The 57671-nt window shown below is 43.0% G+C and carries 48 protein-coding genes and 1 pseudogene (1 of these 49 running past the window's edge); 24 read left to right on the top strand and 25 right to left on the bottom strand.

The window, feature by feature from the left end; translation table 11 throughout:
- Positions 1-128: the 5' end (the start) of an RNA pyrophosphohydrolase gene (locus tag CXF61_RS10640; protein ID WP_057761956.1), read on the bottom strand. 391 nt of this gene lie to the left of the window's left edge; the window shows 128 of its 519 coding nt (coding positions 1-128); it begins with the start codon at positions 126-128; its stop codon lies off the left edge, out of view.
- Positions 129-603: 475 nt separating this feature from the next.
- Here CXF61_RS10640 and CXF61_RS10635 point away from each other — a divergent pair, with 475 nt between their 5' ends.
- Positions 604-1017: an OsmC family protein gene (locus CXF61_RS10635; RefSeq protein WP_165598194.1), complete on the top strand. Its 414-nt coding sequence runs from the start codon at positions 604-606 to the stop codon at positions 1015-1017.
- An 11-nt stretch (positions 1018-1028) separates the two neighbouring features.
- Positions 1029-1457 carry an MAPEG family protein gene (locus CXF61_RS10630; RefSeq protein ID WP_413775337.1) on the top strand — a complete coding sequence of 143 codons (429 nt, stop codon included), beginning with the start codon at positions 1029-1031 and terminating at the stop codon, positions 1455-1457.
- Between the two features lie 217 nt (positions 1458-1674).
- Here CXF61_RS10630 and CXF61_RS10625 read toward each other — a convergent pair whose 3' ends face one another.
- The 7 genes from CXF61_RS10625 to CXF61_RS10595 all read right to left on the bottom strand — a co-directional run bounded on the left by CXF61_RS10625 (position 1675) and on the right by CXF61_RS10595 (position 8072).
- Entirely contained in the window at positions 1675-2709 is a 1035-nt protein-coding gene (locus CXF61_RS10625) for a tRNA dihydrouridine synthase (RefSeq protein WP_165598193.1), read from the bottom strand.
- A 75-nt stretch (positions 2710-2784) separates the two neighbouring features.
- A complete protein-coding gene (locus tag CXF61_RS10620) occupies positions 2785-4284 on the bottom strand; it encodes a UvrD-helicase domain-containing protein (protein ID WP_165598192.1) in 1500 nt (499 codons plus the stop codon).
- Positions 4285-4500: 216 nt separating this feature from the next.
- On the bottom strand, positions 4501-5388 hold the full coding sequence (tatC, locus tag CXF61_RS10615; protein WP_165598191.1) for a twin-arginine translocase subunit TatC: 888 nt from the start codon (positions 5386-5388) through the stop codon (positions 4501-4503).
- A complete protein-coding gene (tatB, locus tag CXF61_RS10610; RefSeq protein ID WP_165598190.1) occupies positions 5388-6098 on the bottom strand; it encodes a Sec-independent protein translocase protein TatB in 711 nt (236 codons plus the stop codon). Before tatB ends, tatC begins: the two co-directional genes overlap by 1 nt.
- Before the next feature lie 26 nt (positions 6099-6124).
- On the bottom strand, positions 6125-6364 hold the full coding sequence (gene tatA / locus CXF61_RS10605; protein WP_057761945.1) for a Sec-independent protein translocase subunit TatA: 240 nt from the start codon (positions 6362-6364) through the stop codon (positions 6125-6127).
- Between the two features lie 218 nt (positions 6365-6582).
- Complete coding sequence (hisIE, locus tag CXF61_RS10600) at positions 6583-7440, bottom strand: bifunctional phosphoribosyl-AMP cyclohydrolase/phosphoribosyl-ATP diphosphatase HisIE (protein ID WP_165598189.1); 858 nt, start codon at positions 7438-7440, stop codon at positions 6583-6585.
- 188 nt (positions 7441-7628) lie between these two features.
- Entirely contained in the window at positions 7629-8072 is a 444-nt protein-coding gene (locus CXF61_RS10595; RefSeq protein ID WP_165598188.1) for an acyl-CoA thioesterase, read from the bottom strand.
- A 435-nt stretch (positions 8073-8507) separates the two neighbouring features.
- Between CXF61_RS10595 and rpmI the strand changes: the two genes are divergently transcribed.
- The 5 genes from rpmI (at position 8508) to CXF61_RS10570 (ending at position 13683) form a co-directional block, all read left to right on the top strand.
- A complete protein-coding gene (rpmI, locus tag CXF61_RS10590) occupies positions 8508-8705 on the top strand; it encodes a 50S ribosomal protein L35 (RefSeq protein WP_057761939.1) in 198 nt (65 codons plus the stop codon).
- 135 nt (positions 8706-8840) lie between these two features.
- Positions 8841-9197 (top strand): 50S ribosomal protein L20, encoded by a 357-nt coding sequence (rplT, locus tag CXF61_RS10585; protein ID WP_011281252.1) that lies wholly within the window; start codon positions 8841-8843, stop codon positions 9195-9197.
- A gap of 327 nt (positions 9198-9524) precedes the next feature.
- Positions 9525-10580: a phenylalanine--tRNA ligase subunit alpha gene (gene pheS, locus CXF61_RS10580; protein ID WP_101204929.1), complete on the top strand. Its 1056-nt coding sequence runs from the start codon at positions 9525-9527 to the stop codon at positions 10578-10580.
- 188 nt (positions 10581-10768) lie between these two features.
- Positions 10769-13168, top strand: a complete 2400-nt coding sequence (gene pheT / locus CXF61_RS10575) for a phenylalanine--tRNA ligase subunit beta (protein WP_165598187.1) — start codon at positions 10769-10771, stop codon at positions 13166-13168.
- 215 nt (positions 13169-13383) lie between these two features.
- Entirely contained in the window at positions 13384-13683 is a 300-nt protein-coding gene (locus CXF61_RS10570; protein ID WP_057761935.1) for an integration host factor subunit alpha, read from the top strand.
- A 246-nt stretch (positions 13684-13929) separates the two neighbouring features.
- On the opposite strand, the gene CXF61_RS10565 is transcribed toward CXF61_RS10570, so the two are convergent.
- The gene (locus tag CXF61_RS10565; RefSeq protein WP_165598186.1) at positions 13930-14286 is read right to left on the bottom strand and encodes a hypothetical protein; all 357 of its coding nucleotides are present in this window, start codon (positions 14284-14286) and stop codon (positions 13930-13932) included.
- Positions 14287-14830: 544 nt separating this feature from the next.
- Here CXF61_RS10565 and CXF61_RS10560 point away from each other — a divergent pair.
- Positions 14831-15718 (top strand): KPN_02809 family neutral zinc metallopeptidase, encoded by an 888-nt coding sequence (locus tag CXF61_RS10560; protein WP_165598185.1) that lies wholly within the window; start codon positions 14831-14833, stop codon positions 15716-15718.
- A gap of 195 nt (positions 15719-15913) precedes the next feature.
- Here CXF61_RS10560 and CXF61_RS10555 read toward each other — a convergent pair whose 3' ends face one another.
- The 3 genes from CXF61_RS10555 to trxA form a co-directional block, all read right to left on the bottom strand.
- The gene (locus CXF61_RS10555) at positions 15914-16141 is read right to left on the bottom strand and encodes a hypothetical protein (protein ID WP_057761930.1); all 228 of its coding nucleotides are present in this window, start codon (positions 16139-16141) and stop codon (positions 15914-15916) included.
- A 319-nt stretch (positions 16142-16460) separates the two neighbouring features.
- Positions 16461-17729, bottom strand: a complete 1269-nt coding sequence (rho, locus tag CXF61_RS10550; RefSeq protein WP_055125334.1) for a transcription termination factor Rho — start codon at positions 17727-17729, stop codon at positions 16461-16463.
- Positions 17730-18254: 525 nt separating this feature from the next.
- On the bottom strand, positions 18255-18581 hold the full coding sequence (trxA, locus tag CXF61_RS10545) for a thioredoxin (protein ID WP_165598184.1): 327 nt from the start codon (positions 18579-18581) through the stop codon (positions 18255-18257).
- A gap of 481 nt (positions 18582-19062) precedes the next feature.
- On the opposite strand from trxA, the gene CXF61_RS10540 reads away from it, so the two are divergent.
- Together CXF61_RS10540 and CXF61_RS10535 are read left to right on the top strand one after the other, a co-directional pair.
- On the top strand, positions 19063-19776 hold the full coding sequence (locus tag CXF61_RS10540) for an RluA family pseudouridine synthase (protein WP_165598183.1): 714 nt from the start codon (positions 19063-19065) through the stop codon (positions 19774-19776).
- A 220-nt stretch (positions 19777-19996) separates the two neighbouring features.
- Positions 19997-21499, top strand: a complete 1503-nt coding sequence (locus tag CXF61_RS10535; protein ID WP_413775338.1) for a flavin-containing monooxygenase — start codon at positions 19997-19999, stop codon at positions 21497-21499.
- 11 nt (positions 21500-21510) lie between these two features.
- On the opposite strand, the gene CXF61_RS10530 is transcribed toward CXF61_RS10535, so the two are convergent.
- Positions 21511-22458, bottom strand: coding sequence for an NAD(P)-dependent oxidoreductase (locus CXF61_RS10530; RefSeq protein WP_165598181.1), 948 nt, complete (start codon positions 22456-22458; stop codon positions 21511-21513).
- Between the two features lie 435 nt (positions 22459-22893).
- Here CXF61_RS10530 and rapA point away from each other — a divergent pair, with 435 nt between their 5' ends.
- Positions 22894-25782 (top strand): RNA polymerase-associated protein RapA, encoded by a 2889-nt coding sequence (gene rapA, locus CXF61_RS10525; RefSeq protein WP_193834213.1) that lies wholly within the window; start codon positions 22894-22896, stop codon positions 25780-25782.
- Positions 25783-26142: 360 nt separating this feature from the next.
- Positions 26143-27045 (top strand): acyl-CoA thioesterase, encoded by a 903-nt coding sequence (locus CXF61_RS10520; RefSeq protein WP_165598180.1) that lies wholly within the window; start codon positions 26143-26145, stop codon positions 27043-27045.
- Positions 27046-27132: 87 nt separating this feature from the next.
- Here the strand turns inward: CXF61_RS10520 and mutY are convergent, their stop codons facing one another.
- The 5 genes from mutY to CXF61_RS10495 all read right to left on the bottom strand — a co-directional run bounded on the left by mutY (position 27133) and on the right by CXF61_RS10495 (position 35287).
- Positions 27133-28398 carry an A/G-specific adenine glycosylase gene (mutY, locus tag CXF61_RS10515; protein ID WP_165598179.1) on the bottom strand — a complete coding sequence of 422 codons (1266 nt, stop codon included), beginning with the start codon at positions 28396-28398 and terminating at the stop codon, positions 27133-27135.
- Positions 28399-28503: 105 nt separating this feature from the next.
- Positions 28504-29925, bottom strand: a complete 1422-nt coding sequence (locus tag CXF61_RS10510; protein ID WP_165598178.1) for a KAP family P-loop NTPase fold protein — start codon at positions 29923-29925, stop codon at positions 28504-28506.
- A gap of 130 nt (positions 29926-30055) precedes the next feature.
- Entirely contained in the window at positions 30056-31012 is a 957-nt protein-coding gene (gene ylqF / locus CXF61_RS10505) for a ribosome biogenesis GTPase YlqF (protein ID WP_057761911.1), read from the bottom strand.
- A 125-nt stretch (positions 31013-31137) separates the two neighbouring features.
- A complete protein-coding gene (locus CXF61_RS10500; RefSeq protein WP_165598177.1) occupies positions 31138-34377 on the bottom strand; it encodes a DUF2339 domain-containing protein in 3240 nt (1079 codons plus the stop codon).
- A 172-nt stretch (positions 34378-34549) separates the two neighbouring features.
- Positions 34550-35287: a dienelactone hydrolase family protein gene (locus tag CXF61_RS10495; RefSeq protein WP_102078159.1), complete on the bottom strand. Its 738-nt coding sequence runs from the start codon at positions 35285-35287 to the stop codon at positions 34550-34552.
- 235 nt (positions 35288-35522) lie between these two features.
- Here CXF61_RS10495 and CXF61_RS10490 point away from each other — a divergent pair, with 235 nt between their 5' ends.
- Positions 35523-36062, top strand: a complete 540-nt coding sequence (locus CXF61_RS10490) for a YcgN family cysteine cluster protein (protein ID WP_224738023.1) — start codon at positions 35523-35525, stop codon at positions 36060-36062.
- Positions 36063-36069: 7 nt separating this feature from the next.
- Here the strand turns inward: CXF61_RS10490 and CXF61_RS10485 are convergent, their stop codons facing one another.
- Entirely contained in the window at positions 36070-37419 is a 1350-nt protein-coding gene (locus tag CXF61_RS10485; protein ID WP_165598176.1) for an Lnb N-terminal periplasmic domain-containing protein, read from the bottom strand.
- A gap of 288 nt (positions 37420-37707) precedes the next feature.
- Here CXF61_RS10485 and CXF61_RS10480 point away from each other — a divergent pair, with 288 nt between their 5' ends.
- The 5 genes from CXF61_RS10480 (at position 37708) to CXF61_RS10460 (ending at position 45233) form a co-directional block, all read left to right on the top strand.
- On the top strand, positions 37708-38607 hold the full coding sequence (locus CXF61_RS10480) for a CBS domain-containing protein (protein WP_057761902.1): 900 nt from the start codon (positions 37708-37710) through the stop codon (positions 38605-38607).
- Positions 38608-38883: 276 nt separating this feature from the next.
- Positions 38884-40458 carry an apolipoprotein N-acyltransferase gene (gene lnt / locus CXF61_RS10475; RefSeq protein ID WP_165598175.1) on the top strand — a complete coding sequence of 525 codons (1575 nt, stop codon included), beginning with the start codon at positions 38884-38886 and terminating at the stop codon, positions 40456-40458.
- Positions 40459-40650: 192 nt separating this feature from the next.
- Positions 40651-41112, top strand: coding sequence for a hypothetical protein (locus CXF61_RS10470; protein WP_165598174.1), 462 nt, complete (start codon positions 40651-40653; stop codon positions 41110-41112).
- 318 nt (positions 41113-41430) lie between these two features.
- Positions 41431-42999 carry a peptide MFS transporter gene (locus CXF61_RS10465; protein WP_165598173.1) on the top strand — a complete coding sequence of 523 codons (1569 nt, stop codon included), beginning with the start codon at positions 41431-41433 and terminating at the stop codon, positions 42997-42999.
- Positions 43000-43415: 416 nt separating this feature from the next.
- Positions 43416-45233 (top strand): aminopeptidase P family protein, encoded by a 1818-nt coding sequence (locus CXF61_RS10460; RefSeq protein WP_165598172.1) that lies wholly within the window; start codon positions 43416-43418, stop codon positions 45231-45233.
- A gap of 138 nt (positions 45234-45371) precedes the next feature.
- Here CXF61_RS10460 and CXF61_RS10455 read toward each other — a convergent pair whose 3' ends face one another.
- The 3 genes from CXF61_RS10455 to CXF61_RS10445 form a co-directional block, all read right to left on the bottom strand.
- Positions 45372-46220, bottom strand: a complete 849-nt coding sequence (locus CXF61_RS10455) for a hypothetical protein (protein WP_165598171.1) — start codon at positions 46218-46220, stop codon at positions 45372-45374.
- A gap of 130 nt (positions 46221-46350) precedes the next feature.
- Positions 46351-47685, bottom strand: a complete 1335-nt coding sequence (fabF, locus tag CXF61_RS10450) for a beta-ketoacyl-ACP synthase II (RefSeq protein WP_165598225.1) — start codon at positions 47683-47685, stop codon at positions 46351-46353.
- A gap of 153 nt (positions 47686-47838) precedes the next feature.
- Entirely contained in the window at positions 47839-49197 is a 1359-nt protein-coding gene (locus CXF61_RS10445) for an anhydro-N-acetylmuramic acid kinase (RefSeq protein ID WP_165598170.1), read from the bottom strand.
- Positions 49198-49340: 143 nt separating this feature from the next.
- Here CXF61_RS10445 and tyrS point away from each other — a divergent pair, with 143 nt between their 5' ends.
- The 4 genes and pseudogenes from tyrS (at position 49341) to CXF61_RS10425 (ending at position 52683) form a co-directional block, all read left to right on the top strand.
- Entirely contained in the window at positions 49341-50555 is a 1215-nt protein-coding gene (gene tyrS / locus CXF61_RS10440; protein WP_165598169.1) for a tyrosine--tRNA ligase, read from the top strand.
- Between the two features lie 93 nt (positions 50556-50648).
- On the top strand, positions 50649-51779 hold the full coding sequence (locus tag CXF61_RS10435) for an ImmA/IrrE family metallo-endopeptidase (protein WP_165598168.1): 1131 nt from the start codon (positions 50649-50651) through the stop codon (positions 51777-51779).
- A gap of 214 nt (positions 51780-51993) precedes the next feature.
- Positions 51994-52458 (top strand): annotated as a pseudogene (locus CXF61_RS10430) (DUF4411 family protein); the annotation flags it as partial.
- A gap of 6 nt (positions 52459-52464) precedes the next feature.
- The gene (locus tag CXF61_RS10425) at positions 52465-52683 is read left to right on the top strand and encodes a DUF1653 domain-containing protein (RefSeq protein ID WP_165598166.1); all 219 of its coding nucleotides are present in this window, start codon (positions 52465-52467) and stop codon (positions 52681-52683) included.
- Between the two features lie 88 nt (positions 52684-52771).
- Here the strand turns inward: CXF61_RS10425 and CXF61_RS10420 are convergent, their stop codons facing one another.
- A complete protein-coding gene (locus CXF61_RS10420; RefSeq protein WP_165598165.1) occupies positions 52772-53740 on the bottom strand; it encodes an alpha/beta fold hydrolase in 969 nt (322 codons plus the stop codon).
- A gap of 223 nt (positions 53741-53963) precedes the next feature.
- Here CXF61_RS10420 and CXF61_RS10415 point away from each other — a divergent pair, with 223 nt between their 5' ends.
- The gene (locus tag CXF61_RS10415; protein WP_165598164.1) at positions 53964-54632 is read left to right on the top strand and encodes a hypothetical protein; all 669 of its coding nucleotides are present in this window, start codon (positions 53964-53966) and stop codon (positions 54630-54632) included.
- Positions 54633-54701: 69 nt separating this feature from the next.
- On the opposite strand, the gene CXF61_RS10410 is transcribed toward CXF61_RS10415, so the two are convergent.
- Positions 54702-55451: an SDR family NAD(P)-dependent oxidoreductase gene (locus CXF61_RS10410; protein WP_165598163.1), complete on the bottom strand. Its 750-nt coding sequence runs from the start codon at positions 55449-55451 to the stop codon at positions 54702-54704.
- A 73-nt stretch (positions 55452-55524) separates the two neighbouring features.
- Complete coding sequence (upp, locus tag CXF61_RS10405) at positions 55525-56184, bottom strand: uracil phosphoribosyltransferase (RefSeq protein ID WP_057761878.1); 660 nt, start codon at positions 56182-56184, stop codon at positions 55525-55527.
- Positions 56185-56542: 358 nt separating this feature from the next.
- Here upp and CXF61_RS10400 point away from each other — a divergent pair, with 358 nt between their 5' ends.
- A complete protein-coding gene (locus CXF61_RS10400) occupies positions 56543-57232 on the top strand; it encodes a DNA glycosylase (protein WP_227526665.1) in 690 nt (229 codons plus the stop codon).
- Positions 57233-57671: the final 439 nt, after the last annotated feature.

Below are 57671 nucleotides of genomic sequence, written 5' to 3'. Positions count from 1 at the left end.
CCGCGGTCGATACCACCCTGCGGAAATTGCCAAGCGTTGTGACCAATACGTTTTGCCCACAGAACCTGCCCTTGTGTATTTGCCAAGATGATGCCGACGTTGGCGCGAAAGCCGTCTGCATCTATCATGACTAAACCTTTTAATTTGTTTAAAAATAGCTTGTTTTGACTTGAAACCGTGACAGCAATCGTAATTATTATAAGGTGATTGTTATCGGTATTCGCTCAAAACAAGATTCATTACCGTTATTAAACCAAGAAACAAGCAAAATGTGTAACAGTATTTTGCTATAAAATGTTTCACGAGTTTTACCTTTTAAAATCCACTATTTAAGAGCAAACTTTTGTAGTTTTTTATGAGGAATTTTTAGGCAAGAGTTGAAGAGTAGTAATAGACGTATGGACATACGATTATTTAGTAAGCTATCGAACTTCAATATTCCGATATGTATAAAGTGGTAAAAGTACAGAGTTCACTGGCGAGCTAACAGCAAAACAATGAGCCTATAAAATCTTGCTTTGGCTTATGCTACACTAGCTGGGCAATATATCATTCACACAATAATAATAGGCAATACGCCATTTAAAATAAGGAACATCTACAATGTCAGAATCAAAAGCAAGCGTCATATGGCAAGAGAATAAAGCCTTTATGGGTGTGTCACCATCAGGACATAATGTACAAATCGATGCTGATAAAGAAAAAGGCTCAAGCCCAATGGAGCTGATTTTGCTAGGACTAGGTGGTTGCGCCAGTTATGATGTCGTAGAGATTTTACAAAAATCACGCCAAGCAGTGACGGATGTACGTTGTGAGCTAACCGCCCAGCGCGCTGAAACTATACCAGCGGTCTATACTGATATTCATATGCATTTCGTTGTCACTGGTCAAGATGTCAAAGAAAAACAAGTCGAAAAAGCCATCCAGTTATCAGCAGAAAAATACTGCTCTGCCAGCCGTATGTTAGTAGCAGGTGGGGTCAATATCACCCATGACTTTGAAGTGATTGCAGGCTAGGGACTTATATAATGATAAGTGCATTTTTTGAGTTGGTAACTGACAAAGTGGCGTCTGCCATTTTGGCCATGGTGGTAGCAAGTCTATTGCCATGGGCGGTGTCAATCGTTGCGAAAGTATCTGGTGGCTTTAGAATCAGAAATAATGCACATCCTCGCGAATTTTTTCAAAATGTGACAGGCATGGCAGCACGTGCTAATGCAGCACAACAAAACAGCTATGAAACCTTGCCAGTGTTTTTGGCGGCAGTGATAGTTGCTATGCTACTCTTTGTACCGCAGTCGATTATCAACGTATTGGCTTGGCTGTATGTGATGATACGAATTGGTTTTTGTGTGGCGTATATTACTAATTTGGCAATGTTCCGCTCTATCCTCTGGGTATTATCAATGGCATGTTGTCTAATGCTATTTTATTTAGCGATACGAGTCAGCGTCTAGGGCATGTCCTCAATTCAAACGACAGTTATCTAAACGGATTAAAAATGGCTAAATTTTGCCAAACAGCGTCAAATCGCTTGCTAGTATCTCGATATTATCTACGCTATTTTTCTCGTTTGACGGTAATTTATCTCATTTTTATCTCCATTTTTGAAATGAGGACACACCCTAGTAAAAATATCCGTAACTGCCAAAATGCTCAAATACAAGCAGGTGATTAATTTCGTACGCTTGCTTGTAGTGCGCTAATAATTACCGCTTTATTTTTCTCTCGTTTGATACCTTCCCACACTGTTTGCGCCTCAACATAGCCTTTGGTGAGCATACCTAGCCATTGCTTATAGCGTCCAACCAATACCACGTCGTTCTTTGCCTCACCTTCCAAAAACTTAATCTGATGGGCAATCAAATCTTGCCATAATAATGTAGCCGTATTCTCTACGCTGTTAGTACTTTTTTCAGTATCATTATCAACCTGTGCCACTAGATCAGGACGCGTTACTGCGCCGCGACCTAACATCAAATGCGGTGTACCTGCTTGTGTCATACAGTTCTGCGCATGTTCAATGTTCCAAATTTCTCCATTGGCAATGACTGGAATATCGAGCGCATTAAAACTCTGAATTTTATCCCAATAGGCAGGCGGCTTATAGCCTTGGGTTTTAGTGCGTGCATGGATGGTGAGCCAATCAGCGCCACTGTCGTTAATCGCTCCACGAATATCATCCATGCGACTGGTATCGGTATAGCCCAGACGAATCTTAGCTGATACTGGTATATGGGCGGGAACGGCTTGACGTATGGCACTGATAATCTGATACATGGTTTCAGGTTCATCTAACAATACAGAACCACCGCGATGGCTGTTGACCGTTTTTGCAGGACAGCCAAAGTTGATGTCGATAGCAGGCGCACCAAGCTCACAAGCGTATGCGGCGTTTTCGGCCATAAGCTGCGCTTCGCTACCCAGAATCTGTACATGAATGGGCGTACCAGATGCTGTTTTGGCATCATGATGTAGCTCAGGCACATATTTATAAAACACATGCGCAGGCAAGACATGCTGAGTGATACGGATAAATTCACTGACTGACCAATCATAAGGACGGCCCAAGTCAGACGCAATTTGGGTTAAGATTTGGCGCATTAATGGATCGGTCAAGCCCTCCATAGGTGCGAGCAAACGCACGGGAGTCGCAAATAACTGATTAATGGTATTTTGACGTTCTTGAAGTTGCTGGCTATTATTCATGCTGGTGATTCACTGCTAAAGGGTCGTTATAAGAGAGATTGAATAAAACTTGAGACTGATAGAGGTAGAGAGTAATTAAGTATTGCCAAAAATCACTTTTTTGCCCGTCTGCAATCCTGATATCAGGTCTTTAATATTATGAATATCCAAATTACTTTGCGCACGCGTGCAAGCAACGTAGAGCAAACGCAGCTCTTCTGGACTGACCTTAACCGCATTGGTGGTCACATCGTAGTAAAAATCATCATCTAACTGTACTTTCCCCCATTCGAGCCCTTTGGCTTTATGCGCGGTAGAGATGACATAGTCAGCGTTTTCAATGCTGGTCAGACTATTGACCGCTTTACTCAAGACATTGGTACCGTGGTCATCGACCAGTTTGACCAGTGTTTTTAGATCACTACCTTCGTTAGTCTCAGCGTACTCTTGCACATCACTCCAGTTATAAAAATACGCCAGCTCAGGTACACCGTAAGCTGATTTACCATTTTTTAAGTTTTCGGCTGCCTGACAGAATTTGAGCATACGGTCGGTATCTGCTTGTAATGCCACTCGATGCCCGTGCTTTAAACCTGTCAACAGCTGCGACATGGCAGCCGCATTGGTACGGCATAAAATAGCATCTTTTTTACTGTGTACCATGCCCTTATCGGTAGAGGACTGTTTATTCGGATTGCCTTTTAGCGGTACGTCTTCTTGTAGTGCTTTTAATAAGGTATTGGCCACTTCTGCAATCGGCTCACCAAAGCGAAAAGATTGCGTCAATAATGTCTGCGGCAATGGCAACTTTTTCATCGCATTGACCGCGCCGCGCCATTCATAAATCTGCTGGTGCGCATCGCCCACATAGATGACTTGTCTCGACTGCTGGGTCAAAATACCCATCATCAATGGGTCAGCATCCTGTGCTTCGTCAAATAAAATAAAGTCCGCTGGAATACTAGGTTTAGATAAGGCCCACAGCTTAAGATAAATATCATGGCCAATACCAGCAGGGTGACGCGCATCAATCGACTGTAACCAGCGCTGCTCAACAGCAGGGTAGAGCATCTCGCGTAACTGTTCTGCATCTGAGTCATCGAGCCAGCTTGGGAACAGTATGTGCCTTGGCGCAGGGTAGCTGGCATGCGTGCTACAGAAGTTACTGACCGCATCGCTGACGAAACGCGATAGTCGTGCTGGCGTCAGCGTAATATATTTATTAACCCCATCCATTTGTCGACGTACTTGTACAGGCTGTAGTCCCAAATCATCACCGAGACGCTTAGGTGAAAAGCGTGGCAAAGATAGCTTGGCGGTAATATCACGAGCAACATGACGATAAGCTAATGAGTGAAAAGTACGGCACTCTACATGTGGCGGAAACTTTGAACGAGCATCATTGGCAATCGCTTTGTTAAAAGCCAGATATAGTCCGCGTCCACGTAAGCGCTCACCGATTAGCTTGAGCGTCGTTGTCTTACCGGCGCCCGCATAAGCAACCACTTTAAACGACTTGTGATCCATCGCCATATTCAGCGCGCTCAGCTGCTCGTCAGTGGGATCGCTCATATAAGCTGGCATAGATGCGGACATAATAAAGCTACCTAAATACAAAAATTGATTAAAAACAAAAGGGGCAAAAAAAGCCACTGGGTAAACAATGGCTTATAGATGATGGTGATGCTAAAACGTGATAATAAGCAATCAGCTTACTAATGAGGCAAGAATAAAACGGTGTAATGGTAGTTTAACGCATAGCTATATGTAATCAATAACTTTATTTTAGTCCAGATTAGACTGATAAGTGTTTTATTCTTTGTCTGTCGATACGAGAGTAGGACTGGGCTCTTCTTTGATTAGAATCTTCGCCAAAAACAAACCAAGCTCAAACAATAACCACATCGGAATCGCCAGCATGAGCATCGATACGCCATCGGGCGGCGTGACAACGGCAGCCACAGCAAAACAGCCCACAATGATATAACGACGTTTTTCTTCTAAGCTCTGAATGGAGACAATACCTGCCAATATCAATAGCAAAGTAACGACTGGAATTTCAAACGTTAAGCCGAATACCATAAATAATTTTAAGGCAAAACTGAGATAGCTGTCGATATCTGTCATGGGTAGTACGTTTTGCGGGGCAAACATGATAAAGAACTTTAAGACCCCTTTGAGCACAATAAAGTAAGAAAAAGCCACACCAGCATAAAACAAAAATATAGAGGATAGCAGCACTGGAATAGCAATTTTCTTTTCTTTTTTATACAGACCGGGCGCTACAAATGACCAAATTTGATAAAGGATATAGGGCATCGCCAAAAACGCGGCTACGAATACGGTCAGACGTATCGGCGCCATAAAGTTTGACGTGATATCCGTGGCAATCATGGTCGAGTTGGCAGGCAGTTGCGCAACTAGTGGATCAGATAAAAAGTTATATAGCTCGCGCGAATAGCCGACCAAACCTAAAAATATTATCAGTACTGCCACACATATTTTGATCAAATGCCGACGCAGCTCAATCAAATGCTCGGTAATAGGCATATCGGCCAAAGGGCTTAAAACATCCTCTGATTTTTTATCTTGAGTGGTATTGGTTTTTGTTTCAGTATCTTGATCAATAACGTCTTGGTCAGTAATGGCAGAAACAGCGATTTTCTCTTGACGACTTTTTTTGCGCTTGAATAATGACATCAATCAGTCTCCTGTTTATGGTCAGAAGTCTGCATGTTGGTAGGACTGTTGAGTAGGGCGTCAGCTTTATAATTTGGCACATATGGTGGCATTGGGAGCCGACGTGCTTTGTCATAAGCGCCAAGTCGAAACCACATGTTTTCCCAAGGTCGGGTAGTGATGGTCTGAACAGCTGGTGCTGCTTTGGCGTTGTCACTCACATTTGCATCATCTACATTTGGATCATTTATATTGTCACCGCTGTGACCGCCTTTCGATAATTGACTATTTTCCAATGTATCTGGCTGCTCGTCAGTGGCATAAGCATAGTCGAAGGCTTTTGGCGTGGCTGGTTGCTGCTTTTGTGTGCGGTTATTTTCATCAGCTTCGTCGCCTTTGCTGTTTGCAGCATTCGTAGCAGTTTCAGAATCTAGCGAAGCAGGGCTATGTGAGCTTTCAAAAGCTTTCATATTACCGCGCATCTCAGCCATCTCGCGCCTCATTTCCGCTTCGGTCTGGCGAATTTTGGCGAGCTCTTTTTGCATTTGCTGACGCGTCTCAGCTAAGTCAAGCTCAGCCTCTATTTCAGACTGCAATGTTGAGACTGTGCGGCGAATTTTGGCGTACCATTGCCCAGCTGTGCGCGCTGCCTGCGGCAGTTTTTCTGGGCCCAGTACGATTAGGGCGATAACGCCAAAGAGGAGTAGTTCAGAAAACCCGATATCAAACATAATGGTCCGATGTCACTGTTTAGATGCTATACGTTATGCTTATCATCAACCTTGGTGGTTGAGCGCTCTTCAGTGTGTGCCGTTGCATCGTGGTCAAGAACCGCGTGTTTTTTGGCATGCTCTGTATTTTCATCTTTAACAGCTTCTTTAAAGCCTTTGACAGCACCGCCCAAATCTTTACCAGCATTTCTGAGTTTTGAGGTGCCAAACACGACAACGACAACGACCAATAGTATCAGCCAATGTGTAATAGAAAAACTACCCATAATGGTATCCTTGTGACCTGGTTTTGTGACCTAGTTTTGAGACTTGGTTTTCAGTCTTTATATGCCTGCTTTTAGTTTGCAAAAGGGTCTATCTAGCAAACAAAAAGCATCGACATATAATGCGAGATAAAACAGAGCTATATTATAACCTGCACTTATTACAAATAGGTGAAAGCAACAATAATCCAATAAAATAGACGTTTATTTTTTATTTAGGCTTATCTAGCGGCTTTTTCATCGATACCGGATAACCCAAAACGTCTGCCTAGCTCATTTAACACAGCATCCGACTCTATATCAAACCAGGCCAGTCCGACTAAGGTATGGAACCAAACATCGGCGACTTCATAGATTAGCTCATGACGAGCTTCATCGTAGCTGGCTTTGTCTGTACTCTCATCACAGTGAGCAAAATCTTTGGCAGCGATGATACTTTCTGTACTCTCTTCACCGACTTTTTCTAATATTTTATTTAATCCTTTGGCATACAGACTGGCCACATAAGAGCTGTTGGCATCGGCTTGTTTGCGCTCTGCTAATACGCTATCGAGCTGCTGCAATACAGAGGCTTTATCGACTTGTGCTTGAGCAGTATCAGCTTGTGCTTGGATAGTATCAGAGTCAGTATTCGAACCAGTGTTTTCAATTTCAAGAGTTTCGCTAGTAGAGTCATGAGAATGATAAATATCTGCAGGGTCTTTTAATACTTTATCGACAGTTTGCCATTCAGGCGTTTGACCTGATAAATCCAAACGCTGATAAAAGCAAGATTCGCGTCCCGTATGGCAAGCAATGCCGCCAGCCTGAGTGACACTAAGCACAATCACATCTGCATCACAGTCTAGACGAATATCATGCACAGTTTGCGTATGACCTGATGACTCACCTTTATGCCACAGCTTGGCACGTGAGCGTGAAAAATAAACCGCTGTTTGGGTTTGCGCGGTTAGCTGCAATGCTTCTGCATTCATCCACGCCATCATCAAAATACGACCTGTCTGATGATCTTGAGCAATTGCAGGAATCAAACCATCATCATTAAAAGTTACGGCAGTCAGCCAAGCAGGTAAAGTCATAATGTATTTGTCGTCTTATAGGTAGAAAGTGAAAAAGAGTGATAAGCAATTATACTACTTATGATTAAAGCGGGGAGATTATCTGAAATGCTCTGCAATATGCTGACAGCTAGCAATATGATGTCAGCTAAATGCGCTATAGAGTGCAATTATGCTAAATGAAAACATACTATTGATAACAAGCGATTCTACAGTCTAAATAAATGCGGATATAGCGCTTCTTTGATTGAGTTATCAAGCTTAGTCACTTTATTGAGGTTAAAGTCGTAACCTAGAAAATGCTGGCGCGCTTTTGCTACTATCTCGCCCGTGTGCATCCGCGTGACCTTTAGGATTATATTACCGCCATTATCATATATAGGCTCGACACCCACTTCAAATAATAGCTCTTCTCGTACGCGGATACGGCTCACAATATCTAGCTGCAATTTATCTATAATCAAGCCTTGATGGTCTGCGTTGATTTCTTTGACACCTTTAGCGTATAAAAATCTTAGCCGTGCTTCGGACAATAGCGCTGTCAGAGATTCGACCGTCATGTGCTGTCCTGCGTCGGCTTCCGTATGACGTACACGCATCACTGTCTCAAAAACAAACAAGTCGTCGTCGAATACTAACTCTTGTTTTGACACACTATCTCCTAGAGTGATGGCCAAAGATTGTTCTATTTATCGTGCTGTAGGTTATCAGCATTGTTATCGTTATGACTATACATTACAGCTTAAATACGTATGGTGAATAAGCGGGCTTTAATAGTGTTTATATGAAGATATAGCTTAGTCTCTACTTAAGCACAGCTTAGGCTGACATTCAATCTATTTGGATAAAAATCAGCCGTTTTATTGGTGCTTTTAGGAGAGCTGCTATCGCTTATTTGATGCTGATTACTTGTCTATACTGTCTACTAAAACCTCGCCAAAACTTTACTTGGCAAAACAAGGCACTATCTGCTAAAATAGCGCCTCCCACCTCGAGGCAAATAGAGGTTTAGTGGTTATTTATATAACGATTATTCAGTGTGACTATTTGACGACCAGGTTCTAAAACAGAAAAAGAGGCAAATCATCATGAAAGTTAAGATGAAAACCAGAAGCGGCGCAGCTAAACGCTTCAAAAAAACAGCGAATGGCTTCAAGCGTAAGCAAGCATTCAAAAGCCATATTTTGACCAAGAAATCAGCTAAGCGTATTCGCCAATTGCGTGGTCTTAAGTTGGTGCACAAGTCTGACGAAGCAGCAGTTCGTCGTATGTGCCCATACATTTAATAGCCTACCGTCATCTATCTTTGATTGAAAACTATCTGATGAAATGATATTTGACTTTGCAATCTGACAATGATGTTTGTTATTTGACAGCATCATCACTCGCTTAACAGTGATTAAAAAATCTTGGAGTAAATTATGGCCCGTGTAAAACGTGGTGTACAGGCAAATCGCCGTCACAAAAAAATCTTAAAGCGCGCAAAAGGCTACTATGGTGCCCGTTCACGTGTTTACCGCGTAGCGGTACAGGCAGTGACCAAAGCTGGTCAATATGCTTATCGTGACCGTCGCAACAAGAAACGTACTTTCCGTCGTCTTTGGATCGCACGTATCAATGCTGGTGCACGCTTAAACGGCTTAAGCTATAGCCGCTTCATCAATGGCATGAAAAAAGCAAACATCGCAATCGATCGTCGCGTTCTAGCAGACATCGCTATGCATGATGCAGCGACTTTCACAGCATTGGTCGAAAAAGCAAAAGCGGAATTGGCCTAAATATTAACCGTCCTTTAGGTATGATGCTTTTAAATAATTATTTATAAGCAATTGTCTAAATGGATAGGACTAATATTGATTAATAGTATGATATTAATAAAAGCTACCGCTGGTCGGTGGCTTTTTTTATATTAAATTATTTTAAGCGTGCTCTATATTGAACTTTATTGAGTAAAAATACGCTTATCATCGTCTAAATATTCAAGCCATTCTTATAACCAGCCTTTATATTAATCTTTTATATAAACATAGCTGGATAAATGGTTTGCAATATTTGGTCAAATCCCTACAATTAATAGTCCGTTCAAATCAGGAATAATGCGTCTTATGACTAACCCTGCTGCCACCAACGACTTGTCGGCGCTACCGACCTTGTCTTCAGAGCTTAATGAGCTTAACGAAGCTCAGCTTACCGAATTTGCGAGTGCTGCTGAAGCTCTAATCCTACAAGTAACTGATGCGCGTACACTGCAAGATTTGCGTGTGCAATTGACTGGTAAAAAGAGTCCGCTAACGGGCTGGTCAAAGCAGATGGGCAAGCTCGATGCTGATGATAAAAAAACTTATGGCGGCTGGTTGCATCAAGTGCGTAGTCGCATTCAGCAAGCACTGACAGACCAGCAGCAGCAACTAGAAGTCGCAGCGCTCAATGCCAAGTTGGAGGCCGAGAGCATTGATATTACCTTGCCTGCTCGCGGTGGTCAAAAAGGTCATCTGCATCCAGTAACCATGATTACTCAGCGTATGCAGCAGTACTTTATTCAAGCGGGCTTCAATGTCGCAACTGGCCCTGAAGTCGAGAGCGACTACTATAATTTTGAAGCGTTGAATATCCCGTCGCATCATCCTGCGCGCGCGATGCATGACACCTTTTATTTCGATGCGCATTATCTACTGCGTACGCACACTAGTCCTGTTCAGATTCGTACCATGGAAAAAAATGAGCCGCCGATTCGCATCATTTGCCCAGGCCGTGTTTATCGTAATGACTCAGACCAAACCCACTCGCCAATGTTCCATCAGCTAGAAGGCCTTATGGTCACCGAGTCGAGCACTTTTGCTGAGCTAAAAGGTTTAATCAGTGAGTTTCTAGAAGCGTTTTTTGCCAAAGAGCTGACCGTACGTTTCCGCCCTTCGTTTTTCCCATTCACTGAGCCGTCTGCAGAAGTGGATATCTTAGATGACAATGGCAAGTGGCTTGAAGTGATGGGCTGCGGCATGGTGCATCCACAAGTATTGACCAATTGCGGTATTGATAGCGATAAATACACAGGCTTTGCTTTTGGTATGGGTATCGAGCGCTTTGCGATGCTGTATTACGGTATTGATGACTTGCGCTTGTTTTTCCAAAATGACGTGCGCTTCTTAAAGCAATTCGGCTAGAGTTTTCCTTATACATATATAGTCAGTTCAAGATAATTTAGATCCAAGGAACGTGAGTGAAAGTGCTACCAATTGTAGACTGAGCGAGCCTGACGCTGTATCTAATTTATATAAGATTGACTATAGCAAGCGAATTCGCCAAGCTTTACTCCAACATCTTTATTATAAAATTCTGATCCGAGATATTTATGAAAATTAGCGAACAGTGGCTACGTCAGTGGGTAAACCCTACAAATACTAGCGAACAGTTAGCCGAACAGTTGACTATGGCAGGTCTTGAGATTGATGATCGCTATGCGGTTGCCCGTGCTTTTAGCGGTGTGGTTGTCGGTGAAGTCATTAGCGTTGAGCAGCATCCTGATGCAGATAAACTACGTGTTACTCAGGTAAATATCGGTGATGCTGAGCCGCTACAAATTGTCTGCGGCGCGCCCAATGTGACCGTCGGTATGAAAGCACCGGTTGCTACCGTTGGTGCGGTATTGCCAAGCGATGATAAGAAAGGGTTTAAAATCAAAAAGAGTAAGCTACGCGGTGTGGCCTCAAACGGCATGCTATGCGGCGCTTCTGAAATTGATTTAGTCGATGATATAGATGGCTTGCTTGAGTTGCCTGAAGATGCACCAGTTGGTACAGATATCCGTGAATATCTAGGTCTAGATAATCAAATATTGGATATCTCAATTACCCCAAACCGTGGTGATTGCTTTAGCGTACGTGGTATCGCTCGTGAAATATCTGTGATTAACGACTTATCTGTACAAATGCCAGAAATCTCAGCCAATACCGCTGGCACTGCTGCAACGCCGGCTGTGACAGTCGATGCAAAGGAAGCGTGCCCTCGCTATCTGTTGCAGTCGATTCGCAATATTGATCGTAGCATCGATACTCCGAAATGGATGCAAGATGCGCTGGTACAATCAGGACTACGTTCACATAACTTCTTGGTCGATGTGACCAACTATGTATTGATGGAATTGGGTCAACCGTTACATGCGTTTGACGCAGACACGATCGAAGGTGATATCGTTGTACGTTTGGCACAGCCTGATGAAACCATTACTTTGCTGAATGAGCAAACCGTTACCTTGACGGGTGATGAGCTTGTGATTGCTGATGACAAAGGGGCCTTGGCACTGGCTGGTATCATGGGTGGTCAGCGTAGCAGTGTCACTGATAGTACTACCAATATCGTTGTGGAAAGTGCTTTCTTTAATCAACTCGCTATTGCTGCACGTGCACGTCGTTTTGGACTACATACCGACGCATCTCAGCGTTTTGAGCGCGGCGTCGACTTTGAATTGCCGACATTGGCGTTGGCACGAGCTTGTGATTTAATCACCAGTATTACTGGCGGGGAAGCAGGACAAATAGTCACGGCCGAAAACCTTGAGCATTTGCCAGCACGCGCGCCAATTACATTGCCAATCGCGAAAGTTAGTGATGTCATTGGGATTGATATTGAACCAACTGAGATGGTACGTATCTTGACCCAATTGGGTTTTGACGTAGAGCAGCAGAGCGATTCACTGATTTGCAAGCCGCCATCTTATCGTTTTGATATGAGTATCCGCGAGGATTTAATCGAAGAAATTGCCCGTATCTATGGCTATGACAATATTCCAAGCGTCCTGCCACATTTGCAAGTCAGCATGGATTATGATGATACTGCAGATTTGACGCATGAGATGAAGCTATCATTAGTCGACAACGGCTATATGGAAGCGATTAGCTTTAGCTTTAGTGATGCAAAACTAGAAGCATTGCTTGATGACGAAGCGCTAGGGGAGGTGTTGGCACTGGCAAACCCTATCTCTAGTGATTTGGCGGTTATGCGTCGTACCTTGCTATCGAGCCTATTACCTTGCGTGCAATATAACTTGAATCGTCAACAGCCACGTGTACGTTTCTTTGAAACGGGTCTTAGCTTTGTTGGACAAAGTGTTAGTGACTTAGTACAAACGCCAAGTATTGCTTTCGTCGCAGTTGGTGATATATGGAGCGAGCAAGCTTATCAAAACCGTGCGTTAGATTTTTATGACCTAAAGCATGACATTGAGCAGTTATTACCAGCACAAATCGATAGCGCACGTATCCGCTACGAGCGTAGTACGCTAAGCTTCCTGCATCCAGGACAAAGCGCTGAGTTGTATATTGATGATGTATATGTCGGTTGGTTGGGCCAGTTGCACCCAAACACTGCTAAGCAATTAGATTTGCCGACTACATGGGTCGCTCAATTGTCACTGGCACCGCTATTGACGATTGCACGTGAGCAGCATGCTATCACGACACCAAGCAAGTTCCCGCAGGTACGCCGCGATATTGCTATCTTGGTAGACAGTGACATCAGTTTGCAGACACTAGAGACAACCGTGCGAACTGCGGCAGGTAATATGCTGACTGATCTTTGGTTATTTGATGTTTATCAAGGTGACAAAGTACCAGAAGGTCAGCGCTCACTAGCGTTTGCATTGATATGGCAAGATAGTACGCAAACGTTGTCTGACGAAGCCGTCAAGACTGCCACAGATAAAGTGGTACAAGCGCTAACTGATCAGCATTCTGTACAGCTGCGCGACAGCTAACATTTAGTAAGTATTATACCCAATGCTCTGTAGTCTTTTTACCATGAGGCTACGGAGCATTGCTATTCATAGAATAAGTTAAGTGGTTATTAATAAAGGATTTTAATGAAGACTTTGTTAAAAAACGGTCAAAAAACCTTTATAATAGCTAGCCTTAACCCTCATACCGCTAAACCATGATATTCGACATCACGACATAGCATAGGAGTCGTACTGTGAGCACCTTAACCAAATCTGACATGATTGAGCATTTGATGAGTCACCTAAACCTAACACGCCAAGAAGGCCGCTGTCTGGTGGAGAACTTTTTTGATGAGCTGTCAGAGAGTTTGATTGATGGCAAAGAGGTCAAGCTTTCAGGCTTTGGCAACTTTGAGCTTAAAGATAAGAACAGCCGTCCAGGCCGTAACCCGAAAACAGGGGAGCCTGTTGCAGTATCCGCGCGCCGTGTGGTTACTTTTAAAACAGGGCAGAAATTTCGCCAGAAGGTTGACGAGCGTTTGTTTGATAGCTAATACCTAGTTTGGCACTGCGCTGAACGATAGTGTGTCTGTTTTATCGTGAGTTTATAAGAATGCTAGTGCGTATTTGCACTTAGTTATTTTTGCGTACATCTATATATTTCGATATTGCAGCACGCATCGTATATTAGAGTTATCTATAAAGTAGAAACCTACTAAAATCATAAATGATAGACATAAAAAAAGAGAGCATAGGCTCTCTTTTTTTTACTACAGTTTATCTATTGTATGAACAATAAATTACTGAGCTTCTTCAACTACTACTTCGTCAGAAGCTTCAACAGCAGCAGTATCAGTTTCGCTAGCTACGTCTACGCTAGTGGTGTCGCCGTCTACAGGAACTTCAGCGTCCATTTCGTCAGTAGCAGTTGCTTCTTGAGCATCAGCGATGTCAGCTTCAGCGCCAGCAACAGCAGCGTCAGCATCAGCAGTCATTTCGCCTTCAGCAGCAGCTTCGTTTAGCTCTTCAGAAGCGTCTTGCACTTCTTCTTGCGCGTCAGATAAGTCTTCAGCAGCGTTTTCTTTGCTGCTATCACAGGCAGTAAGGCCCATAGTTGCAGTCATGATACCAGCTAGAGCAAGTAATTTAAGTTTCATATGGTTTTCTCCGGAAAAATGAAATGAGCAGTAGCAGCAACAAAGGTCGAAATCCGAGATTTCTCAGAATTCAACTAGTCTTAGTCGCAGCTACTCAGCTTCCCCGCCTTCTATAGGTTTTCTACGTCCCTCGAAATAGCCTGTACCATTCCGTAACAATTTATTTTAAAATACTGTCTTACTTTGTCTATCCGTTTTGTTTTTTAATACAAGAAGCCAAATTAATCGACGTATAATCAATGACATCAGAGGGATTAAGACCTCTTTTAGTTCTCATTTTTTGTCTCGAATTTTCGATATTAGCCCTGTTCTTATGGGTAAGAATTGAATTAAATAGTCCGATTATGGTCCTATATTACATAAATCCTAGTTAAGTTAGCAACTTTATAGGTTTCTACTTGCTTTTAGGATAGTAGACTAGGTCATAGCGTAAATTAACTGGCCAAATAATATATAACATCAGTAATGAGTAATAGAAGTAGTGGCTAGTAGAGATAGTAGTTAATAGAAATAGTGAATCAATCTATATTTGAGGAATAGAATTATGAAATGGCAAGGTAGACGAGGTAGCTCAAATGTGCGCTCTAGCACAGGTGGCGGTAAGATGATCGGCGGTGGTATTGGGGGTATTATCATCGCAGGTATCTTATGGTTGGTATTTGGGGTAAACCCAATGACCGCATTACAGACAGGTCAGGCGGTCACAGGTGGTAGTAGTGAATCATCTACCGAGCTGGCAACAAGCACAGACCGAGACACGCAGTTTGTGAAAGTCGTATTGGCAGATACAGAAGAAGTCTGGCATCAAATCTTTAACGAAGCTGGTAGCACTTATCAAGAGCCGTCATTGATTTTGTTTAATGGTCAGGTCAGCTCAGCATGTGGTAGTGCTAGCTCTGCAACAGGTCCATTTTATTGTCCAGGGGATCAGACTGTTTATTTGGATACGTCATTCTTCGTAGAGATGCGCCAAAATCTTGGTATTTCAGGTGATCAGCAAGGCTCTGGTGGTGAAGAGAACCAAGGCAAGGCTGGCGATTTCGCACAGGCCTACGTGATAGCACATGAAGTAGGTCATCATGTACAGACGTTACTAGGCATTAGCCAACAGGTCAATGAAGCTCGTCAGCAAGTGACTCAAGCACAGTCCAATAAGCTATCAGTATTGCAAGAGTTACAAGCAGATTGTTTTGCTGGTGTATGGGCACAGCGTAATCAAGAGCGTGTACAGTTTTTAGAAGTCGGTGATATTGACGAAGCGGTGAATGCAGCTGGTCAAATTGGTGATGATCGTCTAGCAAAAGCGAGTGGTGGTGCAGTAGTGCCTGACAACTTTACTCATGGTACCAGTCAACAACGTGTCGAATGGTTCACCCGTGGTCTAGAAAGCGGTAATGTACAATCTTGCGATACGTTCAGCGGTGCACTTTAATGGCTATACATATTAGTAGTCATGTATTTGACTAACGATGTTTTTTAATACTGATGTTTTTGATTACGAGTCTAGTGCATGGACTTATAATCAAAATTAAGACATAAAAAAGCCTGCAACGAATTGCAGGCTTTTTTATTATCTTTTATCTGATATTACTCAATCAATTATTAAGTAATATCAGCGTAGAAAGATTTAGTTGTTATCAAGAACATAACCACCAGCACCGCCAATTGCTGCACCAGCCAATGCGCCACGAGCGATATCTTTACTGTCACCTTTGCTTTTAATAAGAGCGCCAGCTGCTGCGCCAGCAGTAGCACCTTTAGCGGTGTTACTCATACCGCTATAAGAGTTACAACCAGTCATGATTAATGCCGAGCTAGTAATTGCAGTCATTGCGATCGTTTTAGCAAATTTCATATTATCACCTATTAAGTCATCAAGTTTAAAATACAATACCTTCAAAATACTGTGTCCATGATATTTTCAAGTATATTCCTACTTTCTGTCATAATAGTCGGTTACTAATAATATAGTCGTAGTAAAAACGCTAAACTTTGCAAACGAGATGTAAGCGATGTTGCCGTACTGTATCATCACCAATAGCTGTAAACGACAGAAGGAATTACGTTTTAATGGGTTTAACTATTAATATTTTGATGCTGTCATAAAAAAGACTACCTATAGGTAGTCTTAATTTCAAATCAAAGCTGAATATGTTTAACAAGTTAACTAAGAATTAGTTTTGTGATTTACGCTTCATTTGCTCAAAGAATTCATCATTGGTTTTCGCTTCTTTTAGGCGATCCAATAAGAACTCAGTGGCTTGTACGCCATCCATCGGTTGAAGTAGTTTACGTAAGATCCATACTTTACGCAGTTTGTCTTCGTCCAATAGACGCTCTTCGCGGCGCGTACCAGATTTTTTGATATTAATCGCAGGGAATACACGTTTTTCAGCCAAGTCACGCTCAAGCGTAATCTCTTGGTTACCCGTTCCCTTAAATTCTTCAAAAATAACGCTATCCATCTTACTACCAGTATCAATCAATGCACTGGCAATAATAGTCAAACTACCACCTTCTTCCACGTTACGCGCAGCACCAAAGAAACGTTTTGGACGTTCTAGAGCATTGGCATCCAGACCACCCGTCAACACTTTACCTGACGATGGAATGACCGTGTTATAAGCACGTGCTAGACGCGTAATTGAATCAAGTAAAATCACCACGTCTTGCTTGTGTTCAACCAAACGTTTGGCCTTTTCGATGACCATTTCAGCAACTTGTACGTGACGCTGTGGCGGCTCATCAAAGGTAGAAGCGACCACTTCACCGCGTACTGTACGTACCATCTCAGTGACTTCTTCTGGACGCTCATCAATCAATAGTACGATTAAATAACATTCAGGGTTATTACGAGTGATTGATTGCGCGATGGTTTGTAGCAACATCGTTTTACCCGCTTTTGGCGGTGCGACGATGATAGAACGCTGACCTTTACCAATCGGAGCGATTAGGTCGATGATACGACCAGTCAAATCTTCAGTGGTTCCGTTACCAAGCTCAAGTTTTAAATGCTCAGTTGGGAATAGGGGCGTCAGGTTCTCAAAGATAAGCTTATGACGTGAGCGATCTGGCGTATCAAAGTTAATTTCGCCAACTTTTAATAATGCAAAATAACGCTCAGAATCTTTTGGTGGACGAATCGTACCAGCGATACTGTCACCAGTTTTTAGACTGAAACGGCGAATTTGGCTAGGGCTGACATAAATATCATCAGGACCGGCTAAATATGAGCCTTCTGATGAGCGCAAAAATCCAAAACCATCAGGAAGAACCTCAAGTACGCCGTCACCATAGATGGCTTCACCGTTACGCGCATGGGTTTTTAGAATAGCAAAGATAATGTCCTGTTTACGGCTACGCGCCATATTATCAAGACCCATTTCTTTGGCGATAGCCAATAGCTCAGCGATTGATTTTTTCTTTAATTCAGTAAGATTCATAGATAGGTCATTAGCAATTGATCAGATGAGAGATGCCATTAGCAGCACAAGTCACGACAGTGATTAAAACAACGGTAATATGATGATATGGGTGTGTGCACAGCGCTGTAGTTTATGTAGTTCTGGTTTTATATGTCTGCTTATGTACGCACTGCCATCATTGGATGCAAGGTAATAAGAAATAGGGATAATAAAAGCTACATAAGAGTCTGCGTCAGAAACTCAATATCAGTAATTGCGTTTAGTCATTTTGTTCAGCAATGGTGTTTATAATGACGATTGTGTTTTTGTTGATAAACACGAGGAGAATAGCGACAAGATACTTAGGAAAACAGTTGGTTTTCTCTTGTCAGCAGACTATACGGTCTTCACAATAGCGTTGTCAATAAATTTTGCCAAAAAAGTCACATTATCGAGTTTTTTGCACAAAAAACAAGCAAAAAAGCCACTATCTTGGTTAGATAATGGCTTTCTCAGTTATTCTATTTTACCCGCTCAAGATAGTCTGAAGCGAGAAAATTTAACTTATAAATGCTTGTCTAGTACTTTAGCCAATTCAGCTTTTGGCTGTAAGCCCATTACTGAATCAACTTTTTCGCCATCTTTGAATACAAATAGCGTTGGGATGTTACGAATACCAAAACGGCTAGCTGCTTGTGGGTTGTTATCTACATCTACTTTAACAATTTTAACTTTACCTTGGTACTCAGTCGCTAGATCTTCTAAAATAGGGGCGATGGCTTTACAAGGACCACACCATGGTGCCCAGAAGTCTACTAGTACAGGTACGTCTGATTGTAAAACGTCTTGATCAAAGTCTGTGTCGGTAGTATGTAAAATAAGGTCTGACATAATTTTATCTCTCTTGTTTTATTACTTCTATCACCACTCATCAACCTATATATTTGTTTAATAATAAATCAGTTGGTGGTCAAAGAATTGTTTAGAAGGGGTGAAAATGTGCCATTATATTAACATGTTTGCCCTAATTTGACAGATACAGGCTGGTTAAATTGTTTAACAACTAGTATTAGCACAATAAATCGAAACGGTGCAGCACAAGCGTGTCTAATCTGTTATTTAATACGATTATCCTTATCAAAGTATGTATCTCAGTGCGATATAAGTCGTATTTTATATCTCGTTTATATAGTAGCTAGTGATTAGTAGCTAGCGATATTAATGACATTAAAAATCAGTCAAAGTTTTGCCTTTTTATCCAAATAAACGTTGTTCATAAAATGGCTATCATGCCAAATATGGCTATCGTGTCTAAAAGATTAGCCACCAAAAATCCTTATCTTAAAACCAATTTACATAAGTAGTTAAATTTATGCCTTTTACCGATGAAGAAGTTAATGCCCTCAATGCCCAAGAAAGCACTTATCCGCTTGAGTTTTTTAAAAATTTTGCACAAGAGATTACGGTTTACGAAGACGATGATATTTGGGTGGTTGATAAACCTGCAGGCCTATTAAGCGTCGATGGTAAAACACTCAAAGTCAGTCTGCTTGCTCGTCTTGAGCGTGCCAATCCAGCCGTTAAATTAATTCACCGCTTAGATATGGACACCTCGGGACTACTTATTTTTGCAAAAAATGCAGCAGCGCAAACCAATATCAGTAAGCAATTTATCGAACGTCTACCGCAAAAGAAGTACCAAGCGCGTGTCTTTGGTGAGTGGGAGCAAGTCGGCGCAACTGGTGAGATATCAGTGCCAGTGCGCTATGAGCCAAGTACTAAACCGCGTCATATCGTCGATCACGAATGGTCCAAACATGCACTGACGTTATATGAAGTTGTGGCTCATGAAACCTGTAATGGCGAGGCAGTTACTCGGGTCATGCTAAAGCCAGTCACGGGCCGTAGTCATCAGCTACGCGTACATATGGTCCATGTCGATCATGTGATGATTGGCGATCCGATTTATGCTGAAGGTGCCGCACTAGAGATAGCACCAAGGTTGAACTTACATGCACAGCAATTGCGTTTAAAGCATCCGGTACTGGGTGCTTGGATGGACTGGGAAAGTCCTTGCCCATTTTAAATCGTTAAATTTTGCCGCTTGCGGTTAATAGGTGCGATAAACAACGGCTCTAAAGCCAGCTATAAAATGCCAGTCATGCAAATACAAGAATGAAAGTATGCTTGATATCACCACGACCAAACAGGCTATCAAAAACCGCCTTAAAGGTAAAAAGTCAAAGACGGATAAAGTAGCCGACTATGAAGTATTGATCATCGGTGCGGGTATCGCAGGTATTGGTATGGCTTGCCGTCTACAGCAACAGCAGCATAAAGGCCTGTTCGGTCATAAAGCTCCCAAAAAGCAAAAGCAGGCAAAACTGACTAATAAGAGAAAACCTCCACAGCGCTTTGCTATCTTAGAAAAACGTGCTGATTTGGGTGGTACATGGGATTTATTTACCTATCCGGGGATTCGCTCTGACTCTGACGCCCTGACCTTTGGCTATAATTTTAGGCCGTGGCTTGATTATAGAATGCTTGCAGCAGGCGATGATATCAAGCGCTATATCTCCGATACGGCACGCGAGTTTGGGGTGTCCGAACATATCCACTATCAGCATGAAGTTCAGCAGATATCCTGGTCTAGTGAGGATCAACAGTGGTCAGCAACCATCAAAGACCATGCAAGCGGTGAGATGTTTGTTAAGACTGCCAGGTTTATCGTAGGTGCCACGGGTTATTATGATTATGAGCAAGGCTATCGCCCTCATTTTGATGGAGAGGAGGGTTTTTACGGTCAAATCGTTCATCCACAGCACTGGAATAATCTAAATTATGATGATAAAAAAGTCATCATTATTGGTAGCGGTGCCACAGCAATGACGTTGCTGCCTGCGCTAGTAGATAGAGACAGCGATCAGTGTGCGCGCCATGTCACGATGCTGCAGCGTACGCCGACCTATGTGGCAAGCGTGCCGGGTGATGACCATGCTATTGACTGGCTATCTGGCAAGTTTTCTCCATTATCAAAAGAGCAGGCCTATACGCTACTGCGCGCGCGCAACGTGTTACGGCAACAAGGCCTGTACAAAGTTGCGACTCATGCACCCAAGGTGATGAAGGCAGTCTTAAAAGGTGGGGTGAAAAAAGAGTTAAAAGGTAGCGGCGTCGACAGCAAGCATTTTATGCCTGACTATAATCCATGGGATCAACGAGTATGTGCGGTGCCTGACGGTGATTTATTCAAAGCCCTGCAGGACAAACGCGCAACAGTAGTAACCGATCAAATCAGTCACTTTACTGAAACAGGGATTATGCTGCAATCTGGTCAGCACCTCGACGCTGATATCATCGTTACTGCGACTGGCTTAAAGCTACAGATGTTGGGCGGGGCTGCGGTATATATCGATGGTCAAGCTGTCGATATTGGCACGCGTATGACCTATAAGGCAGTCATGATAGAAGGCATACCTAATCTGGCAGCACTGTTTGGCTATACCAATGCCTCGTGGACACTTAAAATCGATTTGGCCTGTCAGTATGTAGTGAGGCTGCTGGGGTATATGCACAAAAATCGCTATCAAGTCGCATTACCACAAGCACAGACTGCAGATATGACAGCCTGTGCTCAAGCAGATACCGTAATGGGTTCGCTATCGTCTGGTTATGTCAGACGCGGTAAAGACGAGCTACCTAAGCAAGGTGATCGCTATCCTTGGTTCGTGACCAACAACTATCTAAGCGATCGAATCATGCTTAAGTATCGGAAGATAAAAGACGACTGGTTACGATTTAGTCGTTAGTGTCTTGGTAATTACTGATGATGGTTGTCGATAAAGTCAGCGACTTGCTTGCTTAACATCTGCCATAAGGTCTCTTGGGCGCTTTTGCTGCCCCATGCATTGTGCGGACTAAAGATAACACGCGGATGGTCGCTGATACTGAGCAAAGGATCATTAGCAGCGATCGGTTCTTGTTCAAACACATCACTAGCATAGCCGATGATTTGCTCACTATTGATTGCATCAGTTAATGCTTGGCTATCAACGATGCCGCCACGGGCGACGTTGACAATGAGCGGTTTTTTAACCATTTTTGCCAGAGTATCTTTATTAATAAGATGCTCAGTTTGTTCATTCAATGGACAGTGCAGACTGATCACATCCGCACGCGCTAGCACTTCATCAAACGCGGTATAGTCGTCGCTGCGCGGTTCGCGTCCTTGGTGCTCTGCCCATAGTACGGTCATACCAAAGGCACGAGCGATTTCGGTTACGCGTTTGCCGATAGTGCCAATACCAATGATACCTAGCGTCTTATCTTCCAAATCTATCAGCGGAATATCCAGCAGACAAAAATTACCGTTTGCAAGCCACGTGCCATCAGTGACTTTCTGATGGTAGTGGATGCCTGCGCGCATTGCATTTAACATAAGCATAAATGTGTGTTCAGGCACGCTTTTGACCGCATAACCAGCGACATTGAACAGCGCAACACCGTGCTTATCGCAAGCGGCTTGATCGACGTTATTCATGCCAGTAGCAGTCAGTTGAATAAGCTTAAGTTTCGGTAGTTGCTCTATCATCTCAGCACCGATTTGCACTTTATTAGTGATGATAATATCGGCGTCTTTGCAACGATCAATGATGACAGCCGTGTCTTTTGGCGTGTCGTTATAAGTGATGTAATCGCTCACACCTATTGGCGCTGGCAGGTCAATACCTTCAGAAAAAGTACCTTTATCTAAAAAAACGGCTTGCATGGCTAGTCCTTACTTATTGTTGTCTTATAGATAATCAGCGAATAAATGTCTATCGCATGAATCCTTATCGGCTTAATGTAGCACGTTGGTATTTTTAGTCAAAAACGAATCGGCCAAATATCGATTGAATAGACATAAGCTGCTGATAAGATAGGACAATCTGTATTATTTAACAATCACGTATTTGTCTGACATAGTAACGATCAAATAACTTATAAAATCATAGCTATCACAAGCTACCTCTTGAAAATTCAACTTAACGCACTCATCTACCCGCTAACGTTATATAATGGTGTGACTGAGCTACTGGCCCTACTAAGATTACGACATTTATTTTGCGTCTATTGACGATTTATGTTCTTTGTAATCTTACCGCTATCACAATCTACCATTGCTATCTAAATTTCATTATCTGAGTACAAAAGACATCGCCTTATGACTATCTCTATTGCTTCATTGCACAGTACTGAATTCGCCGTTGGTCAACGTTATTTATCTGATACGGAGTCTGAGCTTGGCTTAGGTGTGGTCATCGATGTTGACGACCGATGTGTGCATATTTTATTTCCGCAAAGTGAAGAGACACGCGTCTACGCCAAAAACTCTGCGCCATTATCGCGCGTGGTGTTTAAAGTAGGCGATAGCATCTACGACCAAGATGGCAAAAGCTATACGGTCAATGCCGTTGATGAAGTGATGGGCGTACTTAAATATGGCGTCGATGAGCACGAGCGCGGCATCATGGAAACCCGCCTTGCTGCCAATATCACGTTGGCCAAGCCACTTGAGCGTTTGCTTGCTGGGCGTATTGAACGTGGTGACTGGTATGAGCTGCGTCAAGATATCTTGCGCATGCAATCAGCGCTGGCAGGTCATCCACTAAAAGGCCTAATGGGTGCACGTGTCGATATCATCGAGCATCAGCTATATATCGCGCATGAAGTCGGTAAGCGTATTGCGCCGCGTGTACTACTGGCTGATGAAGTTGGCCTTGGTAAGACCATCGAAGCGGGCATGATTATTCATCAGCAGTTGCTAACGGGCAAAGCTGAGCGTGTGTTGATTTTAGTGCCGGATAGTTTGCAGTACCAATGGATGATTGAGCTGCGTCGCCGCTTTAACCTAAACTTTGCCTTGTTTGATCTAGTGCGTACTGCGGCTATTAAAGAACACGACCCTGAACAAAACGTCTTTGCCACTGAGCAATGTATCATTGGTGGCATGGATCTATTGCTTGATCACCCAGACTTATATGACCAAGCGATGGATGCAGGGTTTGATTTATTGGTTGTTGACGAAGCGCATCATCTGCATTGGGATGAAGCACAGGGCGGCAATGATAAGTATGACCTGATTGCGGATTTCGCAGAAGAAACGCCAGGTGTGATGCTCTTGACAGCAACGCCAGAGCAACTCGGTGCGCAAAGTCACTTTGCCCGTCTGCGTTTGCTTGATCCAGATCGTTTTGATGATTTGGATGAATTTATCGATGGGCAAGAAGCTTTTGCAGAGACAGCAGCAGTTGCTGGCGTCTTGATAGAAGAAAAGCCACTGAATGAAGGCCAAATCGCTGCCTTGAGTAGCTTGCTAGACATTAGTATCGAAGAGCTTTCCTCAATTAATGAAGATGAAAAACTGCGTACACATGCGCTAAACGAGCTATTAGATCGTCATGGTACAGGTCGTATCTTGTTCCGTAATACGCGTGAGAGTGTGAAAGGTTTCTATGGCCGTAGTAGCCAACCATATCCACTGCCATTACCTGAAGCATGGAAAGACAGCTATCAAACCAATGGTAAGTTGCGTGAGCAGCTATGGGGCGAAGAAAACCAACCAGATGGTGGCTGGCTAGAAGATGATCCACGTGTTTCTTGGTTGATTGATATTTTGCGCGGTGAACTTAAGCATCAAAAAGTCCTATTAATCGCTCGTAGTGGTGCGACGGTAGAGAGTTTAGAGGCGGTATTGCGTCTGCATGCAGGCATTAAGACAGCTATCTTTACTGAGCAGATGACTTTGCTTGAGCGTGACCAAGCGGCCGCATTCTTTGCAGATAGTGAAGGTGCTCAGATACTACTGTGTTCAGAAATTGGTTCAGAAGGTCGTAACTTCCAGTTTGCAAGCCAGTTAATACTATGGGATCTGCCTGCTAATCCAGATACGTTAGAGCAGCGTATTGGCCGTCTAGATCGTATCGGTCAGACGCAGCAAATCATGCTACATGTGCCTTATGTACAAGGTACAGCGCAAGAGCGTCTGTATCAGTGGTACAACGATGCGCTGAACATGTTCAATCAGATATCGCCAACCGCACAAAGCGTACAAGAGCAATATATTCAAGAGCTTAAGCCAATGCTTGAGGGTGCTGATACTTCTGAGAACAATGTCATCTTGCAAGACATTATTGACGAGGCGCTACAGACACGTTTGGGACTAGAAGCACAGCTACAAGCTGGTCGTGATCGTCTGTTAGAGTACAACTCATGTCGTCCGCGTGTCGCAGGTCGTATCGCCGATGCTATGCGTGACTTCGATGGTAATAATTTGCTGCCGCACTTTATTGAGTGTTTCTTTGCCTCTGCCAATATCGATCACAACATTCAACGTGATGGCTCGTGGGTGATCGCACCTATCGATAGCACCGAGATCAGTGACTATATTGATGGTTTGCCACTTGGTGATGAAGACGGTATGACGTTGACCTTCGAGCGTGAGCAAGCGCTTCAGCGTGAAGATATCGAATTCATCACTCATGAGCATCCATTGATGCGGGCAATTTATGAGCTAGCGAGCACCAGCACTTTCGGTAATACGACAGTTGCCATGCTAAAAAGTGCCGCTGTTCCGCAAGGTATGGTACTGCTAGAGGTGAACTTCCGTGTTGAAGCAATCGCGCCAAAAGTGCTCAATCTGCCAGCGACTTTGTCCACGCAAAATATCCGTGTCTTTATCAGTGAGCAGGGTAGTGATTTATCGGCTCGTATCAGTGCTGAGATGATTATGCCGCATGTCGAGCGATTGGATAAAAACCGTGCCCGCCAAGTCATTAAAGTACGCGGCGATGTGATTGAGCAGCGTTATTACGAAGCTGAAGATATTGCTCGTCAGCAGATCGCTGAAATTGGTGAGCAAGCAAGTAGCCGCTTTAGCCAGCAGTGGTCACGTGAAATCAAGCGTCTAAAACATCTACAGACGATCAATCCAAACGTACGTCCTGAAGAGATTGAGCGTCTAGAGCAGCTTAAAGCTCAAGGTGAGCAAGCGCTTGGTAACTTGTCATTAGTACCGGACTCTATTCGCGTACTCGTAGCAGTTAAGCCATAAACATCGGCGTATTTGTCAAAAACGAGGTGTTATTATACATCTCGTTTTTTTATGGTTGAGATTGCTTGCTTTGCTCTTTAGTTGCGATTTGTCTGGCAAAAACTGACAAGCAATACTTATGAGTAAGCTGACAGTAACTAGTCAAAGCCACCAATATTGGGTAAGATGTTTACCTTTTCTATAGAAAATAAATATTCGGTGATAACGTCGCTAACGATGTTTGTATGTTTATTTTAAGGTCTCCTTCGACAGATCTTAACAAGTGATCTCGCATTATTTTACATTCAAATATGATGGCTATATGGCATCAATATCATCAGATGCTGAGCGTTTTTGATAAAAATAAGGAAACATATCGTCATGTCCGATAATCTACAACTGATTGATGAGCTGCTGGCTACTATCGCGCTTATTGAAGTTACCCCTGATGTGTTTGAGGGTAAAAGCCATGACTATGTGGGCAGTCGTATATTTGGTGGGCAAGTGCTCGCTCAAGCGATTATGGCAGCGGCGCATACATTAGATAAAGACAAACCTTGTCACTCACTGCATGGATATTTTTTGCGTGGTGGCGATATCAACCAACCAGTGATATACCAAGTCCGTCGATTGCGTGATGGTCGTAGCTTGTCTGCACGTGAAGTCACGGCTATCCAGTACAAAGAAGTACGTGGTAAGCCGCCTATTGAGCAGGTGATATTTTCAATGATTGCCTCGTTTTCACCGATGGAAGATGGGCTTGAGTATCAAGAAGACATGCCTGTCTATCCACCGCCAGAAGACTTGCTGACAGAGCAAGATTTAAAAGAAGAGAATGTCGGAAAAGTGCCAGAAGCGCTAAAAGCAAGATTTATGCGCCGCCGTCATGTCGAGATTAAGCCAGTGAAGCCGCGTAATCCGATTAGCCCAGAACCAATGAAACCTAAGCAAGCAAACTGGCTACGCATTCGTGAGTTAGGCAATCAGCCAGTGGCTATTCAGCAGGCACTATTGGCATTCTCGTCAGACTTTTATTTGGTTGGTACAGGGCTGATGTCACATGGTGTTAGCTTTATGACCAGTGGTCTACAGGCCGCTAGTATCGATCACTCAATGCATTTCCATCGTGATTTTGATTTGAATAAATGGATGCTGTACGACATGTGGAGCGATACCACGTCTAATGCGAAAGGCTTGAATCATGGTCAGTTTTGGCAAGATGGCAAACTGGTCGCTACCGTGCAACAAGAAGGACTCATGCGTTTACGTGTGCCAAAATCTTAAAGTGCTGTAGGCTCAGCTGCTTTTAGATTGTCATCATAAAAAAGCGACTCATTATTAATAGTGAGTCGCTTTTTTTATTCCAATTTCTTATTCTAAGATTTTAACCATCGCGCGAGGCAGTCCTAGGCTGTCTTGCGCTTTTTGTTCGGTTAGCCACTTAAAGTCAATTTCAGCCGCTGCTAACTTCTGATTTAACTCAGTTACCTGCGTCGCGTCAATCGTCAATTTACGCGGGGTCAAATACCAGTGAAAATGCGTCAGCGAATGCTTAATAGGGGCGTCATCAAGCAAAGTATTGCTGACTGATTTTGCGACCAGTTCATTTTTTATCAGCCACTCATTAATGATCTGCTCAGCAGTGGTAAATTCTGCTTCGTATACTTTTTCATTACTACGGACATCGTTTGATGGCTTATCATCACTAGCTAGCGTCTTCTTAATGGTAGCCTTATTGTTCGCTTTACCATCAACTTTTTCCACGAACTGTAATGGTAAGCTCCATAATCCGCCCCAGATACCGTTGTCAGGGCGCTGTAGCCATAGTATGTCACCATCTGCACTTTCGATCAGCAGGGCATCACTGAACTTACTAGGTTTGGGCTGCTTTTTTGCTTTGACGGGATAATCAGTCTCGCGCCCTTGCGCATGGGCTAGGCAGTCTTCTTTTAATGGACACAATAGACACGCAGGCTTGCTACGGGTACATAATGTCGCACCCATATCCATCATGGCTTGCGCAAACAATCCTGAGTTCTCTGTCGGTGTCAGTCGCTCTGCCAATGCCCATAAATCTTTGGTGGTAGCAGATTTAGTGATGTCGCCATCGATAGCTGCCCAACGTGTCAGTACTCGTTTGACATTGCCATCGCAGATAACGCCATAGTGGTGCAATCCCATCGCCATAATCGCCCCAGCCGTTGATGGGCCAACGCCAGAAATCGCTTCCCAACCTGCGAGTGTCTGCGGGAACTCGCCAGTCTCCTTTATTACTTCAACCAGCTGCTTTGCCCCTTTATGCAAATTACGGGCGCGCGCATAGTAGCCAAGCCCTGCCCAATGCTCGGCGACCATATCCCATTCTGCTGCGGCCAGATCTTGTACGGTTGGAAAGGTGTCCATAAACCGTGCAAAATAGGGCAGTACGGTGTTGACTTGCGTTTGCTGGAGCATGACTTCTGATAACCAAACGATATAAGGATTGGGCGTATCGGTCTGGTGCTGTTGCCACGGTAAATCATGGCGACCGTTTTCGGCAAACCAATCGAGAAGGCGCGGGGCGAAGGAGTTTAGGGAAGAGGTGGTGTGGTTAAAAATTGTGTCAAAAGATTCAGAATTAGCAATTGGCTGGGTCATAGGCTCTTTTATTTGGTTTTTTGAAGGTAAACAATTATACCTGATATCCGTATTTGCTACGACCCAACTTTGACGTACTGCTATTAAATAATATAATAAAAATAACTACTTAACGATATCGAAAAGTAGGAGGTTGTTGGTAGTATGATCAACATAATCGTAGATATAACTATTTTCTGATATATAACCAGAAAAACGGTCTTTTTCTGACTCTAAATCAAATTTATGTAGAATTCGTTCTAATATAAATTCGCCCTGACTACCTGTTTGATGATCTCTAGGAACGTAAATATTGTTATTACTATTTAGCTTATTAAATATCATCAAAATCAAACTTCTTACATAGTTTTGTTCTACGATAATACGATCTTTAGGTAAGGTTAAACGAGCACAGCCCATGAATTCCAAAAAGTCCTTACTGATAACATTTTTGTCCGAAACTTGCTGAAGGATTTTTTCATTGATCATATAAACAAACGATAGGAAAACCATCAGAATTTGCTCAACAATCTGTGACTTACTTTGTTCTTTGTCTTCAAAAATTATTAGCGTTTCTATACAACGAACAGTCTGTTCAATTTTACGAAGTGATAATTCACTGAGATCCAAGAAGGTTGGGATTTCATATATGAATTCATTATCTTTAAATTCTTGAGGGATAACTTTACTAGCTTGTACCGTAGCTTTAAAGTAAGTAACGTTATTTTCAATAGACCTACCTTCGATATCTTTTATAGAAGTTGGCAAATTGATTTGATATTTAAAAAATTTATATAGATAATCGCGAGAGTTGGTTTCGCTACCATAGTTATGTTTGATAGTGGCTTTAAGTTGCTCCGCATTGGTAATCAAGATGATCTGCACGTTTTCAACGTCAAAGACATGTTTGATAGTTTCTAACATCATCACTGCAAAATCTGGACGACATCGGTCAAGCTCGTCAATGAGTAAAATGATAGGGTTTGTGGAAGCAATATCTGATAGAGCATCGCGCAATGTCGATAAATTCTTTTCCGCTTCTACTTGATCTTTAATCATAGACTCAAGTGACTGGTCGATAAGAGATTTTGACCCATCCTTTATTTCTTCCATTCCATCTGCTAGTGCATCAGGAATATCTGCCGCGTATCTACCGAATGCAAATCCTAATCCTGCTTTGAGACCTATACCAGAAATAAGCCTTAGGTAAGGGACTGCATTTTTTATAAAATTCTTTCGCTTGTCGTCTTTTTCATCGTAGAAACTAGCCACCTCAGCTATAAGTGTTAAGAGCGGCTCATTGGCATGATCAGCTTGAAAAGCATTTACATAGCCAACTTTATAGTTATTGGGACTATCTGCTTCAATCAGATTTTTAAGTTTAAAACAAAACTCTGTCTTTCCTGTGCCCCATTTACCATCAATGATAAGTGGTGAGACATCAATATCTGAGTCCAAGAGTTTAATGATTTTTTCAGCGATAGGCTTACGTGTGAACTCATCTCTACTCGAAAAAGTTAACTCTCTCATTATGCTGTAATCTGTCATTAAGCACTCTCTATATTTATAATTTTGATATATGATACTTATGTTATACAGATAATACAGACATAAAAAAAGCCCATTAGGGCTTTTATATAAGTAGTAGCTTTTTGAGCAATGATCTTTTAAATAAACGCTACTTCCGATTCTTTCGCGTTTTTAGACGACGTAAGCGCTTTTCTTCCTCTTTCGCTTTTTTCTTCTCTTCAGCAGCGAGTCGTTGTTCAGCGACGACGATTTCTTCAGCTTCAGTCATTGCTGGTGTTTCTAGCGTGATGCGACCAATCTTCGCGCTACGCAATTCGTTAATGAGAATCTCAGACATACGGTACGTATCGACTTGGTTGCCCGCGCGTACACAGCCGCGATTACGCCCAGCCACTTCAAAAAACTCCCAGTCAGTCTTCGGTAGCTCTTCAATTTTATAGCGAGTTTTTAGCAGCTCAGGATAAGCTTGCATTAGGTACTCAGCGGTATAGCTTGCCACATCAGCGAAGTCAAAAGCAGTATCACGGATACCGCCCGTCGCTGCTAAACGATAGCCAGAGTTTTCGTTTTCAACCTTTGGCCATAGCATACCGGGCGTGTCATAGAGCATGATGTCATCGTCGAGCTTAATCAACTGCTGCGATTTGGTCACGGCTGGCTCATCGCCTGTTTTTGCCACAGCACGTCCTGCTAGCGTATTGATCAGCGTTGATTTGCCAACGTTTGGAATACCCATAATCATCGCTTTGATTTGACGACCAGTCCCGACTTTATTAGGTACGAGATGCTTACAGATGGCGATGATGCGTTTTACATCATTGGCTTTTTCAGTATCGCAAGCAATGGCTTTGACCCCATCTTGCTGCTCGAGATAATCCATCCATGCTTGAGTCAACTCAGGATCGGCAAGGTCAGCTTTGTTTAGGATTTTGATAACAGGTTTTTCGCCGCGCAGTGCTGCGACCATTGGGTTCTCACTACTATAAGGAATACGCGCATCGATGACCTCGATGACCAAATCCATCTGCGGCATGACTTCTTTGATTTCGTTACGGGCTTTGTTCATATGCCCAGGGAACCACTGAATACTTGCTCTCTTATCCATCTGCTTTCATAACCTTTTATAAAAAATGCTAAAAGTAAAACAATCAACGTTTACTTTCTAATGGTGTCCAGTTTACTACAGAACCACCTTGCTCACGGCACAATTTCACCCAACCAGCTTTGTCATTACGCCTGATTTTGGTTTTCTGTTTCCTCATGCGTGGGTGGTAATGGGGCAAGGTAGCCAATTAATAGTATTAAACTGCCTGCGCCAAGGAAGGATATCACTCGCCAAATTGCCTCAGTCTGTGACAAATCGACTAAGACCAGTTTGAGGACGACGATACCTAACAATCCAATACCCATAAACCAAAGCGCGCGTTGCCAGTAGCGACTCGCCATGATGGTGGCGACCAATGCCAAGAGCGTCCATAGAATCGTCAGTCCAGTTTGTACTTGCTCGCTCTGCCATGCACCGCCTTGATAGTCATTCCAAAGTGGCGTACCAATAAAGGCATGTAGCGTTCTGACCAACATGCTGGAGATTAACCAAAAACTGATCAGACCCAATATAATTAGCAAATTTTCAGCGGTGAATACGCGCTTAGATTTGACAGCTGTACTCGACTCGATAACGGTTTCATTGTGTCGGCGTTGGCTGATGTAATACAGACTAAAACCAACCGATAATGTCAGCCACGATGTGATGTCATATAGATTAAATAATGGAACATAAGACAGTCCCCAAATCACACCGTCATAAGACCAATTGGTAAGAACAACCCACAGTAAAGCAATGGGAGCAAAGATGGCAACACATCCTAATAGTGCCTGTCGCCAATCAAACCAGTACAGCAGACCTTGTTCTGAAACTTTACTAGTTGATGTATTTTCTTCATTTTGTCTGAGATAACGATGATTGAACCATGACCCAAATAATATGAGTACTGCTGGAAATAAGAAAGCCATCACGCCATCAGAGTCTGGTAGGCCATAATGCGCCGTGGCAGCAATAAGTAAGATACCCGTACCTAGCCAACTTGCATCAGTATAGCGTGAGACACTGTTATTATCAGACCATGTATCAAACCATGTTTTTAGCCATAGCTGCCCCATAATTAACCAGCCGACTATCAACCCTATTAAGACCAACCACTCCGCTGTTGCCCATGTTAGATTTCGCTCAAACTTTTGGGGCAGTTGCAGTATTAGCATGAAGTAGAACAAGGCTAATAATCCATGACTAAGCTGTCTAATTTCCGCCCACGGACGATAGCGATTGATAACCCAATAAGCGATCAAGCTCACAAGTGCTGCTAGTGCAATTACGGTCGTGCTTGATTGCCAGATATCAAACCAATGATGCAAATCAAGCATTAGTACTTGTAGCACCCAAGCCATCGCAGTCAATGTCAAAAATTTGATGAATCTAGGGCTATGCCAAACGAATTTGAATACGCGGCTCTGACTATTGATTGAGGTCAGCCATTGCTGCGCAGCTTGCATACTGACACCCAGCGCACGCGCATAGCTGGTCAGTACATCTGATGTGCCGTCCAATGTTTGTGATTGCATGACTGAGGATTGAGATTGTATGACCGAGGATTTTGTAGTGCCTTTATTGTTAAGGTTATTACTACTATCTAAGCTATTAATCAGCACAGCAGGGGAGTTGCTAGCGCGTAATATAAAGACGGTCGCTAGATAACTGAGCGCTGAAATACTAAAGGCTAAAACGGGATAGTCTGTGATAGAGAATATCGCTGTCGTTACTAGTATAACAATGCTGACGAGCTGTAATAGCAAGCCGAATAATACAGACCACGATCGCAACGAGCGTCGTCCAAACCATACTAGCGCCAACCCTTGTACAGACCAACCAAAAGCAATCCATTCAGCATCTAGCGCCAACGGAATAACGAGCGCAAAAAACCCTAATCCTAATGCCAGCATGCCTTCGGTGATTAAAGCATAGCGTCTACTGCGCTGGATGAACAACCAGCCCATCTCAAGGTAAACCGTAGCCAAAATGGCACTGGTAATCGTGAGGGCGTTAGAGATGTCGTTTAGTAAGGCAGAAAATAAACCAAAAGACAGAAGCGGTACTGAAAACAGTAAGCCTATATCAATAGGGAATACATAGGAGCTGTTTACATAGGCTCTGTCCAAGTGTTTTGTATTATCTATATTATCAGCATGGCTGAGGTCTTTTTCATTTAGCGCATTATAAGTGATGATTTGCTGGGCATAACGAATGACGACAAATAAGTAAAGCAGCCAGTGTAAGGTTACTAACGCTACCAATGCCCAACGCTGCGTTTCAATGACGGCGCTCAGGTTTTCGCTGATACCCCAATAGTATGCCAAGCCAAATGTCACAGTCACACCGAATAGATTTAATATTTTCCACGGTCGATAATGAGCAATCACGGCAATCGTGACGTTTAGCAGTAGATAATAGCTAAATAACGTGACTAAGCTGCCAGTATCTTCACTGGTCAAAATCGGTGCAAAAAATCCACCCGATAATGCCAGTAATGCTAATGGGAAGGCGTTTTGACGTACGGCAAGGGCAATGGTAATGGCAGACAATAACCCAAGCCCGATAAAGCTTGGGATGCTAGGAATGATTTCATAAACACTGTAAGCAAAAAAGGTACTTAGATACGCAATTGCTAAACCTGCACCTTGTAGCGTAATCCCATATGAGAAGCGTTTTGCCGTTAGCTTTAACCCAAGCGCTGCCAATGCTAACCCTGTAACGCCAACTGCTATCAGCTTTGTGGTAATTGAAATCTCGATATATTCGCTCAATAAGCGAAGCAGGAGCACCACACCTACCAGCAGCACCAGTACGCCGACTCGCACGACCAAGTTGCCACCGAAAAACCAGTTTTTTATTGAGTGAATGAGCGAGGTCACAATAGGTAATGAGCGTTCATCTGGCTCAATCGGTGCGGACGACGCCGTATTTTTCGTATTTATCGAGGCGTTATCGTCTATAGATTTACTATTAGATATATTTGATGCTGCATGTGTGGTCGAGTTTGAAGCAACGGTAGGAAGCGGTGGTGGTGATACAGGCAGCCGATTATCTAGAGAAGAGTGTTGTGAGTCAAAAGCTATTTCTTTAGCATCATGGTCTTTAGTGTTACTGTCTTTAGGAATATTGTCTTTAGGAACATTGTCTTTAAGATCATGATCGTCAGTAGCAGTGTTGCGTGCATAATTGCTTTTATCGATCAAAGGTGCAGATGGAGGCGACATAATACGATGTCTTTGCTGCTCAAGCTCAGCTTGCAGCGTCGTTACATCACGGCGTAGATGCTCGATTTTTCGAGCTATCCTAGTATATAATGCGACCACTACGATCAATAAAATCGTAAAAGCCAGCCAGCCCAACTGGGTCACCATTAGATACAACATCTTCGTCACTCAATCCAGTTTATAGTAAAGTGATAATGACGTGATTTGATAAGAAGCACAAGACTACTCTAATTACTGGGCTAAAAGACAAATGCTAGAATGACACTCAAAATAAAAGGGTAGCTTAATAATTAAGCTACCCTTTTTAATAGTCTTTATACCAAATCATTTCTTATGCTAAATTGGCTTTCATAAACTCAAGCATGTTTTCCCAGCTTTGTTTAGCAGCGGCTTCATTATAGCCAAGATCTACTTCATTTTTAGCTGCACGCTCATCGGCATGCGGGTTGGTAAAGCCATGTTTGGCATTGTCATAGACGTCGATAGTGTAGTCAACATCGGCTGCATCTAGCTCTGATTTTAGACCTTCGATAGCATCCATTGATACCATTGAGTCATCACGGCCATGAGCGACCAACACTTTTGCTGCAAAGTTTTTGTCTGCTGGCTGTTTTGGGGTTGGGTTACCATGGAACGTAGCAACCGCTTTTAGCGGCATGCCTTCGCGAGCCATATCTAGTACAACTTTACCACCGAAGCAGTAACCGATTGCGCCTAGGTTATCACCATCGACTGATAACTGATCGCTGAAGTCATTAAGGATTAAGCGGCAGCGTGCCATTAGCATGTCTTGATCGGCCAGTACTTGCTCCATCCACATGTTTGCCTGCGCTGCATCAGTAGTTAGTTTGCCTTCACCGTAAACGTCCATAGCGACTGCTGCATAGCCCGCTTCTGCCAAACGCTCAACCACTGATTTTGGATGATCGACCACGCCCCACCATTCTGGTGCAACCAAGATACCTGCTGCTGGATTTTCATCTGAAGCGTTTTCTGGTAGTGCTACATAACTGATAAGTTCTACACCATTCTCGGTAGTACTGATTAATTCAAACGTCTTAATTGACATATTATTGTCCTTTTTTATGTTGTGAGTTTTAATTATTCGTCATTGTGATGGTTCGTTTTTCTAACTCGTACTACCTTAACGCCCATGTCTAGCAAAAACAGCTATAATACTGTAACGCTCTTTATCAAAATGCTACTGCGACTTTATGACTATAAATTTGTTAAACAAAAATAATGACCAATCAGACTTAAACTTAGGTCTCGATGTAGCGCCCACGCCTGCGCAATCGGTGAGTTTGTGCCCTGATAGTGCCGATGTCGATTCTAATGCTGATGCTGACTCTAAGTATGAGTCCGAGCCACTACGTCCGCAGTTTTGGTCGCGATTTGCGTTAACAGAACTAAACCATAGCGAGTGGGAAGCACTGTGCGATGGTTGCGGCAGTTGCTGCTTGATTAAGTACATCGATGAAGATGAAAGCGGCAATGTGGATGAGGAGCTGGTCGAATATACCGATGTCACCTGCCAGTTGATGGACTGCGCGACGGGGTATTGCAGTCACTATGCAACGCGTCAGGAGCACGTACCAGACTGTATTCAGCTGACTATGGACAACTTACCCAAGATGATGTGGCTACCATCGCACTGCGCTTATAAGCGTTTGTATAAAGGGCAGGGCTTACCAAGTTGGCATTTATTATTGACTGGGGATGCTGTGGTAACACAACAACAAATGCGAGCGGCCAACGTGGGCGTCGCCGGTCGCTGTGTCACGGAAATCGGTATGTCTGATGAAGAGATGGAAACGCGGGTGGTTAACTGGGTTAACCCTTAGTCTACAGTTAGTTAGATGCCTGAGCAGTAGATTTGGCTTTTGCTTCCGCACTGGCTTGCGAGTTAGCCAATGCTGGTATCGGAATATCTTGACGAATCTGCTGTGAGAATTTATGGCTGTTTTTATCTCTATCGATATCAGACTGTGAGTTAACTTGATTATCAAAGCCTTTTGCTTTCGGGTTAATATGGGTACGCTCATACCACGTATTCATTGACCAAGGTTGGTTGTTCTTTTCGGGAGCAGCATCCAACATACCTACATCATATAGATAGTTCGGTAACCAACCAGACACCCAAATCCGATAATCCCATGGCAAACGATCGCCACTAACGATACGCGCCATATAAAAGATAATATTGGTACAGTTGCTAATCAATGTATTGTACCAAGCAGGTTTAGCGTTCAAATCATCAGCCGCAGTCAGATAAGACTCAAATAGTGATTTGACTTCATGCTGTTGCAAATTGCTAATAGGAAACAGATAAACCTGCTCGCCACGCGCGTTGCTACGGGTATAGATAATGTCGCGCTCTTCTGCGACAATCAGGCTCAGCTCATAACGTCGAAAAAAGCCAGCAAGTGCTGAAAAAGACTCGCCATCTTCTTTACGTATCTCGAATGAGAAGGCAAGTGGTCTATCACCTTCAAATCGAAAGCTAACCAAGGTATGAGCAATCAGTGGTCCCATCCAATAAGAATTGGTCACATCAACGCCAGAGAGTTTAGACAGATCAATCGTACGAGTATCCCAGTGCTCGGTAGCATCCTCTTCAGTTTGCCAATCAAAGTTTCGAACATTGGTTAAGGTAATCAAGTCAGGATTGGTCGCATCGCGCTCATAGGAGACTCGCTGGTCGACCTCAGCCATCCATTCTCGATCTTGTTTCGGTTCGATAGAAAAAAACCAACCTAGACCCACGAGCCAAACAGCGCCATATATACCGATAAGCAGCTTGGTTGCTGTGCCTTTGCTAATTGATTTTTTATTAGATAGTGAGTCACTGTGCAATACTCTTGTGACGACATTCCAATAACGTGTACTTAGCAGCGCAGCTAATATGCCTACAATTGCTATTGTCGCAAGCCAAGTCAATACTGAGCTGACACCACACTGATACCAAATCGCGAGTAACAACCATAGCGCTGATAACAACAACGTAACGGCGATTAAAAAAGTCACAAGATGCTGGTGCCATGTAGACTTTGGCTGATTGCTATCTAATGAGCTGTTTTTTAATGTTTCGCGTTTTAAGTCAAGGTTCTCTAAACCACGCTTCTCTAAGCCACGACTGTCTGACAGTCGACTGCGTGAACGCGACGAGAGTAAGTGAGAAAAAACGGAACGTAGCGACATAGGGTTTGCTTTGATAAATAAAGGCTTTGACCATAGCAAAGTTTACAACACGCTGACAATACAATTTGAGTGAATTTATCGTTGAATGTCGGTGAGCCTTGCGATAAAGTGAAGCTAATTTGTACTAGCAAATTTGTTATTCATGCAGTAATTAATAACAAACTAGCTGTTTTATTTGCTACTTTTATCCCCATCTAGGCTCTACTTGTTTTTTTATTGAGTATTGTTCGTTTTTTTATTGAATACTATTCTGATTTTTATTAACTAAAGAGGTTAAATCACACCACCATGTCTGACGACACTCCCAGCCCGAGTAGTTGGTCGATGCGCGGCTTAAAACGCTGGCTATCGACCGCCCCCGAAACCCGTGATGAATTGATTCGTCTGGTACAAGACTCGCGCCAGTTTTTAGAGCCTGATACTGTCGATATGCTAGAAGGCGTGTTAGATTTGCCTGCGACACAAGTCCGCGAAATCATGACGCCGCGTCCGCAAGTAATTGGTCTGCACGAGAGTACCAGTCTTGCTGAAGTGATGGACATCATTCTTGAGACCACCCATTCGCGCTATCCTGTTTTTGACAGTCAAGATGATGATGCCGTCATCGGTATCTTATTGGCAAAAGACTTGATTCCAATTTTGGTACATATGGTCCGCAATCAAGAAGATAAAATTGACAGTAAGCGTCTTAGAGACTTGGTGCGTCAGCCGCTATATATCAGTGAAACGGCTCGTTCTGATACCTTGCTACGCTCTTTGCAGCGTACTCAAGTACACATGGCGATTGTCGTGGATGAGTTTGGTAACTTCGGTGGTGTGGTCACCATGGAAGACTTGTTGGAAGAAATCGTGGGCGACATCGTTGATGAGCATGATGACTTTGATGAAGACAGCGATATCAATAACATTGTCCCTGATCCAGAAAAACCAAATACATGGCGTGTGCAAGCGTCTACAGTAATTGAAGACTGTAATGATGAGCTTGGTAGCCGTTTTGACGATACCGATGTCGATACGATGGGCGGTCTGGTCATGCAAGCGCTTGGCTTCGTTGGTGATCTAGAAGGCGAGAGCGTCGTGATAGATGATTGGAAAATTACTATTACCGATGTAGAAGGGCGATTTATCCAAAATCTAGAGCTGACCAAAACCAATGCCGAGCAACAGATATTAATAGGCAGCCACTAGCTTGATTATATTGTCACGATAATTGGTCAATAAATAAAACTTGTTAGCAAATTCCACAAAAAACACGATGAAAAATCGTGTTTTTTGCTTTCTGCCTTTTGGTCTTTAGAATGAGGTTTTAGCTACGCAAATTTACCCACTTGTAGGTTTTGACTGGTATCATGGGTGGGTTTTATTTGTGGCCCTGCATAAAGCATTGTGCAGTCAGGTTTTGCGTGAGTGTTATCTCATCGCTTAGCTGAGAAATTTTAGAAAATATGGTTTTGGATAACTGCTATGCGTCTGTCTACTGTTGATTTGCAAAAACGTCTGAACCCCGATAAGCCAAAAGGTTTACATATGGGGTTGACGGTACTAATAGCTTGGCTGGCAGGGGCCGCTTTCATACTCGCGCTCGCGCCTTATGGCATTTGGCCAGTTGCCTTGGTATCACCTGCCATCTTATATGCGTTATTGGTACCAGCGATGACAGGTCGCCGCGCCTTTCTAATCGGTCAGGCCTACGGTACAGGGCTATGGTGTGTTGGCGCGTTTTGGCTATATACCTCGATACACGTTTATGGTGATACACCCGCATGGCTTGCACTGATTATGATTGCGCTCATGGGTCTAGGCATGGGCTTGTTCCATGGCTTTTTGGCGCTCATCTTTAATCGTGTAGTCGGCAAGCAGCCGTTATCTTTTGCTGCCCTGTGGATACTCCAAGAGTGGATGAAAACGTGGTTGTTTACTGGCTTTCCTTGGCTATTCGTTGGTTACGCGTTTACTGAGCAGTACTGGTTGTCGTCGCTCGCGCCTGTGGCTGGTGTCTTTGCGGTTTCTTTTGTGGCGGTACTACTGGCTGCCAGTATCGTTGAGCTGTTGCGTCGCCGCGGTGGCTATATGATTCCATCGATAGCCTTGCTAATCATTAGTAGCGCGCTATGGTTGATCAATCCGCAATGGACCAAACCAAAAGGCACTCCTGATCTATCGGTATCTTTGATTCAAGGTAATATCCCGCAAGACCTAAAATGGCTCACTGAGTATCAGATTGAGACGCTAAAAATCTATGCAACGTTGACCCGAGATGAATGGGGACGTGACATCGTGCTGTGGCCTGAATCGTCGATTCCCATGTTTCAGACAGAAGCTGTTGGTTTTATCAGCGAAATGGTCGCGATGGCCAAAGAGACTGACACGACATGGGTAACAGGTATTCCTTATAAGGATGAAGCAGCGTTTGATGCCAGTACAGATAAATATCCGCCATTTTATAATAGCGTGGTTGCGCTAGGGGCACAGGCAGAGGGGCTGTATAAAAAGCAACGTCTGGTGCCATTTGGGGAATATATTCCATTCCAAGGCGTGCTCGATATTCTACCTAATCTAGCAGGCAGCCAAGACATTATGAGCTATAGTCGTGGTAGTGATCAGCAGTCACCGCTGCGTGTGCGAGGGCATAATTTAGGTGCAGCCATCTGTTACGAAGTGGCGTATCCAGATACCACGCGCAAAAATGCCATTGGCACGGACTTCTTATTGACCATCTCAAACGACGCTTGGTTTGGTACGTCAGCAGGCCCACTACAGCATCTACAAATGGTACAGATGCGCGCACTAGAAAACGGCCGCTGGTTTATGCGTGCGACCAACACAGGTGTGACAGCTATTATCGACCATAAAGGTCGTATCGTAGAGCGTGCACCGCAGTTTGAACGTACTGTATTGCGCGGTGATATTCAGGCGCGAGTTGGTAATACGCCATTTATGCGCTTTGGTCAATATCCTATTTTGTTTATCATGGCACTGTTGCTGATACTCAGCTATTTAGGTAAACGTCCGAAAACTCCAGTACGTTTGGTTAAGTAGTATTATTAAGTAAGATGTGTTGATAGTGAATAAGAGATAACTGATTAAGTAGTTAGCTGTCACAAGTGTCAAAAATGAATATTTAAATTGTGGATAATAAACCCTTTAAATACTTAAGGGTTTTCACAAATCAGTATAAATTGCGATATAATAGGTCAATATTTCAAATATTTTGTGCAAGGTGGATAAGGTATGTCAGAAGGTATCGTTAATAACAATCCAAAAAAAGAGCTGTTATTCGCTTTAGGTGGCATTGCCATGTTCTTAGGTATTGTCTTACTTATTGGTGTTTCTGCATTTTTGCGTCCAGCAGGCGAGCATATCACTGCTGAGACAACTGAAGCATCAGCCGCGGCAGATGAAGCAGAAGCCACTGCTACTGAAGAAGCGGCTCCAGCTGATGCAGAAGCTGCAGCAACAGAAGAAGCGTCAGATGCTACAGCGCCTGATACTGCAGCAGATGCAACCGTAACACCAGCGGCAGATGCAGATGCAGATAGTGCAGTTGTCACTGCAGAAGCTGGTACCGCAACTGCTTCTGGTACTGTAAGCCAAGCCGCTGTTGCTGATGCTGATTTGACAGCTGAGCAAGCGGATGGTGACTTAGATGCTGGGAATGCTGGCGACGCTACTGATGAGACCGCAGCACAGTAAGCTGTAGTATGACTATGTAACTGATCTAAAATAGTGTAAATGATCCAAAATGGTGCTACTCGATTGTCAAATGAGCTGCATTATAAAGTCTGTATCAACAGTGCTATAAGCATAATATTACTGTCTTAGATACCCATAAAAAGAGTCCGTTCTCAACCATTGAGAGCGGGCTTTTTTTATAGGTATTTGTGTAATTTTTGACCAGTTCTTTCTTTACTTGATTATAGCCAAGTGAAACAATGTTCCGCCTATATGACCGTCCATCTGGATAATCAGGGGTTTGGTCATTACAAATATGATCTTTAAAGGAATAAAGTTATGGGCACAGAAACAAATTCGGGGGCTAGTGAAGCAGAGCTAGAAGCACTAGACAATGGCTTTATGGGACATCCTGCGCCCTTACGCTCATTGTTTTTTACCGAAATGTGGGAGCGATTCTCCTATTATAGTATCCGTCCACTATTAGTTCTATTTATGGTGGCAACAGTGAGCAGTGGCGGTTTTGGCTTCGATGAAGTCACCGCTTCTGCTATTTACGGTATTTTTGCGGGTTCGTTATACTTAGCAGCAGTACCAGGTGGTTGGCTGGCAGATAACTGGCTAGGTCAAGAGCGGGCGTTGTGGTGGGGCAGTATTATTATCGCCCTTGGTCACTTGTGTATCGCGCTCTCAGCGATGTTTGGCATGACGCTGTTCTTCGTTGGTTTAATCTGTATTGTCTTAGGTTCAGGGTTATTTAAGACCTGTATCTCAGTGATGGTTGGCGCCTTGTATCCTAAAGGCGACTCTCGCCGTGATGGCGGTTTTACCTTGTTTTATATGGGTATTAACATCGGTGCGTTACTAGCAGCACTTATCGTTGGCGTATTCAAAGAAAAAGGCATGTGGCATGTCGGCTTTGGCGTTGGTGGTCTGGGTATGCTGGTTTCATTATTGATTTATCGTTTTTTCGCGCAAAAGAACTTAACACGTTATGCACGTGCCAAAGGTATCTCAGCCGAGTGGGAAAAATCTAACGACCATTATAAAAATATCGGTCGCTGGGTTGGTGGTTTTGTCGCCTTGCTAGTAGCCGCAGTGCTATTAGTGTCTACTGGCATGATATCGTTCAATCCTGAGATGGTTGCAGAGTATATGACCTATATCATTGCTGCGGTGGTCATTTTGTATTTCGCTATTATGTTTATCTCACCGCGATTGGATAAGACGGACAAACTACGCTTGTTAATTTGCTTTGTCTTAATCATTGGCTCGACGCTGTTTTGGTCAAGCTTTGAGCAGCAGCCAACATCTTTTAACTTGTTTGCTGATCGTTATACCGATCTGAATGTTTTAGGATTTGAGATACCAAGTATTTGGTTCCAGTCATTGAACCCACTATTTATTTTAATATTGGCACCTATCGTTAGTATTATTTGGGTCAAGCTTGGTAACCGAGGTCTTGAGCCTAGCAGTATGGCTAAGTTTGCACTCGGTATGCTACTGGCAGCCGCAGGTTTCGCCTTGATGATTTTTGCTTCAAAAAGCATTTTAGCGCCTGGTGCTGGTTTGGCATCACCACTGTGGTTGGTTGGTAGTTTATTATTATTGACGCTAGGTGAGTTAGCATTAAGCCCAGTTGGTTTGTCTGCCATGACTAAATTGGCGCCAGAAGGTATGCAAGGTCAAATGATGGGCCTGTTCTTTGCTTCTATCGCTATGGGTAACTTGGTTGCCGCCTTCTTCGGTGGGCATGTATCTGCTGACAAAATCGAAGGGTTACCAGGTCTATTCACAACCATGACCATCTTCTTGGTAGTTACCGCTGTACTATTATTGATACTAGCAAAACCTATCAATAAAATGCTTAAAGAAAGCGAGCGTGAGAAACAACTGGCCAAGCAATAAGAAAGTCTGATGTACATTTGTGAATAACAACAGCACAAGTGACATATGATGAGACGTGTTACCATTACTGGTAGCACGTTTTATTGTTTTAGTTGATGAGATATTTGGCACAAGCTATTGAAAGCTTATTATCTGCCCAAACATCTATGATAGCTCACCGTAAACAGCAGTACAGCGTTTTATAAGCCTATATTAATTCAATTTTACATTCTAAATAAGTAGAAGTAATTATCAAAGCAAACATAGTTAGATAGCTAAATAAGTAGACTGTTTGCTTGAATAATTGCTATCGATAATAAATATCTTATTAAAACTGAAGCGGTATCAAGAACTCAAACAAGACGACTATTAGAACAAGACGATTGTAAATAATCGCGCCATCATCAAATTTTATAACCTCTATAAGGACACATTCAATGAATAAACAAGCCATTCACGAACGTATTGCTAACTTACGTAGCACCTTAGCAGCGCAAGATCTCACCGCAATTATCGTCCCCTCTGCTGATCCACATTTATCTGAATATCTACCAGAGTACTGGCAAGCACGCTTATGGTTGTCAGGGTTTACCGGTTCTGTCGGCACACTGGTTGTGACTGCTGACTTTGCAGGTCTATGGACGGATAGCCGTTATTGGGTACATGCTGCCGACCAGTTAGAAGGCACAGGTATTACTTTAGAAAAGCTTGCGCCAGGTCAGCCAAATCATATCGACTGGCTAGCCGATCATTTGCAAGAAGGGGATAGCGTAGCAGTAGACGGCAACGTACTATCTATCGCCGAGCAAGATCGCCTGCTAAATGCTTTTGATGCCAATGACATTACTTTGATTACTGAGCGTGATGTGCTGACAGAGATTTGGACAGATCGCCCAGCACTACCAGCGGCCAAATTATACGCTCATGATGAGCAGTTCCTTGCTCAGTCTGCCACCTCAAAGCTTGCAGCAGTACGCGAAGGCATGGCAGAAGCAGGTGCGACCCATCATTTACTTTCAAGCTTAGACGATATCGCTTGGTTGACGAACTTGCGCGGCGCTGATGTTGATTATAATCCGGTATTCTTATCGCACATGTTGATTGATGCCGACAAAGCAACGTTGTTTGTTGATACTGATAAAGTAAGCGAAGATATTGCACAGAGTCTAAAAGACAGCGGTATCACATTGGCTGACTATTCTGCTGTGCAAGAGGCATTGAGTGCATTAACGCCAGACGATTTACTACTGTTAGATCCGAGCAAAGTTGCAGTAGGCACGCTCTCAAAAATGGCAGATGATGTTGGTTTTATTGAGCAAATGGCGCCTAGTACATTACTCAAATCTGTAAAATCTGATGCAGATATCGATCATGTGCGTGAAGCGATGCGTCAAGATGGTGCTGCTTTGGCTGAGTTTTTTGCCACATTTGAGCAGCGTCTAGCAAACGGCGAGCGTTTAAGTGAGCTAGATGTTGATAGCATGCTGATAGACGTGCGCAGTCGTCAGCCGCATTATGTCTCGCCAAGCTTCCCAACCATCGCAGGCTTTAATGAAAATGGCGCGTTGCCACATTACCGCGCTACACCAGAAAAATTCAGCTACCTTGATGTGGCCGAGGGCGAAGGCGGATTGCTACTGATTGACTCAGGCGCACAGTATCAAAACGGTACGACTGATATCACCCGCGTAGTTGGTATTGGGCAAGTCACTGCTGAGCATAAACGTGACTTTACTATTGTGTTAAAAGCTCACATTGCGCTAGCTCGCGCTCATTTCCCTGATGGTATCGCTTCACCGTTGATCGATGCCATTTGCCGTGCGCCATTATGGCAAGCACAGATGGACTATGGTCATGGTACGGGTCACGGCGTTGGGTATTTCTTAAACGTACATGAAGGCCCGCAAGTCATTGCCTATAGTGCTAGCACACCAAAAGAGCGCGCGATGAAAGTCGGTATGATTTCTAGTAATGAGCCAGGTCTATACCGCGAAGGCAAATGGGGTATTCGTATCGAGAACTTGGTAGTAAATACGCCAGTTGCTAAGCCTACTGAGACAGAGTTTGGTGATTTCTTGAACTTTGAGACCATCACTTACTGCCCAATCGATACGCGTCTGATTGAGCCGTCACTGTTGGATCAAACCGAGATTGATTGGCTAAATGACTATCATAGCCAAGTCTTCGCAGAGCTAAAAGATCGTGTTGAAGGGTCAGCGCTTGAATGGTTGACTGAACGTACCAAAGGTATTTAATACCAAGCTCAAAACATTAACTAAAAGTACTAAAAAGCCCCGTAAATAATTTACGGGGCTTTTTAGTGTTCGTTATTTAGTACTTAGTACTGAACGGCTGTTTCTAACTGTAGGTTTAATACTGAAAAATACGCACTGTTAGTGGATGCTTTTCTTAGCAGCTTCGTTATTAGTAGTTGAGTCATTCTGTTCGCTAAAGTGTTGGGTTACCTCAGCACGGAGCCAAGACTTTAGGTTTTCAGACATTAGCATCATTTGCTCACTTAGATAGTCATCGACCTGAGTTTCTAGCTCGCGGATTAGCTGTTGATGTGTCGCATCTAGCTTCGCGTCTTTTAGTGCTAAATTAATCGCTGCACTGGCTTTATTATTAATATCTTTAATGTGGTTATCACTAAGCGCATGTGCCTGTTCGCTAATGGTTTTGCTGTCAGCACTTTTATTATCGCTAGCATTGCCTTCAGTATTGACGACTTCTGATATCGCTTTTTCAGTCTTTGCGCTAGAATTATCAGTAACAAAATCGTCAGTAACAGCGCTATCTGTCACGACTTTATCTGTGTTTACTTTAGCTACGTCGGTAGCAGCCAGTTTTTTGTCATTATTGTCTTGCTCTAACGCTGACTGCGTATTTTTTTCTTGTTCTTTTTGAGTTGCTTCTGCCTTGCGTGTGGCTTCTTCTGCTTCTTTTTTCTTCTGCTCTTCTTCTAGCTTTTGTTTTGCAGCGGCCGCGTCTTCTTTCTCTTGTTTGTCCGTGATCGCTTTCGCAATGGCTTGTTCTGCATTGTAGTTGTCATATAGCTCGTCTACATGCGCATCTAAATCATGAGTATTAAAAGTGAAGTCTTCAAATGAGGTATCAGGTTGTAGCAGGGTAGTGATGTCTTTTAGTTCTTGGGTAATCGCTGCGCGTACTGGCTCAGGCGCACACGTCCAGCGTTGATAAAACTGATGGGAAAATGAGTAGCTTGACATGGTATCTTCCATAAATGTTCCAAAAATTACCCCTTATCATACGCAAGTACGATAAGGGGCTGCAAGTGGACAAACGTAGCAAATCTGACACCAACGTTACAACGCATTCATTACCATGCGCTGAAATGTAGATAGATGGCTGTTATTGATTGACAGGCCAGCGAGCAAATACCAAGGAGCCATTGGTACCACCAAAGCCGAAGCTGTTGGATACTGCATACTGCAAGTTATCAACTTTGCGTGATTGATTAGCCACATAATCAAGGTTACAGTTGTCCTCGACATCATCTAGATTGATCGTAGCTGGTACGTGCTGATTTTGTAGGGCGAGTACGGTAAATATGGCTTCTACACCGCCAGCTGCACCTAGTAGGTGTCCGGTCATTGACTTGGTTGAACTCACCAAAATGCTGTCTTTCACTGGCGAAAATACCGTTTCGATAGCAATTGATTCGGCGACGTCACCTGCAGGTGTACTGGTACCGTGTGCATTGACATAACCGACGCTTGATGGTTCAATCCCAGCATCATTGAGTGCATTGCGCATGGCTTTTGCAGCGCCGCTACCATCTTCTGGTGGTGCGGTAATATGACTGGCATCATCGCTCATGCCAAACCCGACCAGCTCTGCCAGTATTGTGGCACCGCGCGCTTTGGCGTGAGCAAGGCTTTCTAATATCACCACGCCAGCACCATCACCAAGTACAAAACCGTCACGACCTTTATCAAATGGACGAGAGGCTTTGGTTGGCTCGTCGTTGCGCGTAGATAGTGCATGCATAGCACTAAAGCCAGCTATACCAAGTGGGCTAGAGCCTTTTTCACTACCGCCTGCCAACATGACATCGGCATCACCGTAGGCGATCAAACGCGCAGCAAGACCCATAGCATGAGTCGCCGTGGTACAAGCTGTTGAGGTCGCAAGGTTTGGGCCTTTTAAGTTGTGTTTAATCGCTACCAGTCCAGCGGCCATATTAACGATAGAGCCTGGGATAATAAAAGGTGAGACTTTGCCTGCGCCTTTTTCGTGTAAGGTATCACGGCTGTTCTCAATTGTTTGAATACCGCCAATACCTGAACCTAAAATGATACCAAAGCGATCTTGGTCAACGCCTTGCACAGGTGCATCAGCAGCACTGACTTCCTCGATAAAACCAGCGTGTTTTAGTGCCATGGCAGAAGCGGCAACCCCATAATGCATGAACTCATCATAGCGACGTGCATCTTTGGCATTCATATATTGTTTGGCATCAAAATCTTTGATCACGCCTGCGATTTGCGCACGGTAGCCGGTGGCATCGAAATGCGTAATCGGTGAGATACCACTCTCGCCATTGAGCAATTTGGTCCATGAGCTATCGACGTCTAGACCGAGCGGCGTAATGGCGCCCATACCTGTGACTACCACACGCGTATCATCAGAACGCTCGTAGTGAGGTGGTTTTTGACGCGATTTATGTACAGGTGCTGCAGTCATATTATTTGTGTCATCAGTGGTGGCTTGGTCGATAGGTGAACTACTATTCTGGCTCATGCGATATATCCTATACTTACAGGTCCTAAGAGGATGGCGTTTCAAAAGTCATTATAAAACACATAAGTGCACGTATGTAAACTAAAATTTAACTGGTCAGGCAAAACATACTTGACCCAATACCACGCCTTTATTTGCACCAGTTACCGCTGGTAAATTACCAGTTTCTCCCATCAATGTTTGTCTGGCTAACCATGCAAAAGCAACGGCCTCTACCCATGTTGGCGCAAGTCCTAAATGTTCAGTGGTTTTTACTGTGCAATGGGGTAGGTGTGCTTGCAGGCGTGTCATTAAATAGTCATTCAATGCGCCGCCGCCGCAAACATAAACTGAGCTGTTTTTTGAATGACTGATAAACATATTGATTTGCGTACTGGCACTGATAGCCGTTAGCTCAGTCAAGGTTGCTTGCACATCGGCTGCTGAATAACTGATGTTAGCATTAGCTTGCTCAAAAGCCTGTAGCTCACCCTGCAACCAAGTTAAATTAAAGTCCTCACGGCCTGTACTTTTTGGATGAGATTGAGCAAAAAACGGATGTGCCAAAAGTTGCTGTAATAATGGCTCAATGAGAGTTCCAGACTGCGCCCAAGCGCCACCTGCATCATAAGCATTCTCGGTATGCAAAGATATCCACGCATCCAATAATAAGTTGGCAGGTCCAGTATCGTAGCCAACAACTTGAGTTTCTTCACTGGCTGGCAAGACCGTTATATTGGCAATACCGCCTAAGTTCAATAGCACACGGGTACTATCAGGGTTGGCAAATAATGCCTGATGAAACGCAGGTACCAACGGTGCGCCTTGACCACCAACTGCCATGTCACGACGTCGGAAGTCACTGACCACGCTGATACCTGTACGCTCAGCGATGATACTGGCATCGACCAGTTGCAATGTGAATCCCATTTGCGGACGATGGCGTACGGTTTGTCCATGACAGCCAATCGCCAGTACTGACTCAGGATCGGTATTTGATTGCTGTAATAAAGCATTGACCACTTCGCTCGCAAACTCAGCGTACGCGCGACTTGCCCAGCCGAACCAATCCAACTCACTGCTTGGTTCATCGGCCTCTGGTACGAGTTGATTCACGCCATTCGGCTGACATAATGCCAATAGTACTTCACGCAGACGTGGCGGAAAATCTTGGCTATAGGTCGCAAGCAGTCGCATCGGCGGTTGGGTATTGTCTTCGTTGTTCATCTCAGGATTAAACTGACAAAGAACAGCATCCATACCGTCCAAACTGGTGCCAGACATCATGCCAATATATAAGCCATCATCAAAGCTTTCAAACACGGTTTGCTCAAGTGCATCAGTTAGGGTGGCATAGTTCGAATTATCAGAGGTCAAATCATCAATATTGTCTGAAGGGTTATCCAAACCATTATTCATAAGCAAGTCTGCGAGGGCATTATGGTCAGTATCAGCAATCGATGCGGGGTTGGTCATGGCAATTTACCTTAAAAAACGCTAGTATATCCGTCAAATTCTAGCATTTTTTCTGACCTTTTGAGGTTCTAAACTTCCTAAGGTGTTGAGCCAGTAACCGTCATTCATAAAAATCCCAATTAAAGTGATATATAGAGAGCATCATGACCAATCAAACTTACACCCTAGAAGAACAACTAGCCCTTATTCAGCGCGGTACGCAAGAGATATTATCTGAAGACGACTTAGTGGCTAAGCTAAAGCTCAATCGTCCACTACGTATCAAGGCTGGCTTTGATCCTACCGCACCAGATCTGCATTTGGGTCACACGGTATTGATCAATAAGCTTAAGCATTTTCAAGATTTGGGTCATGAGATTTATTTTCTAATCGGCGATTATACCGCCAAGATTGGTGATCCTTCTGGCAAAAACAGCACACGTCCACCATTGACCGATGAGCAAATCAAAGCCAATGCCACGACTTATGCTGAGCAAGTATTCAAAATCTTGGACAAAGAAAAAACTCGCGTAGTCTTTAACTCTGAGTGGTTCAATGACATGAGCGCCGCTGACATGATTCAGCTGGCCAGTCAGCAAACCGTCTCGCGTATGCTAGAGCGTGATGATTTCTCAAAACGCTATGCATCACAAACGCCCATCTCTATTCATGAGTTTCTCTACCCGCTAGTACAAGGCTACGACTCTATCGCCCTAAAAGCCGATGTTGAGCTTGGTGGTACCGATCAAACCTTTAACTTATTAATGGGTCGCACGTTGCAAGGCCGTTATGGTCAAGAGCAGCAAGTGTGTATCACAGTGCCGATTTTGGAAGGGTTAGACGGCGTTAATAAAATGTCTAAGTCGTTGAATAACTATGTGGCTATCTATGATGCGCCAGGTACCATGTACCAAAAAATCCTATCAATGCCAGACACCCTGATTCATCGCTATTTTGAATTTTTAAGCTTTAAACCAATGGAAGAAGTCGAAGGTTTATTGGCGGAGATGAAAGAAGGTCGTAACCCACAAGAAATCAAACGTATCTTAGCCGAAGAATTGATTGAGCGTTTCCATGATGCCGCTGCCGCTGCTAATGCGCACAAATCTGCCGGTAACGTCTTAGCAGATGGTGAGCTACCAGTTGATTTGCCAGAAGTAAAATTGACGCTTGAAGATGGTCAAGAGGCCTTGTTTATCACACAGATATTAAACCAAGCAGGTTTAACTAAAAATAGTGCAGCGGCAAAAGATATGATTAAACGTAATGCAGTCAAAGTCGATGGCGAAGAGGTTAATGCAGGGTTTAGCTTAACCTCAGGTCAAACGGTCGTGATTCAAGCAGGCAAAAAAGCTTATGCGAAAGTGACTGTAAGTTAAATTAAAGTAACACATTTACAAACTTGAACTATAAATGAAGATATAATATTCATTATATCTTCACTTTCATTTAATTAGGAATTTTAGACATATATGGCAAGCCGTCAGCTAGTGACACACTCTCCTAAAGCTTTAAATCATTATCGAAAACAGATGTCGCTATCTGTAGACTTGCTTGCCAAAAAATCGAATACTAATCTGAAGAAAGCTCTCATGGGTGAAGTCGAATCCGAAGTTTTCACTGTGAAACAATTAGAGAGTATCGCCAAAACTCTCGTTATACCTACCCATTATCTTACAATGGACAAGGTTTATAATAGAAATATTCCAGAGTATATTGACCATAGGAACTACTCAGATAAAAATTCGAATGATGAGGATCTATATGAGCTAAATAAACTGATTAGTGAAGTTTATAAAGATAGAGAAAACTTATTACATGTATACGATGCTATTGAAGAAACCCTTGGAAATTTCCAGTTAAGCTTATCAGGGAATAATGCACAGGAAGATGCTCAACGTATTCGAGATTTTCTAGATGTGGATAACGCTCGTTTGACTGTTGAAGGGAGTGACTACTATAAGTCATGGCGCTTATTATTAGAAAAAAAAGATGTTCTAGTTCTAGAAAAGTCTAGACTTAGCATCGGTTCAGAAGGTTTGTCTCTTTTTTATGATGTCTTACCTATTATAGTTATTATTACATCTGGTCAAACTCCATCGAGAAAGCTCTTTACTTTAATTCATGAACTAGTACATTTAGGTCTAAGACAAAGTGCTTTAGATGGCTATATTTTAGAAGCTGACAATAAAACTGAAAGTTATTGTAATGAAGTAGCAGGCCATGTATTAGTACCTACTTCAGTGATAAATAAAATCTATGATGAAAAAAAGCAATTAATCGAAAATATTGAACATATTCGAAAAGATATTAAAGTCAGTTATGATGCGATTGCTATACAGTTAAAGCAAGTAGGCAAAATCTCACAAAGCGATTTAAATACATATTTTGCTAATAAACAGAAAGAAATAGATGAAAGAGATAGTGGTTTTAGAGCTAGTTATAAAAAACATACTACCTATAATCACTTTGGTAAGATTTATATTCAGCAAGTTTTTTCAGCTGTTTGGGAGGATGCACTAAGTTTAGGTAGTGCCATGAGAATTCTAGGTATTGAAAAAATGAGTGATTTAGACCATCTAGAGAAGAAGGCCTTTACCTAATGACATTAATATGTTGTGTGGATACCAATGCGTTATTAGATATATGCTATCGTTATTACCCTAATGATTCTTTGGTGGTGTTCTAAAAAGTATGCTGGCGCTAAAAGTCAATAAGAAGTCTATGCTAAGTTCTCTGATTATATATGGCTTTTAAAGCTTCAAAAATTGTTCAAATTTTGATCAGCATACTTTTTGACACACCACCGATTCTTTTACAGGTTTGTGGGATGGATTAGAGTCTGCTGTTATTGCAGGGCAAGTACGTTTTATTCAATCTGAGCATATTAATAAAGAAGTTGAAAGGAAGCTTGCTCAGTTCGACTATTCTAGAAACAAATATGATGATTTCATGAGGCGTCTTAAAGTAGATGTAATAAGAAACAGTGATTATGCTCAGGCGCTAATCAGCTTAAAAGGAGATTTAGCTAGTAATGTGCCTTTCATTGCCAAAAAGCAAGGAACATTTCTGGATAATTTAGATGAAGACTTATCAAACATCTCAGTAGCATCTATTAAGAATGCGAAAGTTATTACTAGCGAACAAGGCTTTAATACAGATATTACTAACCCAGTATTAAGAAAAAATACTCAATTAAAAATTCCTGATGTCTGTCGTTATAAACATATTCCTTGTAGCAATTGGTTAGATGTATTCACTCACTTAGGCATGAGATTTTAATTTGTTATGATAACCCAAGGCATTTACCGCCACTATAAAGGCAGTCTTTATCAAGTATTGCATACGGCGCAGCATTCAGAAACTGAGGAATCGCTAGTGGTGTATCGTTGCTTATATGGTGAGTATGGCGTGTGGGTTCGTCCGCTTGCTATGTTCGCTGAAACAGTTACGGTTGATGGTAAGGAAATTCCACGATTTGAATTGATTAAACCATTAAATGATTAATACTTAGCCAATAATTTAGATTGAATTTAGCGCACAAAACAACGACCCGTTGAGGTCGTTTTTTTTGTACATTATTAAAAACCCATAATTAAGCGTTCAGAAACTCTTTCAAGACTTGATAAAAACTAACTGGTGCATCCATCGGCACGGCATGGCCTGATGTTGGCAAAATAATACTGTGCGCATTGGGCAGCAGAGTCGTCAAACGCTGTTGCCACTCTGCATTATATAACTGCGAGCGCGCACCAATCAGTAAGGTAGTCGGAATATTGACTGTTGGCAAAACCTCGCGGTAATCGTAGGGCAGTGCAACATACGCAGATAGGCAGCGCAGTTTGTGTTGCCATGTCGCGTGCTGCATTAGTGAGATTTTGTGTGGTGCCCGATAACTGAGGGCTTTTACCAATAATTGCGAAGGTTTACTACTGACAGAGAGTAGAGAAAAAGAGCGTTCCATGTCTAACAAATTCACTTTTAATCGATAGGGCAGGTGACGGAAGTCAACCATTTGCTCGGCTTGTAAATAAGGAGCAGTGTCGGTAATTAACTGTGTAAATTGCGCAAACAATTCGGTTTGTCGTGTGCCGAATACACCGCCACCTTGCCAGTCTGGCTGATTATGAATAATCGGTGCTTGATCAATGTTCAGATAGTGACTGACGCGCTGAGTACCAAAGCGCTGAAAATACGCCCACATGACCAATGCTCCCATCGATATCGCGGCAACAGGAAAAGCCTCAAAGCCAGTTTCTTTGCTCACGTATTCAAATACATCTTGGGTATCTTGTGCATATTGCTCGATAAAATCAAACGTTGGCAGCGTTAGGTTACTGGCCAAACCAAACCCTCTAAAATGAGGCAAGTAAAAGCAGTAGTGCTGAATGAGCGGTAAAATAAATGGCAAAAATTGCCTCGCATCCATACCAAAAGCGTGCATTAATAGGACAGGTTTACCTTTGCCAATGACAGAGACGGGCAGCAGTGTTCCATCAGCTGTTTGGACAGTAATGGTCTTTAGCTGGTAGGGAGTAGGAAACGGTATGAGATCTTTTTTCATAGAGTGATATCTCTTTGATTCTTCAAGCTGTCTCGGTCAATTTAGTTAAGAAAGTATAGCGGTAGAATATACCACTACAAAATAGTTATACCGCGAATAAAAGACTGCTATATTAAAGCTGTCGCCTGACCATAGCATGGAATTTGGCTAAGGGTAAAAGTCAACAGTGATACTATACCAGTGCTATATAGGGGCTGAAAATGATTGTTGAGGATACAAGTGCATGAGTAGATCAACATTGCCATTACTCGATAGTAGCCTATATCCACAAGTATGGCAGCAGCAGACATTTACCAGTCCGCAAGCGCTTTTACTGTCGCTGTTATCTGCTACTTTGAGTAGGGATATCACAATTGATGCCAGTGCTTTTACCAAGCAGTTATTAGCAGACGATGTTTATCAGGAATGGATTAATACTACGGTGTTCGGGCGTTATTTACATCGTAACTTCACCGCGTTTTATCAGCAGACAGAAGACAGTTTTAACACAGATATGCCTGCATTGTTCCGACAAGAATTAGTACGGCATACGCAATATTTACCATTAGGTCAGATATTGTTTTTTGCAGGAGATATGCCCAAAAGTGTACGACAGACAAAGACGTTAACCACTACGGTGAATCCAGCAACGGCAATAATAAATGCTCAAAATCTGGCACAAAAGCTGACCGTGAATACTTCAAGGTTAATTATTAATCAGATAACTATCACTGGTAAGCAAGTATTAGGGTTTGCGATACGTCATAATAAGCGCACTAGCGAACGTCTGCGTAACGAAGTGTTGATTTTGGACTTTCAGGATTTGCGTTTGGTCAATGAGCAAGCTATTGAAGACATAAAAAAAAGCAATATAGATGACTCTATATTGCTTCGATCTTATGAGATGCGCTAACAGGTTCGGTGTTGATAAGTGTTATATTGATAATCGACATTAATACTAAAACTAGCCGACCAGTTAATATTAATCTTGCTTGGCAATCGTTAGCCCATTATAGGTCTGGGCGACTGGCATTACTTCTAGGCGATTAACGTTGATATGAGCAGGTGACTCAATTAGCCATAACAAAATATCACCGATATCTTCACCTGTCATGGTTTTAAAACCGTCATACACCTTGGCAGCTTTGTCATCGTCCCCGTGATAGCGCACGTTTGAAAACTCAGTGCCAGCCACATTGCCAGGTTCAAGGTTGGTCACGCGTACTTGGGTGCCAATCAGATCCGCTCGCAAGTTTAAGCTGAACTGTTTTACAAACGCTTTAGTTGCGCCGTAAACGTTGCCACCAAAGTAAGGCCAGCTACCAGCAATCGAACCAACATTAATAATATAACCGCTATCGCGAGCTACCATCGCTGGCAAGACCGCATGGGTCAATGCCATCAAGCCTTTAACATTGGTATCAGTCATACGCATCCAGTCATCAAGACTGGCCTTGTGAGCAGGCTCTGTACCCAGTGCCAATCCTGCATTATTGACCAAGACATCGATTTGTTTAAAATCATCAGGCAAGTCAGCAATGATTTGCGGAATAGAAGCTGTATCACTCACATCCATAACCACGGGTAAAAAAGCCTCACCTAAAGTCTCTGCCAATGCATTCAGTTTATCAAGGCGTCTGGCGCAACCAATCACGCGATGGCCGTTAGCAACCAAACGTTCTGCCAACGCTTTACCAAAACCCGCGCTCGCTCCTGTAATCAATACGTTCATGATCTGTCCTTATTATTGATGCTGTCTGCTGTTGCTATAATTTTGATGACGACTTTATTTACCCTAATGCGACTTATCTATTCGATAACTGCTTACCAAAAATCTTATCGCCAGCATCGCCTAGACCTGGGATGATGTAACCATGCTCATCCAAATGGCTGTCTAGCGCAGCGGTGTAGATAGTCACGTCAGGATGCGCTTCATTTACCAAGCGTACGCCTTCAGGTGCAGCCACCAATACCAATGCTTTAATATTAGTACAGCCATTTTTCTTTAGCATCTCGATGGTCGCAACCATTGAGCCGCCTGTGGCTAGCATTGGATCAATGATAAGTGCAGGACGTTTGTCCATGTGGCTCACGAATTTTTCAAAGAAAGGGACTGGCTGCAACGTTTCTTCATCACGTTGTAGACCGACCACAGAAATCTTAGCAGTAGGGATCAAATCGAGCACCCCATCAAGCATGCCAATACCTGCGCGTAAAATCGGTACGATCGTCGCCGTCTTACCGATGATTTGCTCACCAGTGATTTCGCCACACCATCCTTCCATTGGGAAAGTTTCGATTTCAAAGTCACGGCTTGCTTCATAAGCCATCAAGCGCGCAAGCTCTTTGGTCAATGTACGAAATTTATAAGTACTACAGTCTTTTTCGCGCATAAGGCTGAGTTTATGACGGACTAGTGGATGATCGATTACCGTAATTTTTAAATCGCTGTTTAAGTCACTCATAAGTACTCTCTTGGTTTCTTGTCTGATGCTTGCGCAGTTACTGCGGTTGCTATTAGTATAAAAGATACAAACACTTACCGCACTTTAACCATATCTTTAGCTCATAAATAGTAAAGTTAAATCCTTCACAATCAAGCTAATTAACTACTTTACGACAGTGCTCATTTATCGCAATGACAATATTTGCGTTCACAGCTGCCATCAAAGCCTAAGCAATTCAGGCCAAGTAAAAAGATATCGCGCTATTTAAGTCAACTGATTGAACCGACTAAGTTTGGCTATATAGCGTGATTATAAGTGAGGTAGTGTTTAGACTTGCTATGATACCAAAAAAACCGCTTTTCTGATGAAGAATATCATGACTATAAAAACACCAAGCACTCAAAAAACCACTGATACTGAATCGAAATTGTCTAATGACAAAGCCACAGAGCTCGAAACCCATCCTTTTGAGCCTGTCTTACCACCCAATGCAACGGTCATGATGATGGGTACGTTTCCACCGACTGCTGATAAATGGGCGATGAGCTTTCATTATCCTAATTTTTATAATGATATGTGGCGGATATATGGTCGAGTATTTTTTGATGATGCTGACTACTTTAGAATAGGCGATGAGAAGCGCTTTGACCCTGAGCGCATTCGAGATTTTATGTTTGAACGTGGCATTGCGTCTTGTCCGACAGTAAAGCAGGCCATCCGTGAGACGGGTAATGCTTCGGATAAAAATCTAACGGTAGTCACACCTGTTGATTTAGATGTTATCTTGCCACAAGTGCCGAAGGTAAAGTCATTGTTTACGACAGGAGGCAAGGCGACCGAAGTACTGCTTGGGTTATTAGACGAGCCAATTGCCAAATCAAAGCATCCAAAAACCAATCAAAGTATGGATTATCCTTATCAATGGCAGAGTACAGACGACCAGAAAGCTGATGTGAATAATCTAACCTTATACAGATTGCCGTCAACCTCACGTGCTTATCCACTATCGTTGGATAAGAAAGTCGCTGCGTATAAAGCGTTTTTTGAAAAAATGGGTAAGTTATAAAATGGAAATAGAGAAATGGTTGCACTAATCGAAGATAAAGTTCAAAGATAATAAAAGGTATTTATCTAGTAAATCTAAACGTCTTTGATGTTATGAATTATAGTAAATAGCACATCTATAGTCAGTCTTTAAACCTATTGAAATTAATCAAACGATAACCCATTGAAAAAAATACAGATTTATTCATCTACTAAAATAAGATTAAAAACATTAATAAAACAGGTTGACACAAAAGTTAAACCGTCTATAATACGCACCTCATCAAGACGAGCTGGAGGTAGATAGTGTGTAGATTACACATTAATAACCCAGTTAACTTGTTGAAACAAATTAAAAAAAAGAAGTTGACAGACTATTAAATCATGATATGATGGTCAGCTCGCTAAATAGGATAAGCCACATTGGCTGACTTGTTTAGTTTGAAATACTAGCACTGGAC

It is taken from the genome of Psychrobacter sp. 4Dc (genome assembly GCF_002836715.1).
Lineage (GTDB): Bacteria > Pseudomonadota > Gammaproteobacteria > Pseudomonadales > Moraxellaceae > Psychrobacter.
The sequence above is the reverse complement of the archived record's forward strand: the minus strand, read 5'-3'. Positions and strand labels throughout refer to the sequence as shown.

What these genes read in the sequence shown, in the direction of transcription:
- rplT (WP_011281252.1), top strand. Translation starts at nt 8,841, where the DNA reads ATGGCCCGTGTAAAACGTGGTGTACAGGCAAATCGCCGTCACAAAAAA.
- CXF61_RS10625 (WP_165598193.1), bottom strand. Translation starts at nt 2,709, where the DNA reads ATGAATAATAGCCAGCAACTTCAAGAACGTCAAAATACCATTAATCAG.
- CXF61_RS10415 (WP_165598164.1), top strand. Translation starts at nt 53,964, where the DNA reads ATGAGTAGATCAACATTGCCATTACTCGATAGTAGCCTATATCCACAA.
- CXF61_RS10445 (WP_165598170.1), bottom strand. Translation starts at nt 49,197, where the DNA reads ATGACCAACCCCGCATCGATTGCTGATACTGACCATAATGCCCTCGCA.
- CXF61_RS10425 (WP_165598166.1), top strand. Translation starts at nt 52,465, where the DNA reads ATGATAACCCAAGGCATTTACCGCCACTATAAAGGCAGTCTTTATCAA.
- CXF61_RS10560 (WP_165598185.1), top strand. Translation starts at nt 14,831, where the DNA reads ATGAAATGGCAAGGTAGACGAGGTAGCTCAAATGTGCGCTCTAGCACA.
- tatC (WP_165598191.1), bottom strand. Translation starts at nt 5,388, where the DNA reads ATGTCATTATTCAAGCGCAAAAAAAGTCGTCAAGAGAAAATCGCTGTT.
- rho (WP_055125334.1), bottom strand. Translation starts at nt 17,729, where the DNA reads ATGAATCTTACTGAATTAAAGAAAAAATCAATCGCTGAGCTATTGGCT.
- CXF61_RS10635 (WP_165598194.1), top strand. Translation starts at nt 604, where the DNA reads ATGTCAGAATCAAAAGCAAGCGTCATATGGCAAGAGAATAAAGCCTTT.
- upp (WP_057761878.1), bottom strand. Translation starts at nt 56,184, where the DNA reads ATGAGTGACTTAAACAGCGATTTAAAAATTACGGTAATCGATCATCCA.
- CXF61_RS10535 (WP_413775338.1), top strand. Translation starts at nt 19,997, where the DNA reads ATGGCTTGCCGTCTACAGCAACAGCAGCATAAAGGCCTGTTCGGTCAT.
- hisIE (WP_165598189.1), bottom strand. Translation starts at nt 7,440, where the DNA reads ATGACTTTACCTGCTTGGCTGACTGCCGTAACTTTTAATGATGATGGT.
- CXF61_RS10530 (WP_165598181.1), bottom strand. Translation starts at nt 22,458, where the DNA reads ATGCAAGCCGTTTTTTTAGATAAAGGTACTTTTTCTGAAGGTATTGAC.
- CXF61_RS10460 (WP_165598172.1), top strand. Translation starts at nt 43,416, where the DNA reads ATGAATAAACAAGCCATTCACGAACGTATTGCTAACTTACGTAGCACC.
- CXF61_RS10420 (WP_165598165.1), bottom strand. Translation starts at nt 53,740, where the DNA reads ATGAAAAAAGATCTCATACCGTTTCCTACTCCCTACCAGCTAAAGACC.
- tatA (WP_057761945.1), bottom strand. Translation starts at nt 6,364, where the DNA reads ATGGGTAGTTTTTCTATTACACATTGGCTGATACTATTGGTCGTTGTC.
- CXF61_RS10465 (WP_165598173.1), top strand. Translation starts at nt 41,431, where the DNA reads ATGGGCACAGAAACAAATTCGGGGGCTAGTGAAGCAGAGCTAGAAGCA.
- pheT (WP_165598187.1), top strand. Translation starts at nt 10,769, where the DNA reads ATGAAAATTAGCGAACAGTGGCTACGTCAGTGGGTAAACCCTACAAAT.
- CXF61_RS10480 (WP_057761902.1), top strand. Translation starts at nt 37,708, where the DNA reads ATGTCTGACGACACTCCCAGCCCGAGTAGTTGGTCGATGCGCGGCTTA.
- trxA (WP_165598184.1), bottom strand. Translation starts at nt 18,581, where the DNA reads ATGTCAGACCTTATTTTACATACTACCGACACAGACTTTGATCAAGAC.
- lnt (WP_165598175.1), top strand. Translation starts at nt 38,884, where the DNA reads ATGCGTCTGTCTACTGTTGATTTGCAAAAACGTCTGAACCCCGATAAG.
- ylqF (WP_057761911.1), bottom strand. Translation starts at nt 31,012, where the DNA reads ATGGATAAGAGAGCAAGTATTCAGTGGTTCCCTGGGCATATGAACAAA.
- rapA (WP_193834213.1), top strand. Translation starts at nt 22,894, where the DNA reads ATGACTATCTCTATTGCTTCATTGCACAGTACTGAATTCGCCGTTGGT.
- CXF61_RS10410 (WP_165598163.1), bottom strand. Translation starts at nt 55,451, where the DNA reads ATGAACGTATTGATTACAGGAGCGAGCGCGGGTTTTGGTAAAGCGTTG.
- CXF61_RS10540 (WP_165598183.1), top strand. Translation starts at nt 19,063, where the DNA reads ATGCCTTTTACCGATGAAGAAGTTAATGCCCTCAATGCCCAAGAAAGC.
- CXF61_RS10470 (WP_165598174.1), top strand. Translation starts at nt 40,651, where the DNA reads ATGTCAGAAGGTATCGTTAATAACAATCCAAAAAAAGAGCTGTTATTC.
- pheS (WP_101204929.1), top strand. Translation starts at nt 9,525, where the DNA reads ATGACTAACCCTGCTGCCACCAACGACTTGTCGGCGCTACCGACCTTG.
- CXF61_RS10520 (WP_165598180.1), top strand. Translation starts at nt 26,143, where the DNA reads ATGTCCGATAATCTACAACTGATTGATGAGCTGCTGGCTACTATCGCG.
- CXF61_RS10630 (WP_413775337.1), top strand. Translation starts at nt 1,029, where the DNA reads ATGATAAGTGCATTTTTTGAGTTGGTAACTGACAAAGTGGCGTCTGCC.
- CXF61_RS10495 (WP_102078159.1), bottom strand. Translation starts at nt 35,287, where the DNA reads ATGTCAATTAAGACGTTTGAATTAATCAGTACTACCGAGAATGGTGTA.
- tatB (WP_165598190.1), bottom strand. Translation starts at nt 6,098, where the DNA reads ATGTTTGATATCGGGTTTTCTGAACTACTCCTCTTTGGCGTTATCGCC.
- CXF61_RS10400 (WP_227526665.1), top strand. Translation starts at nt 56,543, where the DNA reads ATGACTATAAAAACACCAAGCACTCAAAAAACCACTGATACTGAATCG.
- CXF61_RS10510 (WP_165598178.1), bottom strand. Translation starts at nt 29,925, where the DNA reads ATGACAGATTACAGCATAATGAGAGAGTTAACTTTTTCGAGTAGAGAT.
- CXF61_RS10620 (WP_165598192.1), bottom strand. Translation starts at nt 4,284, where the DNA reads ATGTCCGCATCTATGCCAGCTTATATGAGCGATCCCACTGACGAGCAG.
- CXF61_RS10500 (WP_165598177.1), bottom strand. Translation starts at nt 34,377, where the DNA reads ATGTTGTATCTAATGGTGACCCAGTTGGGCTGGCTGGCTTTTACGATT.
- CXF61_RS10435 (WP_165598168.1), top strand. Translation starts at nt 50,649, where the DNA reads ATGGCAAGCCGTCAGCTAGTGACACACTCTCCTAAAGCTTTAAATCAT.
- CXF61_RS10455 (WP_165598171.1), bottom strand. Translation starts at nt 46,220, where the DNA reads ATGGAAGATACCATGTCAAGCTACTCATTTTCCCATCAGTTTTATCAA.
- fabF (WP_165598225.1), bottom strand. Translation starts at nt 47,685, where the DNA reads ATGACTGCAGCACCTGTACATAAATCGCGTCAAAAACCACCTCACTAC.
- CXF61_RS10555 (WP_057761930.1), bottom strand. Translation starts at nt 16,141, where the DNA reads ATGAAATTTGCTAAAACGATCGCAATGACTGCAATTACTAGCTCGGCA.
- tyrS (WP_165598169.1), top strand. Translation starts at nt 49,341, where the DNA reads ATGACCAATCAAACTTACACCCTAGAAGAACAACTAGCCCTTATTCAG.
- CXF61_RS10565 (WP_165598186.1), bottom strand. Translation starts at nt 14,286, where the DNA reads ATGAAACTTAAATTACTTGCTCTAGCTGGTATCATGACTGCAACTATG.
- rpmI (WP_057761939.1), top strand. Translation starts at nt 8,508, where the DNA reads ATGAAAGTTAAGATGAAAACCAGAAGCGGCGCAGCTAAACGCTTCAAA.
- CXF61_RS10485 (WP_165598176.1), bottom strand. Translation starts at nt 37,419, where the DNA reads ATGTCGCTACGTTCCGTTTTTTCTCACTTACTCTCGTCGCGTTCACGC.
- mutY (WP_165598179.1), bottom strand. Translation starts at nt 28,398, where the DNA reads ATGACCCAGCCAATTGCTAATTCTGAATCTTTTGACACAATTTTTAAC.